We start from the raw sequence: 57671 nt of genomic DNA on the forward strand, positions 1-57671 counted from the left end.
TAGCTAGAACCACCGCAAGCTTCCATGCCTACTAGACATCTTCTTGGTAAATTAGCCATAAAAGTTATAACCTGCTCTCTCATTAATTTTTTTTTTAATATTGTCTTACCATTTTTATCTACACCGTGAATTTGAAAAATTCTTTTTGCAATATCTATACCAATTGTGGTAACTTCCATATGGACCTCCTTATTGTTGTTTAGGATTCATTTCCTATCCTAGAAGATTAGCTTCTGCTTCTCATTCTGTATATAGGGTAGGTCCATACCATTATAATACGCTCAAAATATTCATCCCTTATTCCTAAAAACAAATCAAAAAAAGTAGAGCTAAATGCACTTTGTAGACGGCGATACTCTATTTTAGAATTTTTTATTGTCCACTTCTCCTCAAGTGCTTTACTTACTTTTTGATGTATATTATTTAGAATTATACTAACGATGTTATCGGCATCATATTCATCGTCTTTCAATGAGATATAATATTGTACATCACGTACTGCTTGCCATGATAAGTTAAATACTTGTCCTACTGAAAAAAATAGTAATAAAATGTTGAAAGCTTTTAAAGCTTCTTTCTCTCCATATTGATCTATGGAAAATTTATGTTTTTTCAATAAATATTTAAAATTTTCTATACATTCATATTCAGCAATTTGATGCCATATATCACTGACTTCTTTTTTCCATGCTGAAGACCATTCGCCTTTAACTATATTTCGAACAGAATTTAAATATTCTTTTTTTTCTTCAATATCCATATTAGGCAAAAGATCCCATAAAACTTTGTTTGGATAATAGCTTATTAATTCTTTTTTTTGATTGAATTTGAAGGCATCAAGACTGCTTGTTAAAGGATTAATTAATACAAAACCTCTACGACCTAAATATCCTACAATATGATCATTTAAATCTTCGTCCGGTGCTAAACTCGGTACAGAATATCCCTTTAAATATGGCTTTACAAATTCAAGATCTTCAGAAGCAGAATGTTCTACTACACTTAATAAATATAAAGCATCTTTTAGAGTTAATTCTTCAATTGGCGGAGCTTTAATATTTTTATACAAAAATGTATCTATTAAAATACGTCTTTTTGCTTCTTCTTCAGTTTGTTTTTGCTGTTTTATAGCTTTCTTACAATTATCACATGAACAACTAGAGTTATTTTTATGATTACACATAGGACAAAATAGAGCAAAACTCGTTTCTCCATAAACACAGCTATAATAATTTCTACTCTTTAGCTTAATAACTAAATTTGTATCTTGGCAGTATTTACAGAATAATTTATGATGCGTAACAAACGGAAATAAACTAACTAAACTATTGGGAGATACATTAATCTCAAATTCTTCTAATAAATCTGGTATTTTTTCGTAATTATAATAACGTTTTATTTAATCTTTGATTTGTTCTTCTGTTAAATGTGATAAATCTTTATGAGCCATAACTTAATATAAATTAATTGATTATTAGGTATATAATTGTAACTTATAAAATCACGGCTATAATAGAGAAAGTAATATAAATATACAACTATTTTTATTATAAAAGTAAAAATAGAAATTAAAAGACTATCAATATGTAGTAATTAGTAGACGATAAGCTTTTTAAAAAGCTTTTAGACTTTATAAATTGATGGTAATATTAACAGTCCGCCCGTTTTACGTTCTGAGATAATCATATAAGAATTTTTGGAGCAGGATAATGGCGTAAAGGTAAGAAGGATTTATGAGCAAGAGAATAAAATACACTGATGGGGAAATAGGTGCAGTAAAAATAGTAAAAGATTTTTTACCGCATCCGAAAGAGTTATTATTAAAAGATGAGTCAGTAAAAGTAACTATTGCATTAAGTAAAGAAAGCGTAGAATTTTTTAAATCAGAAGCAGCAACTGCACATGTTCCTTTAGTTAAATTAGGAAACTTCTTTGCTAACCTTATTTGTAGCGACCTTCTTTTTTAGATTAAACTGAAATTCGCGTCGTTGTTTTGCGATCTCATATAGCACAATGCCAGATGATGTACCCAAATTAAGACTTTCAATAATTCCGTACATTGGAATGTTAATACAAAAGCTACTTCTTTCGACAGCAGTTTTGCTAATTCCTACTCTTTTGTTTCCAAACCAAACTGCAAGCTTTTTGTATTTAGTGTAATCGTGTTCATGAAGCACTACATTTTTGTATCCTTTCATATGGGGAGAAGTAATGACCGAAACAAAACTTTCCTTATCCAAATGATCCATACAGCTATTTGTGTCTTTGAAAATCTTTACGAAATTTGATGGCAGAGACAGATATAGCGTTGAGTTTTGGTTCTGTACGCATTTCTTCCCATGTATCAGGCAATAGTTTTTGATTGGTAACAATATAAGCTTTTTCAATCCCAAGTGCGTTAACATTTCGAATGATGGTGCCAATATTTTTTATATTATCAGAGTTCTCAATTACGGCGATCAAGTTCTTGCACCTAAACTCTTTAATTTTATTAGCTCTTGTGCGAAGAGTCGGTTTAGACTTTTGTTTTTCTTCCATAATATATTAAATAGATTTATAAATATAAAAATTATAAAAGATGCTAATGCATAATAACAAAAGAAATATTATTATGGCGGAGAGAGGGGGATTCGAACCCCCGACACGTTGCCGTGAACACGCTTTCCAGGCGTGCGCCTTAAACCGCTCGGCCATCTCTCCAAAATTTTTAGCATTGCCTGTATGGTTTCCTATATCATTCTCGCAAGGTATTTGCGTGGATACTTAATCGTCATTGCGAGTAGGCGTTGTCCGCGTGGATCAATTTTACCTCTGTCATCTTGTGGCTTGACCTATAGTACCGGACAGTTTTTGAAAATACCTCGATGTCATCCCTGCGAAAGCGGGGTTCCAGGCTAAAAAATCTTAATTTTAAAGATTTTTTATTATATCGTTTTTTTTAAGATAAAGTTTTCAAAAAAGCTTTAAAGTACTGGATTTCTGCTTCCGCAGGAATGACATCGGTATACACGCGGGCAATGCCTTGCGAGCTACTCCAGACGTTGCCCGCATAACTCAAGAATTGTCATTGCGAGCAGCCATAATAGGCTGCGTGGCAATCTCATGAAATAATAACAAACTCCTGAGATTGCTTCGTCGAATTACTTTGTAATTCTTCTCGCAATGACGATAAAAACGATTCATATACCGCAACGCTAAGACTTATTCTTAGAAAAAATATTATTAGCTTCTTCTAGCTCATTTTTAGTATTAACACCAACAATTAAATCATGATCAGTAGATAATAAATATGAAACTTTTTCACCGTGATTTTTACATATTTTTACTATTTCAGTTAAATAAACTTCCTTATTACTGTTAGTATTAGTAGCAAATAAAGGTAAGTATTTATTTAAAATTCCGCTACTAAAAGCCATAATACCTGAATTACAAAGTTTTATATTTTTCTCTTCTTCACTTGCGTTTTTATGTTCGATTATCTCTAAGAATTCGCCATTTTTATCAGTAGCTATTCTTCCATATTGAGCCGGATTTACTCTCTCAAAGCTTAAAGTAACTAATGCAGAATTAGTAAGGCTTAAGTAATCTATTAATTCATGCATAAGTTTTGGAGTAATAAGAGGATGATCACCGTATAAAACTAATATTGTTTTATTTTTATCAATTAAATCTATTGCTGCATAAGTAGCATGAGCTGTGCCTTTAGGTTCTTCTTGCAGTACAAAGCGACACATATTTTCATAGGGCGTTAAATGTTTTTTAAGTTCTTCTGAATAAACTATAATTACATCATTTGTGACGTTAAGCGAATTCTTTAATACCGTTTCAAGCATTGGAACTCCACCGACTTTATGCATTACTTTCAGTAAATCGGACTCCATTCTAATACCTTTACCGGCTGCTAAAATAATTATTTGATAATTTGCATTGTTATAAGTCATTGTTCTCCTTGTATTATTTCGTAAACATCATCAGATAATTCATAATTCCCGAAAACTCTTTGCACATCATCGCTTTCTTCTAAAATTTCCACAAGCTTTAGTAATTTTTCAGCTTTTTCCTTATCATCTATAATTATTGTATTTAACGGAATCCAGCCTATATAAAAGTCTTCAGGTATACCGTATTTGCCGGTTAAAAATTCTAGAACCTTAGAAAAATTTTCGATATTCGTATAGATTGTATGGAATATTTCATCAGATACGATATCATCCCCTCCGGCTTCTATGGCTGCCTCGAAAATATCTTCATTCGATGCTATGTTTGTTGGATACTGAATAACTCCGCAATGTTTGAATAAATAATTAACGCTACCTGTTTCACCTAAGCTGCCACCGTATTTGGTAAAACCGGAACGCACTTCGGCAGCAGTGCGGTTTTTATTATCGGTTAAAGCTTCAACTATTATAGCAATACCATTCGGTGCATAACCTTCATATCTAATTTCCGTATAATTTTCGGTATTAGCATCGTCAGCACTATTAATAGCTTTGTCTATTCTTTCTTTTGGGAGATTTTGACTGCGTGCGGCGGTTAAAGCGTTTCTAAGACGCGGGTTATTTTCAGGGATATTAGAAGAACCGGTTTTAACTGCAGTAACTATTTCACGAATTAATTTAGTGAAAACTTTTGCTCTTTTTTTATCTTGAGCCCCTTTACGATGCTGAATATTTTTAAACTTTGAGTGACCGGCCATATTCTATCTAGAAACAATTAACCTTGTTTTGCTTTAAATCTTTTATTCTTTTTATTTATCACAAAAATTTTGCCTCTTCTTTTAACGATTTGACAATCTTTATCACGTTTTTTTAGTGATTTTAATGAGCTAACGACTTTCATAAAATATACTTAATTACATTTAATTTGGACTAATAATAAACATTTTTATTTAATTAGTCAATTACCAATTTAAAGCATTTTTAAACAGAATACCATGTTTCGTGGTTTTTTATTGACATATATTAATAAAATAATGTATTATGTATTTATAAAAATTAAGAGATACCATATTTTATGGTTTTTTAAATACAAATTTAACCAATAATTATAAAAAGGTCAAATTATGAAAAAATATTCGCTCAAGTAACTATAAAATTAAATCAGAAATATTTAATCTTATATTAGAAGAAGCAAATAAAGGAGAATATGGTTTATATGCTATTCCGAGTAATTATAAAAGTAACCAAAACGTAAAATATGCAGCTGAAAAACATCAGGAATTTGTTAATGATGAGCTTGAAACATTAACAGTATGTTGGGCTACTATAGAGCCTACAGAAGAGTTATTTGAAGATGAATCTCTTGAAGAAGAATCAAATATTTCTCATAACGATTTCACTCCACCGCCAGGAATGCCGCAAGAATTGGATTTAAATAATCCTAATTCTGATCATTGGAATGTTTTATTTAATCAAGCAACTACCCTTGCTAATAAAGCAACTTCAACACCGGGAAATTATCAAGCATGGCAAAATCATGCCGGTTCAATATTAAATAATGCAGAATTAGGTGAACAACCTTCTACTAGTTCAAATACCGCTAGCTCTAATAGAGTAGAGTTTAATGTTAAAGAAAGTATTAATGAAATCAATAAGTTAATAAAAAATTACAAAATAGTAATCAGTGAAGAATATATAAATAGAGCCTTAGAAACCGAAGATGAAGAAATAATAGATCAAGCTTTAAATAAACTTTATTAAACAAGAACTTCTCATCATAGTAGGAAATCTTACGAAATCATTAGGTAGTCATTACGCTTCTCTGAATTTTGTAAGTAAGTCTTTATTTATAGAGTCAGATGAGTTTCAAAATTTAGCAGAATTTATAGAAGATTTACTACCTATATTAGATAAAGCTAAAATATGAATATTGTAAAGTAATAACAGAAGGAACAAGTAATCCATTACAAGTATTAGGCTCTATGTTTGGTGGAGAACCATTAAATCCATTAAAAACAGCAACAGAAACATATATAAAATGGTATGAAGAAAACTTTTCTAGAAGTGAAAATTTTGAAATTACCGGAAGTAATTTAAACAACCATGAAGTCGATTCTTTAGGCGATACTTTACAGGCTGATCTTGATTTAGATTAAGTCTTCAAATCTTAAATATCATAACTTTCTTTGCTTCATAAGGGAAGTTATGATACTTGCCTTTTTCTTAAAAATAATTAATAATTTCTATACGCAAACCTTATATTTTATTGACAAAATTTTACAAATTCTATGTATTTCCGTTTTCAAAAATTCAGAATCCATATTCCATGGTTTTTAAGATTTTAATTTAAATAAGGATATATTTTTGTGAAAGAGTCATTAGTTGAAAAATTAAAAAAAGATACAGTAAAACCACTAGAGACGACAGATTATTTGAGCATACTTATCGAAATTAGAAAGTTTATTGAAGCTAGTAATATTGATAATATAGCGTTAAGGCAAGGCTTGTTGTCCTTAGAGCAGGTTTCAAAAGAAGCAAAAAATAATAATGAAGCTATTATAAAAGGTAACGACATATTAGAGTTACTTGCTCAAAATTTACCGGTAACTAAAAGCGATCCATTAAAAGCAGAAATATTTCACGTAATACTAAATGATTGTAGTGATTATTATAGAAATAATGAAGATGTTAATAATACATATCAATGGCTTAAAGAAGTTGGCGTAAGATTTAGTGTAGTTAGAACTGCAAGTTTAAATGAAGAAACATTAACCTCAGAAAACTTTAACTTTGATAAAAAGTCAGCTGAGTTAGAGCCTGTAGTAATAGAACTTGAACAAATATTAGAAACATTAGGTATTACTAAAGATAATTTTGACGCTAATGATTTATAAGTAATCTTGTTTGTTTCTTATCTCATAACTTCCCTTGCTTCATAAGATAAGTTATGGTAGGCTAGTTTATCTTATTGTAACTCAAGTTTATTTTAGCGTTGCCGGTATGGTTTGGGAATTGTGCCAAAATTGTCATTGCGAGCGACTACAAGGAGCGTGGCAATCCAGCAAAACAATAAAAAAATTCTGTAAATCAGAATTTTTTACTGGATTGCTTCGTCAATTACTTCGTAATTTTCCTCGCAATGACGTTAAAACTATACTACTCCTATTATTATCCTTTCTCTTCTTTTCAAATCCGGCTATTGCCGATCCTGAAATAGCTGAATCCTTTAAATGTTCAAAACTTTTTCCTTACTTTGAAAAAAAATTTAATATCCCATCTAATACATTACATTCAATAGCTTTAAAAGAATCGGGGAAAAAACATACAACCCGTAAAATTAGAGTAGTATGGCCTTGGACGGTAAATGTTGAAGGAAAAGGCTATCATTTTAACACAAAAAGAGAAGCCGTAAGTTTTGTTAGAATAGAGCTTATAAAAGGGCGAGAGAGTATTGATGTCGGATGTATGCAGATTAACTTAAGACATCATTTGGAAGCTTTTACTTCCCTTGAACAGGCATTCGATCCAAATAATAATATCCGTTACGGTGCAGAATTTTTACGTTCAAAATATGATCAACTAGGGAGCTGGCACAAAGCTATAGCACATTACCACTCAGCCACTCATTCTTTAGGGTTTAAATATAAGCAAGATGTAGTTAAAATAGCAAGTAATATGGCTCTTTATAAAGCATCCTTACATAGTTATCTAAATAATAATGAAGGGGCTTTAGAAGATACAATTCCGATAAATAATAACAAAGTTCAAAAAAAATCACTTTTTAGTGGCAATAAAAGATACAGAAGTAGTATTATGATACCGGTTCCTGCTAAAATTAATTAATTTTATGAATATACTTGTTGAACTTAAAAAATTGGCTGCGTCATCCTACAAGTTCTGCGGTGCTCACGTATTAAGTATACGCTCCGCTCCTCGCCTCGTGGATTCCTTGCTCTTTTTCAAGTTGAACTTCGTATCACAACTATTAATTTGTTTTTTAATATTAGTAAGTGCGGTAAAAGTAAATGCCGATTTTAACAATATTCAAGATAATTTTGAATATCAGGAAGAGCAGCTAACAATAGAATTACCTTGGAGTGATTGTACCGAAATTCATAAATTATTAGAGGAAAAATTATCTTTTTCAGAACAACAAATAAAAAAAGAAAATAAAATTCATGAGAAATATAAGCAATTTTATTTAAAACATAATAATCCTACTAATTTTTCTATGCAATTTCTTGAGAAAAAATCTGAGACTAATGGAGTAGAAACTTTAATATCAGGTTTTTTAAAATTTTGTGAAGATAATTTCCAAACTAGTAAAAGTAAATCTAATTCCCTAAATTATTATATTAAAAAACAACAAGATCAATGGTTTAATGATATAAGAAACGAGAATTACAAAATATATTATAGAAAAAAATACGAAGATAATATCTTTAGAAATAATTAATTTATTTCAGTACTTGATTCATATATTATTTAATTTATATTAACTATAATAATATACAGGGTTATTTATGTTAAAGAAATTTATATTAGTATTGTTGTGTATAAGTAGTTATAAATCTCTAGGAGAATCCAATAAGACCGAGAACAATATTTCAGGGATATTAAAGAAAAAAAGTTTCTAGTAATGATAAACAACTAAAGCCTGTCTACTTAGAGCATTTGGATCTAACTTCGGATTTAAATCCTTTAGAAAAAAGCCTGTTGAGTTTAGAACTTTTATCGCCTAATAATAAAAATACGAAACCTATAATTGTAGGTATTCAGGAGAATTTTGAAGGGCTAGATAGAGTTAAAGGGGATGATATTCGCACTGCAAGACAGAGAGAACTTGTTCAAAATAGTTTACTAGGAGATTTTTTAGGAGGTTTTATTTCTCGACCGTCACCAACAATTTTAGGAGAGAAAATTCAAGATAGGAGAGAATTATATATTCAACAGATTAAAGCTAAAAAATCACCGAAATAATGCTGTAGAGGGGATAAGTAACAGCTTATTTATCAAGCATGCAGCTAATGATATAATAAGTCGATTAGGGATGATTGATAAGGATTTTTCGGATATTCTAGAAATATCGGCTAAATGCGGTTACCTTACAAAGCTGTTAAAAACTACCTACCGAAATGCCGATATTACTGCGACGGATATGTCACCTTTATTGCTTGATTCTTTTGAGCATGGTCGTAAATTATTAATTAGACATCTTTCCAAACCAGCTTATAGAGAGGAATTTAAAGGAGACACGGAACGCAGGACCGCAGCGTACACAAGCGTACGTGAGGATTCGAGTACCGGATCGACGTCTAAATTACCTCTAGAAGCGAAGTTTGGAAAGATGTCTATTGATGATGAAGATTTAGAATTCCCAAAAGACTCGTTTGATTTAATTATTTATTCATTAGGGTTACACTGGATAAATGATGTGCAGAGTTTTCTATCTAATATAAGAACATTTTTAAAGCCTGACGGTATTTTTATCGGTAATTTTGTCGGCGGAAATAGTTTAAAGAATTTACGTAAATCCTTAATAGATGCCGAAACAGCAAGTGGCTTTAAACACTCTCCTCATATTTCTCCCTTTATTCATTTTGACCATGTCCCAATGCTATTATCACAAGCAGAATTTGCCGAAGTAATTGTTGATTATGAAAATATAGAGCTAAAATTTGATAATCCTTTAGCTTTAATGAGGGAAGTAAAAAATATCGGTGAGTCAAATTCACTAAATGCTAGTCACAATTACGCTATTTCTAAAAAGATGTTCTCTTTACTACAAAATTATACAAACGGCTTTGAAGATAATATTACTTTAATTAGTTTTATTGCTTCGCCAAATAAGAATAGTATAAGATTAAAGTTGTTATAAAGGCGATAGTGGTGTATTTTTACAGTATTACGTCATTGCGAGCGACTAAAAGGAGCGTGGCAATCTCAGGAATCTTGCCTGAGATTGCTTCGTCAATTATTTCATAATTTCCTCGCAATGACGATCCAACAATTTATTAAGGTCAAACAAATATGCAAGAATTTGATTTAGTGGTAATAGGTAGCGGGCCGGCCGGTTATACAGGTAGTATTAGAGCTGCTCAGCTTGGTATGAAAGTAGCGTGTGTTGAGAAAAACGATACTCTCGGTGGCACTTGTTTAAATATAGGATGCATACCGTCGAAAGCTTTACTTAATTCCTCTGAAAAATATGAAGAAGCTTTAAAGCATTTTGAGAGTATAGGTATTACTGCAGATGTAAAATTAGATTTACAAAAAATGCTAGCTAATAAAGATAAAGTAGTTTCTGACCTTACAAAAGGGATAGAAAGCTTATTTGCCAAAAATAAGATTACTAGGATAAAGGGTGAAGCTAAAATTATCACGAGCAACATCGTTGAAGTAAATAAAGAGCAAATTAAAGCCAAAAATATCCTAATTACTACAGGTTCCAGCGTCATAGAAATACCAAATATCAAAATAGATGAAGAGTTTATTGTTTCATCTACCGGAGCTTTAAAGCTTTCTAAAGTACCTGAGAACTTAATAGTTGTCGGGGGAGGATATATAGGCTTAGAACTCGGCTCAGTTTGGCGTCGTTTAGGTGCTAAAGTAACGGTTATTGAGTATGCACCGAGCATTGTGCCTATGCTTGATAAGGAAATTGCTACGCAGTTTATGAAGCTACAGCAAAAACAAGGTATAGAGTTTAAGCTGAATACCAAAGTGTTATCGGCTGAAGTAAAGTCAGGAAAAGTAAATCTGACAATAGAGGAGGGCGGTAAGAGTTCGTTAGTAACTAGCGATGTGGTATTAATGGCAGTAGGTAGAAAAGCCTATACGCAAAATCTAGGGCTTGAGTCTGTCGGTATTATTACAGATAAACAAGGTAGAATTGAGATTAATGACCGGTTCCAAACATCTAGTCCAAACATTTACGCAGTCGGTGATGTGGTAAAAGGAGCGATGCTTGCTCATAAAGCCGAGGAAGAGGCTGTAGCTGCCGTGGAAATTATGGCAGGGCAGGCAGGACATGTTAACTATAATCTAATTCCAAGCGTAATATATACTTATCCTGAAGTAGCAAGCATCGGTGAAACGGAAGAACAGTTAAAAGAAAAAGGCATTAATTATAAAGTAGGTAAGTTTCCGTTTTTAGCAAATAGTAGAGCAAGAGCAATCGGTAGTACGGAAGGGATGGTTAAGATCCTTGCCGATAGTAAAACCGATAGGGTTTTAGGAGCTCATATTATAGGAGCCGATGCAAGTACACTCATTGCCGAGCTTACGGCTTATATGGAATTTGGAGCAGCTTCGGAAGATATAGCAAGAACCTGCCACGCCCACCCGACTTTAAGCGAGGCCATAAAAGAAGCAGCACTTAGTGTGGATAAAAGAACGATTAATATGTGATATACTCCTACGTCATTGCGAGGAAAAATTGAAAATTTTGACGAAGCAATCTCAGGAGTGCTACTTTATGAGATTGCCACGCTCCTTAAAGTTGCGGTGTTGTTGCATGGCTCGTATTATATCATTCCCGCGTGGCATTGTTGCGTGGACCTGTTTATCCGTCATTGCGAGGAAATTACGAAGTAATTGACGAAGCAAGGAAGAAAAAAAATTCTTATTTACAGAATTTTTTTAATTATTTCCTGGATTGCCCCGTCGCTTCGCTCCTCGCAAGGTGTTGTTGCGTGGATCAGTTTTACCTCTGTTATCCCGTGGCTTGACCACGGGATCCAGTTAAAAATACTAATATTATTAGTATTTTTTATTGTTTTTATGGACCTAGTTAGCAAGCCACTGGGTGACCCAGTAGGTTTTAACGGTCTACGCAACAATGCCTCCTCGCAATGACGACCTTCAGTATCCACGCAATAATACTTTCCCGCGTAGGCGGGAATCCAGTAAATCTATAAAAAACTTGTTTTTTTAGGTTTATTTTTTAAATATAGAATGTAATTTTTGTACTAATGTTAAGATTATTTTCTGGATCCCCGCTTTCGCGGGAATGACATGTACGGGTATGACAATGATATGACCAAACAAGAGCTGCGGCTTTATTTCAAAGATCTTTTAATAAAAAACCAAGATAAGATTAATTCCGACTTAGTCAAAAACTCCCTAATCAATAAAATTAGCCGGTTATTAAAGGAGTTAAAAGTAAAGACAGTGGGACTTTACTATCCTCTAAAATACGAGATTAACTTACTTGAAATAACAAACTTACATCCTGAAATAAAATTTTTCCTACCAAAAATTATAGCAGATGAAATCAAATATTGTTCATATAAATCCAATGATGAACTAGTGCTAGGTGAATTTAAAACCTATGAGCCTATAAATAATGATTTTTTTATTCCTGAGTTAGTTATTATCCCAGGGCTTGCGTTTAGTAATGAGGGTTACAGACTTGGATACGGCAAAGGACATTTTGATCGATATCTTAATAATAACCGAAATATATTGGCTGTCGGAGTTTGTTTAAAAGAGCAGTTAATAGATAATTTTCCTGTTGAACCTCATGATCGTAAACTTGATTTTGTGATTTCGGTATAATAACCTTAATTTTTTTTAATTGTATAAAATATTATATTTGTATATTATTATTACAAAAATCAACTTAGGATAAAATGGTTGATATAATAAAAAAAATTGTCGTATTGTTCGGTGTACCTTTTGCTTTTTTTGCACAAGCAGTTGGAGATTGGCTAGAAACAGGACAAGTATCCGGCGATACTCAGACTGGAGACATTTGCTTTCAATTAGCATTGATAGGAGTAGGGACACTTATCATCGATCAGGCATTTAGTAACTTGCCTAATGATGTATACAACGAATATGTCAAAGTAGTACAAGATAGTGAGATACAAGTTACATTAGTTGGCTAATTTTCTTCTATTCATATATAGGCTACAAATTATTTGATTTGTAGCTTTTTTCTTATAAGTTATTACACAAACTTATTATTTCATCTTTATATTTTTGTTTGCGTAAATATTTGCTTTTTAAATTTAGATTTTTAAAATCCTTGTGATTCAATGGCGGGTATTTACTAAGCTTTATTAAATCTTCATCTAAAATAAAATGCTTACGAGGAATATTTATAGTTTGTGCATTCTCTTCACGATAAGCTGCAAGTGCTTGAATTTTACGGTTAAAACTCTCATCATCACTTCTATATTTTATTTTTTTCCACGCATTTTTCAGCTCAACCTTATAATTTCTAACGTCTAATAAAGAACTAAGAGTAGTTTGGTATTTATTAGTTAAATTATTTCTAATAATTATATTATTTAGCTCTTTATATATCTTATACAAATACTCCACATCTAACATTGCATAATTTAACATATCACTAGTAATAGGGCGTTTTAGCCAGTTAGATTTTTGGTGGGTTTTATCGATAGTAATGCCTATTAGCTTATAGCAAAGGTCATCATAGCTTAGCTGTTTACCGAATCCGCAAATATTTGCTGCAATTTGTATATCAAAAACATTAGAAGGTATGGTTTTAAATAAATTATAGAAAATCTCTAAATCTTCACGAGGAGCATGAAATATTTTAGTAATATTATTATCTGCAAGTAACTTATTAAAAATATTCAGATCTAAATTGCTTAATGCATCAATTATTCCGCAATATTCTTCTGCTTTAACTTGAATTATACTAAGCTGAGCATAATAGGTATAGCGACGCTCAAACTCCGTATCTATGCTTAAGCATGTCTTATTTGCTAACCTGTTACAAAATTCTTCTAATGTTTTTTGGTTATCAATAATTTGCATAGAAGCTATTTATAAAGCTCCGATAATTTTTAAGAAAAGATTAGTATGAGATAACGACAAGACAACTTCAAGACCGATTAAAATAATAATAATCCACTCAAGTTTGGTAGAATGTTTATAATTAAGGTCATTTGAAAGAATGTCTAAAAGCTCGTGAATCATATTAAGACGATGATTCATTATATTTTGCCGTATTTCTATGTCTTGAAACTCTGCCGTCATAAGATATAAAGGCTCATAGCTCGGACGACGCCAAAAGAATTCCGGAGTATCGAATATATCGCTATGCAAACTGATTGAATAACGCTCGTTAAATAATATACCTATTTGCTGTAATATCTCCTTTTTTGAAAGCGATACGCTGCCGGTTCTAGCTAGTTCCTGCTGAATAGGAGTGGTCTGAACAATCAAGTTACTAACGGATTGCTCAAGAACGCTAAGTTTAATCGATTGTGCAAGAGCATGGGAAATAGAAAGTTTAACAAAGACTGATTTATCTGCTAAGATTATTTTATTTTTTTCTTCATCAATAAATGTTTTCTCGACTTCTGTATTATATTCAAAATAAATATAATCAGATACCGGCTCTTTAAGCTTATTAACTGTTACTAAATCAGTATCGTTTAAAACTATTTTTTCTTGAATTTCATCGCCGCCCCAAATAGTTACACAGCCAAACGGAAAGAAAAATATCTCTATAAAATCAGAATCTTTATTTATCTCTTTCCGAATATATAAAACATCGTCAAAATGTTGAGGCTCAAGACCAATCTTTTTTAAATTAGTAACTAGATCACTCATCTTATATTCGGAAGAAGTACAGTAAGATGAACATCTCATGATTATTAAGTTTAATTTATATAAATTTAGAGTATAGTAGTTAGGCACCTATAAAGTCAATAATATTATAATTATGTATGAAATATTAAGTAATAGAGAGATTATCAAAATAATAGGTTTAGATTCGGTAAAGTTCCTACAAAATCTTGTTACCAATGATATTTGTAAGAACAGCTACTGTTATACCTATTTGCTTAATAATCAAGGAAGATATTTATTTGATTTTTTCGTGTATGTTCACAACCTTGAGGAAATTTACCTTGATATTGATAAAAGTAATAAAGCTACTTTGATAGAACATTTAAACTTCTATAAATTTCGCTCAAAAATACAGATAATAGATTGTAGTGACGAATATAAAGTTATCTACTCACTTCAAAAATTAGATATAGACACACTAGTTACGTCTCGTGATCCGAGATATTCTATGCTTGGTTTTCGCTCAACCGTTTCATCTTTTTTGTCATTGCGAGAAGACGCCATAGGCGTCGAAGAAGCAATCTCAGGCAAAATTCTTGAGATTGCCACGCTCCCTTCGGTTGCTCACAATGACGGTTTGGAGAACCACGCAACAATACCTCTCTGCGGAAGCGGGAATCCAGCTTCCTTATATCTAGAAGATAAATATAATTTCGCAATAATAGACGGTGTGGAAGATTTAATCACAGATAAATCTATTCCAAATATGTATGGTGCTGAGGAGTTAAATGCAATTAGTTTTGACAAAGGCTGTTATGTCGGGCAGGAAGTTATTTCAAGAGCTAAATATCAAGGTGTTATAAGAAGGAAGATATATAAAATTACAGCAGATGAAGATTTATCCTCATTAGTTAAAGATGAAGAAATACTCGCAGATAACGATAAAATCGGTGTAATATGCTCAAGTTACCGTAATAAAGCAATCGCCTTAATCAGAGAAGAAAAATATCTTGCCGATAAAGAGGCTAATATTATCGTTAAAGGGATTAAAATAAATTTATCTCTCGCTCCTTGGTATTAGATAATAGTTAAACTTTTAATAATTTCTAGACAATATAATTTTGTAGTTTATTTTATATTGATACTTTTATTATAAATAAAAAAATTTTGTAGCTATTATGTCAAATCCTTTCCAACTTATACAAGAATTTAAATTTACTGAGGCTGTTGGGGTATTAGCATCAACTAATGTAAATGAGCGAGGCAATATAATTTTCCAGCTAAAAAAACCTGACGGTACCATATTTCCTTATGCAGCAATAAATGTTAATGCTTTAGAAGCTTTATGCTTTATGAATTCTGTACTCACTTTAACTTCTAATAATCAGCAGCAGATAAAAGATAGGGTAATTTTATTAAAAAATTGTATTAAAACTGCATATAATAAAATGGAAAATTATAGTAGTACTATTTGGGATGGAAGAGACAATAATGGTAATACTACAGCTCATTGGCTTGCTTGGGGCGGAGCTACCGAAGAACTTTACGGTTTATTAAATAAACACCCTGAGCTTATAGAAGATGAAAAAAAACTTTCACGTAATGTTTTTGGTGTCACAATGGAAGTTGAGCATTTAAATGTAGAACAGAAAAAAGAACTAGCTAAAGTTTTAATTCCTTTAGGCATACAAATTAATAACTTAAATACATATAATATTATATTACAAAATAACGAATATTTAGAGTGTCTAAAAAGTATTACGGAAAATGCTAGTAATTTATCTCTAGAAATATTCACAGAGTTTACAAACAATGCGATGACAAAAATAGGTAATTTTAATTAGTAATCTAAAAAATAATAAAGTAGATATTTCTACTACTAAGAATTATATAGAAAAAGGTTATGAAATAGTTGATAGTATATTTAAATATCAAGATAAAATAAACATTGAAGAATTATTACACAAAGATTTAACTTCTTCAACAACTTATGTTTCTTCATTTCTACATTGGTTATTAGAGTTTGGAAATACTAATTTCGCCTCTCTTCTACAAAATTATGATCAAAACTAAAAAGCTTGATTTTTATGTAAAAGACTGGAACGGCAAAGCTCATTACCGCAGTGTATTAGAGTGGATAGCTAATTATAGACTTGATATTTTAAAGGATGGAATTCTAAGCCCTTACTTAAATCCCTGTAAAAAAGAAGAAAATGAGAAGATACTAGTAAATTTAGTAAGTAATGATAGTAAGATAAATAGTGAAAAACTAATATTACCTTTCTTTAAGAAATTGTTGGAACATAAGCCGCCTTTATTTAATGATAATCTTAAGGACACAAAAATAGCTATTGCTAATAAAATTGCTCAAGAATCTTTAAATGCTAAAAAGCTCCCTACACATGTTTATACAGCTCAAACAATTGACTTTGCTTCATGTTTAATTTCATTGCAGCAATATGAAAAAGAAATAGTGGATAGTATAGGTGTTGCTAATCTTAATTTGTACGATTAAATTATCAAAGGATTTATGCAGCAAAGCAGGGGATATCCTAGCTAACTTAACCCTGTGTTGTATGAACGTTCAGGATGTCATTTCCGCGTAGGCGGGAAGGCGTTGTTGCGTGGATACCATCCCGTCATTGCGAGGAAATTGCATAGCAATTGACTAAGCAATCCAGTAAAAAATTCTGTAAGTCAGAATTTTTTTATTATTTTTTCTGGATTGCCGCGTCGCCTACGGCTCCTCGCAATGACGGGATGGTATCCACGCAACAATGCCACACGGGAATGACATCGAGTCTTATGACACCCATGTGTATTTAGCTAGGAATGACATACTTTTTTAACTCCACAAAAATATTGTTTGTTTCTTTTTTTATCTTTATTATTATTTGCATAGAAAATCCCTATAACTTAACTCTATGCCAAATATAGATCTCCTCATTTTTACTAGCTTTTTAGCAATTAATTTGCTAGTTGGACTTCTAAATATCAAAAATATAAAAAACATTCGCGAATATGCGATAGGAAAAAGGAATTTTTCAACAGGTACGATAGTTGCAACTCTTATTGCTACTTGGATCGGTACTAGTACTTTTTTAATCGATAATTCAAGAATATATACGGATGGGTTATTTTACTTATTACCTAGTATACTGGGTAGCGTAGTTAGTTGGTTATTAATTAGTTACTTTATAGCTCCTCGTTTTGAGAATTTTTTGGGTAGATTATCGGCAGCGGAAATAATAGGAGAGGCTTACGGTAACAAAGTTCGTATTCTTACGTCGATAGTTAGTATATTAATGTCTATAGGTAGAATTGCCATGCAATTCCACGTAGCAAGTTTAATATTACAGCTATTCTTTAATATTTCAAATTTTTACATAGATTTATGTATCGCCACCGTAATAATAAGCTATTCTGCTTTTGGCGGTGTAAAATCGGTTACTTTTACCGAAGCCGTACAGTTTTTTACCTATAGTGCAATTATTCCGGTAATAGGAATTGTCGTATGGAATGTTTTTAGCGATCCGCATATAGTTATAGACTCAAACGTACAGACTCGTCTAACTGATTTACAAGGATTGTTTCACTATACTAGTCCTAAATTTTGGATTTCTTTAAATATTTTTATATATTTTGCGATTCCGTCGCTTAGTCCTTCAATTTTTCAAAGAATATTGATGGCAAAAGACACAAAGCAAATATCAAAAACTTTTTTTATTTCGGCAATTATTTGTCTTTGTTTATCCGCCTTATTTATTTGGATTGTAATATTATTACTATCTCAAGATCCAAGTGTTAACACTAATGAATTGTTTTTACGGATTATTAAAAGTTATATAGGATTTAAGGGGTTAATTGTCGGTGTTATTATGGCAATGATAATCTCAAGTACTAACTCTTATATTAACGTTGCAGCGGTAACTTTTACTAATGACATCATTAAAAAAGCTTCATTAAATTATAATTATATAACCGCAATTACTATAGGATTAATAGGTTTTATTATATCACTCTATACGAAAGATTTAATAAATCTATTTCTATTGTTAACTAGTATCTATTTGCCGCTAATCACTTTGCCGTTAATTTTGTTAATATACGGTTTTAAATCAAGCGCCAAAAGTTTTTTTATCGGTATGATTGCTGCAATATTAACTATTATATTGTGGCAAGTATTTTCTTTAAGAGCAGTTTTAGGTATTTATCCGATATTGCCTGCAACTATCGTAAATTTAATCTTTTTCCTTGGAAGCCATTATATTTTAAAGCAACCAGGAGGGTTTAATTCTTTAAAAGAGCCGCTAGCCGTTAAAATAATCAAGCAAGAGAGAAAAAGAAAATTTTTGACTTTATTTCGTGATCTTAAGAATTTTAACATCTTTAAATATTGGGAAAGCACCCTACCAAATCAAGAAATTACTTATAGTTATGTCGGTATATTTATTTTAATATCGATGTTCTCATCTTTATATACCACATCGGGTAGTAAAATAATGAACCATTTGGAGATATATAATATTATTTACCATACCACCCTTATCACTGCTGCAATATTAATCACTTATCCTTTATGGTCTTTAAAATTTAAAAAGAATTATATTATATCTTTATCTTGGTTTGTTGCTACTTTCGTTATATTAATATTTTTCGGTAGTTTACTTGTTATATCAAATAGTTTTGATCAGTTGCAATTAATGTGTTCGATAATTAACTTACTTATAATTGCAACGATATTCAGGTGGCAAGCTACTTTACTTATGACCGTTACAGGCGTGTTTGCAAGTATAGAGTTTTATAAATATTTTATGGATGAGAAGTTATTAATTAGCATAGATAGTTTTCAATTCAAAATAGTATATTTCCTAACCTTATTTAGTAGCCTTTTAATAGTATTCTTAAAACCAAGGCAGGAGCAAGAAAGATTAGTTAACCTAAAAAATACTCATTTAGGTAATAGAGTTAATTATAGAGAGCAGGAATTAGAGAAGTTACTTGATTTGAAACATGAGTTCTTACGTAATATAAACCATGAAATCAATACGCCGCTAACTGGTATTATTAGCCTTGGTGAAACCTTATGGGCTAATTATGATAAATTTAATGAAGATCAGCGTCGTGGTGCCGTAGAGATTATAGCTAAAAGCTCTATTAGATTAAATAGCTTGATAAATAATATTCTAGATTTTTCAAAATTATCCAGTCTTAATTATGAATTAAATAAAGAAGATATAAACTTAAGCGAATTACTACATGAAAGGATTAAAATATGTAAGAAATTATATCTAAACGGCAAAACCTTAAATTTTGTATCTGATATTGAAGAGAATATAATATTTAACTGTGATCCTCATTATATTAAACACACATTCGATAATCTAATAATTAACGCTATTAGCTATTGTAGTGAGGGAATAATAAAAATTGATCTACACTCTCAAGAAGATAATATCTTGTTTAGTATAAAAGACGATGGAATAGGAGTACTGAAAGAGGAATTGCAGAGTATATTCGGCGTATTTGTCGTAAGCTTTAAAACACGTACACCAGCAGGAGGTAGAGGAGTAGGGCTTGCTCTCTGTAAGAAAGTAATAGAACTGCACGCCGGAAAAATTTGGGCAGAAAACGATAAACAGGGCAAGACCCAGTTTATTTTCACGATGCCTTTGTAATCGACTACATAGTACTGGGCATTTTTCATTCTGTGTCATTCCCGCGTGGCATTGTTGCGTGGACCGGCTTATCCGTCATTGCGAGGAGCCGTAGGCGACGCGGCAATCTAGAAAAAATAAAAAAATACTTAAAATTAGCATTTTTTACTGGATTGCTTCGTCAATTACTACGTAATTTTCCTCGCAATGACGCAAAATCAAGCCATAAATTAAAACCCTTATCTATGAAAAAAATTATTTTTAACAAACAACGAGATTTGATATCAATTATAGCACCGGCGTCAGGTTGTCCGGATGCTAGCGATAAATTAAAAGAAGCTATTAAAATACTAGCTTTGCATGGTTTTAAAACTTTAATAGATGATAAGATTTTTTTAGGTGATGAATTGCCCTTTTTCGCTGCTCCTAAAGAGGAAAGGCTGAGAATGTTCAAAGAAGCTATGGAAAATGAGCGGGTTAAAATAATTTGGGCTTTCCGTGGTGGATATGGATGCAGTGAATTTATAGAAGATTGTTTTAATATAAAGCAAAAAGGGGATAAAATCCTGATAGGCTATAGCGATATTACCGTTTTGCATTTATTACTAAATAACCATTATAATATCCCAACTATACACGGTTCAGTATTAACCTCGTTACTACCGCCTACTAATCAGGCTATTATGCCTATAATAGATATTCTTGAAGGGAAAAAGAGCGAAATACAACTTACACCTATAAATAAAATTAGTGAGGAAAATATAACCGATAAAATAACAGGCGGCAATTTAACAGTTTTTAGCAAATTAATAGGAACTTCTATTGACTTAAAAAAGGGTAATATATTACTGCTTGAAGACGTTAATGAAAAAGCCTATGCCGTGCATCGTAATCTAGTTCAATTAAAAAATGCCGGTATATTTGACGATATAGAGGCAATAATTTTCGGTGATTTTACTAAAGGTGATGTGTTTGTAGAACAAGCTATAAAAAGTTTTTGTTTAAATCATATTCCGCATATAGAAGCTTATAAAGCTGACGAAATAGGGCATGGAGAGGTAAATCATCCGGTTATTATGAATCATGAAGTAATTATAAACAGTAATGTTTTAAGCTTTACTAGCCCTTTTGAAATAGTAGAAAACAAATGACAAATTCTATCAGAATAGGTACAAGAAAAAGTCCGCTTGCTTTAACACAAACTAATTTAGTTATTCAGCAAATCAAACAATTTTTTCCTGATATTAATTGTGAAATAGTACCCATTATTACTAGTGGTGATTTAATCCAAAATAAACCATTATACGATATAGGAGGTAAAGCTTTATTTTTAAAGGAAATAGAGCAAGCTTTACTTGATAAAAAAATTGACTTAGCCGTTCATTCTTTAAAAGACGTACCTGGTAGAATACCCGAAGAGCTAGTAATTGCTGCTGTTTTAGAGCGTGAAGACCCCAGAGATGTTTTTGTATGTTTAAATTATAAATCCATAGAAGAGCTGCCACAAAATGCCGTAATAGGTAGCTCGGCAGTACGAAGAAAAGCATTTATCCAAAAAATAAGACCGGATTTAAAGGTAATGGTTTTTAGAGGAAATGTTGATTCAAGAATAAAAAAGCTAATGAATGGTGAAGTTGATGCAACAATTTTAGCATATGCAGGGCTGAAAAGGTTAGGGGTGTTTAATCCGGAGTATTGCCATTTGATAGAATATTCACAGATGTTACCGTGTATAGGGCAGGGAGTCATTGCAGTTGAAATACGACAAAATGATAATGCTATGCTTGAGATATGTAACCAAATTAATCATATTCCTACCTTTGAACTAATAAAACCCGAAAGAGCATTTTTAGAATATCTAGATGCTAATTGCCGTACACCGATTGCTGCTTATTCGCAGTATTTAGATGCCGATACTATAAAAAACAATTTTATGCTCGGTAACCTCGATTGTAGTAAAATAACTTTCCATACCGAAGTCACCAATATAAATACTTCAAAAGAAGCGGGTATAAAAGCTGCTAAAATGATGTTGAATCAACTGGACAAATAGATATTTAAAGAGTATACTCCTTAAATATCCGATATTTAGGGAATATATTCCTCAAATATCTAAATTTGAAAAGTACCATTATGACGATACAAAGATTTTTAGACTTAGAATTACCAAAAGGACAATCCTGTTTTTTGTGGGGAGCGCGTAAAACCGGTAAATCAACATATTTAAAACAACGTTTCTCGGATAGTTTATATATAGATTTATTACAAGCTGATATATATAAAGTTTATTTTCAGAATCCTGAGCGTTTAAGGGAAGAACTTAGGTCAAAAGATGAGATCTCAACTATTATTATTGATGAGGTACAAAAAGTTCCTTTATTGTTAGATGAGGTTCATTATTTAATAGAATCTAATAAATCTTTACAATTTATCCTTTGCGGCTCCAGTGCTAGGCGTTTAAAGTCAACCGGTAGCAATTTACTTGGCGGAAGAGCCTGGAGATATATGTTTTTGCCGCTATGCTATCCTGAGATAAAAGAGCTTGATTGGCATAAAATTTTCAATCATGGACTAATACCTGATCATTATATTGCATCAAAAAAGATTCATAAATATCTTGCGTCTTATTTATATGATTATATTTTGCCGGAAGTACAATTTGAAGCAAATTTAAGAAAACGGGAAGCATTTGCAAGGTTTTTAGAGATTATAGGCATTTCAAACGGTGAGATGATAAATTATAGCAATATAGCAAGAGATTGTGGCGTTGATGCAAAAACCGTTAGAACATATTTTGAAATATTAGAGGATATGTATTTAGGATATCATCTTTACCCGTATAGATCACGTAGTAAAAGGCAAATTATTACGGAAATGCCTAAATTTTACCTTTTCGATACGGCACTTAGCAATTATCTAAGAAAATATGAATATCGGGAAATGATAGGATTTGATGCCGGTAAATCTTTTGAGCATTATGTATTCTTAGAGTTAATAGCTTATAAATATTTAAACGACAAAAGAGATGAGTTATTTTATTGGCGTACCAAGGAAGGATACGAGGTTGATTTTATATTTCGAGATAATGCGTTTGAGGTTAAAATCGCTTCTTCTATACAAAAAAATCACTTAAAAGGTTTATTAGAATTTAGTAAAGATAGTGATTTTAAATTACATGTTATATCTTTTGAAAAAACAAAACGTATAATTAATTTAGAGAATAAAGAAATTACTATTTGGCCTATTCAAGAATTTTTAGATACACTTTGGAGTAATGAAATATGGCGGTAATAAAATTTAAAAAATATAAGTTATAAGATTTTTTTGAAATATGAATAATATTCCCGCAAAAATCTTATCAATTTTTGCTAAAAAAGCTATTTTAATTATTAATTAAAATTAATTTACAGATAGCCTCTAAGAATTTTTAACCAATATAATATTTCTTGTTACTTTTATAGTAAGCATAATTCATTTATATCTTTTGCTAGTCCTGACAATTCTTCATTAATTCGATCAAAACAACTTAACCAAGGAAAGTGTCCTGTATCACATAGTTCGATTATTTTTATGTTAGGACGAGACCATTCCGTATTTTCTAAAAATAGTTTGACAGGAAGCGATTTATCATCGTGGCTTCCAATAATTAATGTCGGTAATTTATTAGGTATCCAGCTATATTTATAAGAGTTATAAAAATAATGAAATATTAAGTGCTTTTTTACATGGTATTGTTTTAGCTCTCGGTTTAATAGTGCCGCTTGGAGTACAGAATATTTTTATATTTAATCAAGGAGCAAAACAGCCAAAATTTAGCAAGGCTTTACCTAGCATAATTGCAGCCTCAATATGTGATACTATTCTTATATGTATGGCAGTTCTTGGGATATCTTTGTTACTTCTTGAAATTTCTTGGTTAAAATTATCTATATTTATTGTTGGTTTGACTAGCCCATATTCTTGTTTTTATATTATATGAACAAAGTTCTAATAGCTGCTTTCCTGCTAGGATTTCATGCTCACAAAATATATATGGGATGTTTGCATAACAAAATGCCTTTAATTCTTTAATTGATTATCTGTTGGGTTTGCGTATAACTCCTTTAGATCATCGCTTATATCCGGTAAATTATATTTAGTAGCAGTTTCTTTTGTCCAAGGATTATTCGGAGTGCTACTCATTATAACTAAACCGGTTAATATATTTTCTAAATTATCTATAGTTAATGAAAACATACCACTAAAAGAATGGGTGACGAGTATACAAGGTGCTAATCTATTTATTACCTCTATTAAGCCCGCTTTCCAATCTTCATAACTTATTTCTTCAGTATTACGATTATCGCCGTCCCCAGGAAAATCACCTATATATAATGAACCTTGTAAATCCAATTTTGATACAAAATCAATCAAGTAATTAGCTCCCATGCCAGGACCGCCGGGAAGAAAAAGCCAATTAAGTTTACAAATACTATCTTCTTTTAATCTATTTAACCTATAATTTCTTATGAATGAATAATTAGCTTTTATCCCTTCCTCTTTCATATAAATTCCTTATGTTGTCTTAGGTTTTGTGGACATCTCTAAAAAAATTTAATTTTGGCTATTTTTTGCTGCAAATTATAAGATTTTTTTGAAATATAAGTAAAGAGAGTGTAGAATTTTTTAAATCAGAGGCAACTCGTAGTCATGTTTCTTATCAAAAAGTGATTAGAGTGTTATTAGATAAGTATACTAAAACATTACAAAGACAATATCAAAGAGTATAATCTCATAAACTGAGCTGGTGGCGGATAGGGTGGGATTCGAACCCACGGTACGGTTGCCCGTACGCCAGTTTTCAAGACTAGTGCCTTAAACCGCTCGGCCACCTATCCAAGAAGATTCATACCAAATAATCTTATATATTTCAAGGGAAATCTTGAAATATATAAATTTAAATCACAAATCCAAATTGTTCTTTCACTTCGTTAACCGTTTCAGAGGCTCTAATTCTTGCTTTTTCTGCTCCACTGCGTAGTATTTTTAATAAATATTCTTTATCATTCATTAATTCTAAATATTTATCACGTATCGGTTGTAGATTTGTAATAATAATTTCTGCCAAATCTTCTTTAAATTTTGCAAAGCCTTGGTTTTGATAATTATCGATTATTTTTTCTAAGCTTTCTTCAGATAAACTTCTATAAATATCTAATAAATTACTAATTTCCGGTCTTGCTTCTTTATCATAGCTAACAAAGCTTAAATGATCAGTTTTGGCTTTTTTTATTTTTTGATGAATAAGGTCATTATCATCTTTCAAATTAATACGAGCGAAATCAGATATATCAGATTTACTCATTTTCTTTAATCCATCCCGTAAACTCATGATTCTTGTACCTGAACCATTAATTAGCGGTTCAGGAACTTTTAGAATTTCTTTATCAAATTTTCTATTTATCACCCCTGCAATATCTCTTGTTAGTTCTAGATGCTGTTTTTGGTCTTCACCGACAGGTACTATATCGGCTTTATATATCAATATATCCGCTGCCATAAGTACCGGATAGGAAAATAACCCAAGGCAAGCTTTTTCTTGATCGCTTCCTGCTTTATCTTTAAATTGCGTCATTCGCTTTAACCATCCAAGCGGTGTAACACAGTTTAGTAGCCAAGCAAGTTCTGCATGCTCTTTCACCATACTTTGGGCAAAAATCGTTACTTTGTCGGGGTTAAGCCCTGCTGCTAAATAAACGGCAAGAACCCCCATAATTGAATTATTAAGTTCTGAGGGCTTAATATCAACCGTGATAGCATGCAAATCCGCTAAGAAGAAAAAACAATTATATTCTTCCTGCATTTTAACCCAGTTTCTAATTGAACCTAAATAGTTACCGAGGTGTAAAGAACCGGTTGCTTGCACACCGGAAAGAACAGTTTTTTTCATTTAATACCTTTATTTATTTTACTCGTTGTAAAATTATGTTATAAATACCATTTTAATTAATAATTATTTAATAATTATGCTTTGGCGTTTAAGAATTTTATCATTTTACGGATTATTATCGTTATTTACATTTATTTTTTTTCTTATATGTTACATACCCGTAACATTTTTCAATGTCAACTATCAAATAAGATACAGAATTGCCATTATCTTTTCTTATGCTTTTGTGTGGCTTGCAAAAATTTGTTGCGGTTTAAAATATGAAGTAGATGGGCTTGAGAAATTACCAAAAACAATCTCAATAGTCGTGTCTAATCACCAATCCTTTTGGGATCAAATGTTTATGCAACTGATTATTCCTAAACATTCTTGGGTATTAAAGCGTGAATTATTTAATATACCCTTGCTTGGTTGGGGGCTTCGGATGGTTAAACCTATTGCGGTTGACCGTGGTACTAATAGCTCGGTTGCTCAGATTTTAAGAGAAGGTCAGGAAAAAATAAAAAAAGGGTTGTGGTTAATAATATTTCCGGAATCAACTAAAGTTCCGCCTGATAGAACGGTGAAATTTAAGCCAAGTGCCGTAAAGCTTGCTTCAATTACTAAAGTTCCAATTGTAATGATGGCTCATAATGCCGGTTTATTTTGGCCTAGAGGGTTTTGGTTTAAGCAGCCTGGAACTATAAAGGTAAAGATTATAGGTGTAATAGAAAAAGAAGAAATAGAGCAAACTGACGTACGTATACTTAATGACAAGGTTGAGCAAATTATTAACAGTGAAAAGCAAAAATTATTAAATTAATATTAGGTTTTAAAAATAATTAGTATTATCAACCTAGTTCTTATGGAGGTATTTATGGTAAGTACAGCATCGTTAAAATTAATTGCAGTTATCGATAGTAAGCAAATGATGCTTTACGACGCGTTGGGGATTAAAATTACTACTAATAAACCTTTAAAATTATCTTTGGATTTAGAGGAGCATCACCACCATAGAGAAAAAAGACAAAGCCTTTACCAAAATAAATCTACACCGGCTTCGTTATTTGAGCCGCATACTTCGCTAAAAGATATAGAACATAAAGAAGCAGCAAGGAGCGTTATTAAACATCTAGAGAAAGTAACTACTGCTGATCAAGCTAAATATAAGGAATTGATTATTGTAGCAGAACCGCAAATGCTTGGATGTGTTAGACAAGAGCTTAAAAACGGTCTAAAAAAGATGATTACTAAAGAAATCGCTAAGGATTTAGTACAACATAGTGCAGATGCAGTCGAGCGAGCAGTATTTTCTTAGGTCATCTTTATATGTCATTCTCGCCTATGAGTATATGGGTGTCAATTCAAGGAACACTGTCATTCCCGCGTAGGCGGGAATCCAGTAAAACCTATAAAAAAACTTGTTTTTTTAGGTTTATTTTTTCAATAACATGTAATTTTTATACTAGTATTAAGGTTGTTTTTTCTGGATTCCCGCCTACGCGGGAAGGTATTGTTGCGTGGATATCTAATCGTCATTGCAAGGAGCGAAGCGACGCGGCAATCCAGAAAAAATAATAAAAAAATTCTGTAAATCAGAATTTTTTACTGGATTGCTTCGTCGAATTACTACGTAATTCTTCTCGCAATGACGGAAAAGCAGGTCCACGCAACAATGCCACGCGGGAATGACAAATAGAGTTTATGCTACGGTGCGAGGTGAAGTGTCTTCTACAAATTCTTCCTTATGAGCTATGTTATGCAAGAAGTCTAATGATAGTGACTTAGCATATAAGAATAGTTGCACTAATAAGAAAAAGTGGTAAAATATCATATCGAACAAATTAAATATTATGAATAATTATGCCGCAAATTTATTTTAACGGTCCGGAAGGACGAATTGAAGGAAGATATGCAAAAGCTACCTCGCCTAATGCTCCTATTGCATTAGTTCTTCATCCTCATCCTTTATATGAGGGTAATATGAATAATAAAGTAGTTTATAATGCCTATAAAATTTTAGCAGATAACGGTTATACCGTCTTACGTATTAATTTTAGAGGAGTAGGGGGATCGCAAGGTAAATTTGATAATGGAGTCGGTGAAGTTGTTGATGCTGGGGCAGCTCTCGACTGGTTACAGCAGAATAACCCAAGTGCTCAGTCCAATCTGATATTAGGCTTTTCTTTCGGAGCGTGGATAGCTATGCAGCTTGTAATGAGACGTCCGGAAATAAATCATTTTATTGCTATTTCGCCGCCGGTTAATACAATTCATAAATATGACTTCTCATTCCTTTCACCTTGTCCCATCCCAGGATTTATATTACAGGGAGATAATGATAGTATAGTATCGGCAGATGATGTAAAAGACCTAGCAAATAGATTATCTAAGCAACAATCCCATATTAAAGTTGATTATAAAATTATCAATGGGGCTGACCATTTCTTTCGTTATAAAACTGAAGAATTTTCTAAAGCAATAAATGATTATTTAATAACGATCCAATCTAATTATCATTACCATAATAACAATGTAAATGAAGAAGTTAGTAAGAGCCAAAAGAAATTATTTTTATATTAGGTTTTGTCTTATCCGTCATTGCGAGTAGGCGTTGCCCGCGTGGATCAATTTCACCTTTGTATCCCGTGGCTTGACCACGGTATCCAGTTAAAAATACTAAAATATTAGTATTTTTTATTGTTTTTATAGACCCCGTGGTCAAGCGAACTAGGTGACACAGTGGGTTTTACCGATCCACGCAACAAAACCTTGCGAGTAGCCGTAGGCTACGCGGCAATCTCATGAAATAATAACAAACTCCTGAGATTGCTTCGTCAATTACTACGTAATTTCCTCGCAATGACGATTTGCTATCCACGTGGGAATGACATAAAAGAATCCATACAACAACACCTATAATTCTAAATAAGCTTCTATTGCCAAAATTAATATTTCATCTTTTTTAGCATCTAACTCTTGAGTTAATTCTTCATAAATTTGCCTATCTGATAGAGAAGTAAATTTTTTAAATAGCTGCACTAATTTTAAAGAAGGGATAATACGAAAAGCATCTTTTAATATTTTGGTCTTTTTATTAACATTAAGCTTATCATTTAAATTAAAGTAAAATTCTAGTAATTCATCGTTATAAAAATTTAAATCTATAGCTGTTTCCAAATAATCTATAGCATTAGCTGTATTATTACTTTCTACTTCTTGCTTTGCTGCTAATAAATAATACTCAGCAATTTCCGGCATAGACTCATGTTTATGAAATTTTGCGAGCTTATTTGTTATAAAAATAAATTTCGTCCATAGAGAAAGTCTAGCATAACAACGCATTAAAGTAATTAAATTGTCACTATCAAGTTCATTGAAATTATAAGCCTTTGTTGCGTAATTTTCTGCTTTCTCATACAAGGATTTATCATAATAAAGTTTTGCTAGGTTTTTGCTACCGTAAAAAACAAATTCTTTAGATGTAATAAGTTTTTGAAAATAGGAAATTTTTCTATCTACATCCTCTTCAGTTACGGCTAAGATTAAATTATAGAATTCTTGTGAATCTTTTAGATCTTCAGAAGATAAATTTTTGCGGGCAATAGAAGCAGATTTAGCTTTATTACTCATAATATATTCGGCAAAAGCTAAAATTAAAGTATATCTATCATGATTAATTTTTCGTTTATTAAAAATATTATGTATTTTAGACGGTAAATCGATAATCAATATTAGAAATCTAATGACAATAAAACAAGAAACTAATAATAATAACCCTAAAATAAGGCTAAAGAACAAAGTAGTCTCAATATTATAATCGTATAAACTAATAAAAACTTTTGAATCAAAGCTCTCTATTAAAGTAAACCCGAAATAAAGTAGTAAAAAAGTAGCACATATTAATAATAACCTAAACATCTTTATTTACAAACTCCTGCATAAATTTTTCTGAATAAAGAAAATCGATTAGATAGTTTAATTTCTCTAAAATTAGAGCTTTATCTTGTTCTTTTATTATCATAACAGAAGGTTTTTTCTCAATTTTGATAAATTTCTCCAGCCATTTATGGTTGGTAGGAAAAATTACTTCCGTACTACTTGATTTCGAGAAAAGATAATTATTATTATATGCTTCTAAGTTATTTAAAATATTCTTTATATCTAGAGGTAACCAATTGAAATATACTGTTTTTAGTTCTTTGCTATAATCCTTATCTTGCATGAAATTATATATTAATAGATTTACATTTAATAAGTAATTAGTATAATCAATTGATCCCCATCCGCCTACATCGTCACTCGTCGCTCTCCTATTAGTTATAGGCTTCGCTCCTTGTTCCTTGTATCCGAATGAGGCTGAATTGACTATAGTTTCTAATTTTGGTTCTACTAAATTAGTCGGTGCTTCAGGGAACTTTAAAGAACTTACGTAATTTAAAAGCGACTTAGTAGATAATAGAGGGGCTGCTTCCTTTTCTTCTGCAGTATTTTCTTTATTTTCTACTGCTTGATCAGGAATTTGACTTAAATCTTTATTTTCACTTTTAAACAGTTTTAAAATATCGGCTCTATTATGATAAAAAGTAAAAGAGGATAAGACAAATATTACTATTGCTATAAAAAAGATGTTTTTGCTTTTAAATAAACTATCAAATTTTTGCATTTTCGGATAATAACTTGATTATATCGTTAGGGTTTTGATCATCACAATAAACCACATTTTTTATAAAAGGTCTAACTATATTTGCGACTTTCAAACTTATAGCTATAACTAAACTATCTTGTAAGTATTCTAGTAAATTATTTTGAAGTAATAATCTTAAAAAAGTTTTAGCACTATTCTGAGAATAAAGTAATATAAAGTCAATATTGTTTTTAAATTCTTTTATAATTGATAACGGTAGTTCATCCAAATATTCTACATTATAAATGATATGTCTAGTTATTTTATCAGGTAAATCTTTAGTAATTTCATTTGAAGATAAATATATAGTCTGCTCATATAAATCAGGAGGAAAATGCTTAATCAAATCTTCCACGTTTTTAGCAGTATAAATTACTTTCTTGCCTAATAATCGTTTTGACTTACTACCTACTACCCAAATATCTTGTTTTAAGTTATAACCGGCTAAGATATTTGCTGCGTATTTACTAGTAATTATTATATTTGAGTAATTATCTAAAATATCAATATTAAAATCTAGAGTTTCATATTTAATTAAAGGACAATGAATATAACGTAAATCTAAATTATATTTACTTATTTCTTTTATAGTTTCATTATTTTCTTCAATATTTCTAGTTAATAAAACCGATTTCATACAATATTTGTACTCCAATATAAAAAGCAACTGCCAAAATAATGATAGCAGCTATTTTATTAATTATAGTTAAAATCGTACTACTTTTATTTAGCTTTCTGATATTATAACCTGCAACTGCTAAAGAAAAAAACCATATCCAAGATATAACTATACAAGTTAAGGTAAACATAATTTTTGCAATACCATTATACTTTAAAGCACTAGTACCTATTACTATAATCGTATCCATAATTGCATGCGGATTTAATATTGACACTGATATAGCAAATAAAATTTGTTTTTTAGCTGAAAAAGCCCCGGAATTCATTGTAAGGTCCATAGGCGGCTGATTCCAAGTATTATATCCCATATAAATTAAGAAAATAAATCCAACAATAAATATAGATAATTTTAACCAAGAAATTTCAAGAAGTAACAAAGATATCCCAAGAACTGCCATACATATAAGAATAGTATCACATATTGAGGCTGCAATTATGCTAGGTAAAGCCTTGCTAAATTTTGGCTGTTTTGCTCCTTGATTAAATATAAAAATATTCTGTACTCCGAGCGGCACTATTAAACCGAGAGCTAAAACAATACCATGTAAAAAAGCACTTAATATTTCATTATTCATTTAGTCCATCACACTTATTATCAACATTACACATAATATAAGACCATACCCCCAATTATTATGGCTCCTATTTTATTAATTATGTTTAATATTATAGCATTTTTATTCAATTTTTTAATATTATAACCGATTATTGCCAATGATAAAACCATATACCTGTGAATATGAGTATATCAATAATTCCAATGTTATTTGAGCTATGTTTAATAAAATATAAATTAAAAAAATAAGTTCAACTATTCCTATAGTAAATATGATAGTCACAATAAAGAATTGACTAAAGAGCATATCAATACTTACAATAAAACTATAACAGATCCAAGCAACAATTACACTGGGTAGAGCTTTTTTAAAACTACGATATTTTGCACTTTGATTTAATATAAAAATACTAGGTATAATAGAATATATAGCCAAATACGGTATTATATTTAATATATCATTCATTATTGTAATTTAGTTTTTATTTTTAATAATATTAACAAAGAGGGGATAGTTATAATAGTAGTAAATAAAAAGAAATTTTGCCAACCGAAATTTACTACCATATAGCCTGAAATTATAGGAAAAATTGAGCGTGAAATTCCCATCATCGATGAAAGAAAAGAATATTGAGTAGCTCGAAATTTACCTTGGCATAGCGAAGAAATAAAAGCTATATAAGCAGTCATCGTCATACCACCGGTAATACTTTCTATTCCTATCGTGATAAATAATAATAAAGAATTTTTACCGTTTATTTCAAGAAAAATAAATAAAATATGTCCTAAAGCATGAATAATCCCAAATAAAAATATACTATTTAATATATTTTTATGCTTCATAATAACACCGCCAACGAGTCCGCCGATTATAGCTCCTACAACGCCCCAAAACTTCCCAACACTTGCTATCTCAAAAGCATCATACTCAAGATGAAGCAAAAACGGATTAATCATAACATTGATTAAGTTATCCGGTAATCTATATAATACTAGGAAAATTAATATAAGAATAATGAAGTATACGAGGCTGATGTCATTCCCGCTTTCTATGTCATTCCCGCGGAAGCGGGAATCCAGAAAGATCTTTAAGAAATTAGAATAATAACGTTTTATAAAAAATTCATTCTTATTTTGGTTGTTTTCTGGATTCCCGCTTCCGCGGGAATGACATATTTTTTCTTCAACGAGACCAAAAGAATTAGTATATCTAGCAGCTACAATCAATAAAATTAAATAAATAAATACTAAGCCGGCAAAGATTTTATATATTTCATTAAATGTAAAATAAATAGATAAATAAATAGCTCCAGAACCGGCTAAAAGCATACCGACCCGATAACCGAATATATATATTCCTGAAGTAAACCCAAGCGATTCTTTAGGTACTATTTCCGTTCTTAAAGCACTTAATATAGTATCTTGGGCTGCACTAAAAAAAGAAATAATTAAAGCCGTAAAGGTAAATAATACTAGATTAGTACGAGGATCTAGAAGGCTGAAAATATATATAAGAAATATTAACGCAGTACTAGTTAAGCAAATCCAAGATAATCTATGACCGAATATTTTGTTTAAATATTTAATTTGCACTGCATCAAAAATCGGTGCTAACAAGAAATTAATAGAGTAGGGAAGCGTTATGAATGATAATATACCGATTGTTTGCAGTGCTATATCTTCTTTAGCAAGCCAATAATTTAAAGTATTACCGGTAATCATTAGATTAAAACCGCTAATAAGCCCAAACAACCAAATAATAAGTAAATGAGAATTATTTAACATGAATTTTATATATGCCTGTAGCTCTAAGTTCTCATAGGCTTAATATACAAAAATGTGAGTATTCTGTTTATTTGTGGCATGTAATGTAATTATGTTATTTTAATTTCTCAATTTCTTTCTTATCTAATTTTGTTATTTTCATAATAGCTTCTAAAGAAAGTCATTCTTTTTTCATTTCTTTAGCCATAGTAATTTTCTCTTTTTTCCTACCTTCTTCAATACCTTCTTGTTTCCAGCTATGAGCTAAACTATTCATAAGTTTTCCTCCTACTTCAGGGTTTAAATGCGATTTAAGCATTTTTTCTATTTCTATTTTATCATTTTCCTTAATCTTATTCAAGGTGTAGGACAAAATTAGCTCTATATAATCTATACCAATATTAACTTTAATAAATTCAGGTAAAAGATCAGCTACTTCTTGCCATCTCTTTAATAAATCTCGTTCGTGGATATGTTTTAAAAAAAACTGCAAGATTCCGGACCAAGCTTTTTCTTTTAATTTTTCATCAAATCACCGTCATTGCGAGGAGTTGCACTAGCAACGACGTAGCAATCTCATAAGATAATATAAAAAAGCTCTTGAGATTGCCACGCCAGCATAAATGCTGGCTCGCAATGACGGGTCTTTATTGAACTGCTATTTGTAATAATTATTGCTCTTTTTGTTATTAATTGTTAAAATCCGTACATTAATTTTTTATAAATATAAATGTCTCGTACGAATTTAATATTATCCTTTTTTATTTTTCTAATGATAATAGTTATTGCTACTTTTTTCATAAGTAATTACAGAATGCATAAAAATACAAGTTGTATTATGGATATTGGGACTTATAGTTATAAAAAGTTCTATAGTACCATACGTGAAGATCAATTAAATTTTGATCTAGCACTTGAGCAATTAGAAGATAGCGAATCTTTAAACTCAAGAGATAAAGCAAGGTTAGAAAAAATTTGCTCTTTTCAAGTAGAAGACGGAATGGTACGTTTAGAGGTAGCAAAGGGTTATGATTGCTTACTACGTCTTTATCTAGACAAAAATGCTACTTTAGTTCAGCAATATAAAGCGATTAAAAACGGTAGTTACGGTTTAGATACTTTATATACTAAAAAAGCTGCGATTAATTTAGCTAAACTCATTATTTTAGGTCACGAAGGAAAAGTAAAAGAAATACAAAATGATGATGATTTCCTAAAATATTATAGCGGTTATACAGCGGATGAGATTCCTTTTTTAAATAGTTTAATCTCTCTTAATATACCGGAACTTACTGCTAGATGTTTATATAGGCTTAGCTTAATTCACTTACTAGGCAGGTCATCTTTTAATGAAAAAACTATACAAACTGATTATAAGCTTGCCATAGAAGAAATACAAAATGTAATTAAGTTAACCGGTATAAGGCAAAATAACATACTCGATATAGCATTAACTATTAATGATAAGTTTGCTATTCATGCTGGTGCAGTAATAGCCTCTAGTTTACTAAATAGCGATTTAGATAGTTTCTATAGATTTCATATTGTTATGGATTCTAATGACCCCGTTAGTCAAGAATCAATGGAAAAATTAGCTTCCATGAAATATATCAGAGATTATTCTATAGATTTTACTACTTTTCCTGAAAATATATTAAATCAAGCTTTAGCCGATAAAAAAATAAAATTTTCGGATAATTGGCCTAGTTTAGTAATGTATAGATTATATTTTGATCAAATCTTTCCTCATCTAAACTCTATATTATATCTTGATGCGGATATTGTAGTGTTGCATGATCTGAATTCTCTTAAAAAAATAGATATGAGTAATTATATTGCGGCGGGTAGCATAGATACAGGTATTACATATTGTAATCATAAAGTAACAGAAGAATGTAAAAGAAATATGGCTCATTCTTATAAAAATAGCGGGATAGTATTTTTAAACTTAAAAAATATGCGAGAAAAGCAAGATAAAAATATGCTTTTAGAAACTTTAAAAAATTCAAAATGTGATTTTTCTTTTCCTGACCAAGATTTATTAAATGTTGCATTTCAGCATTATATTTATCCCTTATCGATGAGATGGAACTTTTTTACATATTTTGAGAATCAAAGCCCTTATTTTTCTTACTTCATTTTACACTATGCAGGACCTAAGCCATGGACTACCGATAAGCAGGAACTATGGAAAACAAATCAGGACAAATTAGATAAAATCACAAAATATTACTGGCGATATAGAGAAATAACACCTTGGAGTAGTATAAATTAATTATTTTAATTGACTTTAGCACTTAAGAGATTTAAAAGTTAACTTTAAATATGTAAGGTTACAATAAAAATGTTACCGCCTAAAATTTTCTTTGAAAAAGTTAAAGAAATAATTTGGCCTATAGAAAGGAAAGAATTAAAGCTATTTATACCTATGGCTTTAATGATGTTATGTATCCTTTTTAATTTTGGGGCTTTAAGATCTATCAAAGATAGTTTAGTAGTACCCTCTATGGGGGCCGAAATTATTAGTTTCTTAAAATTATGGTTAGTATTACCCTCGTGCGTAATTTTTACCGTACTTTATATTAAGCTTAGTAATAAATTAAATTTTGAATATATTTTCTACATTATAGTCGGCAGTTTTTTACTATTTTTCTTATTATTTGCCTATATTATTTATCCCAATCAAGATATTTATCATCCTAACGATGAAATGATAAATAATTTAATTGCTTCATACCCTAATTTTAAATGGTTCATTAAAATAGGTAGTAAATGGAGTTATGCACTGATGTATATTTTCTCGGAATTATGGAGTGCAGTAGTCATAAACTTAATGTTTTGGCAGTTTGCCAATCACATTTTTGATACTTCTAAAGCTAAAAGATTCTATCCAGTTCTTGGAATGGTCGGTAATATAGGTCTTATAATAGCAGGCAGCGTACTTGTCTTTTTCTCAAGCGGGCAGGATGTCATTGATTCAGAATTATTACCGGATTCTTTTAATTCATCTGCCGGAAATGCTATAATGCTTCAGCCTATCATGTCAATTATTGTTGCTGCAGGAATAATTGCTATGCTTCTATTTAGAATAATAAATAGATTTATTTTAACGGATTCCATAAATGTTTTAGATACAAAAAAAGTTACGGCTAAAACGAAAACAAAACTTTCGTTAATTGAAAGTATCAAATTAGTAATTCACTCAAAATATATAGGTCGTATTGCTTTACTAATAATTTGTTATGGATTATTAATAAATATAGTCGAAGGACCTTGGAAAGCAAAAATAAAAGAATTACATCCAAACACTATAGACTATGTTAACTTTATGGGCAGGTTTAATATTTGGATGGGGATCTCATGCGTTACTTTCATGGTAATAGGCAGCAATATCCTTAGAAGACTCGGTTGGCTCATTTCTGCATTATTAACTCCTATTATGTTGTCTATTACCGGCTTGATGTTTTTTATCTTTATAATTTTTATTGAAGAAATAGGAGCATGTTTCGGTGATTTTAATCTTCTATATGCAGCGATTATTGTTGGAGCTATTCAGAACATACTTAGTAAATCGTCCAAATATTCATTATTCGATTCAACAAAAGAAATGGCGTATATTCCTTTATCTTTAGAGCTTAGAACTAAGGGAAAAGCTGCCGTAGAGGTAATAGGTACTAAATTCGGTAAATCGCTTGGAGCATTTATACAGTCTTTGATATTTATTATTATTCCAACTGCTACCTTTGATTCTATTATAATATATTTATTAGTAATTTTTATAGTTATGATGAGTTTATGGATTTGGAACGTTATAAAATTGAATAAGGAATATATAGAGCTGTGTAAGTAAACGTCATTGCGAGGAAAAACTGTAAGTTTTGATGAAGCAATCTCAGGATGTTTGACGAGATTGCCGCGTCGCTTCGCTCCTCGCAATGACGACCTAGAAAATCACACAACAATACCGATTTAAAGATGAAAAAAATTCTTAAAATAATATTATTTATAACTATCTTTATTATACTCGCATATAGTGGGCTATGGTTTACTATTATGTTCTCTTTATCACACTCTATAAATCAAAAATATGCCGGTACCAACCTTAATATAGAAGAGACTGATAATAATCCTAATCAGCAATATCTTATTAAATTTTCTAAAGTTCAGCCATATGGTTTTCCTTTTAAATTAGGTATTTCGGTAATTAATTGGCAAGAAGAGAGTATTAATAGAGCAATTGAATTTACCACACCGATAAATATCGGTTATGATTTACTTAAGCAGAAATTATTTATAAATTTTTCCGGAGAAGCATTCGGAAAATTTAAGCCGGTTCAAAGAGGCTTTGGAGTAAGATTTTATAATGAGAACTGTATATTATCAACAAAAATACCGTTAAATTTTAAATTATTTGAAATAGTACGATCAAAAAAAGATTTATTTGAAGTTATAAATTTAATAGAAAATATTAAATTTACTTCCGGTAAAACAGAAATTTTTGACTTAGTAGATAATCAAAAATTATATGAAGAAGATCATACTATACTTACTATGTTATTTGACAAAAGTAAGTATTATATAAGTAAACAGGATTTCCTTGATAATATACCGCAAAAATTAGAAATTTATTATGAAACCGAAATAGTAAAAAGTAACCTTGAAGATAGAATAATACCTGCCGGCTTATTATTATATAGACCCGCTTGGAATAATAATTTCAAATTTTCCGGTAATTTCTTGATTAGTACTAGTAGTTTGCATTTTAAAGATATTGCTAAAGATTTAACAATTGAAGTTACTAATGCAAAAATAAATAGTAATAACTTTGAAAATAATATTAATTTATTATATAAAGGTAAGTTAAACGATTTCGGCAATAATAATATTGATCTTTTGATAGATTCGCAATTTAAGCTAAAACCGGGTTTTATAATAGGTTCATTAGAATTTATAAAGAAATATTACGATAGGCAAACCTATCTGTTTAAACTTTCCGATAATAATCTATATAAAGATTTTAATAATGAACTAAGCTATATTTTAAATAATAATAAACAATATAATTTTAGTATTTTTGAAGATAGGCAATATAATTTTAATTTAAATATTAATTTAGTTACTGAATTAAATAAATTAACTAGAGCACAGATAAATGCTTTAAGTCTATATTCAAACGCATCGGGATTTAATATAACAAATGAAACTATAGTAAATGCTCTTAAAGATTCTTACAGTAAAGGTACGATAGTAATTAATGATTACTCTAAAATAATAGATGTTTTAAGTCTATATGTATATGGGGTAGGTGATTTTAAAAACTTATCCAACGAGAGCAAAGAAGTATATGGAGATGCTCTAAAATCATTTTTAAAAACTATATCCGACCACCCGAATTCATCTAATTTAATTGACGCTAGCATTGAGTATGAGTTTGATTTATCCGATTTAAACAAAGCTAAAATAGGTAATATAGATGATATAAATAAACTTATACCTTTATATTATTTATCTTTATATCAAGCAGCAGTAAAAAAAGCGAAACCCGGTGAAAATGTAAAAGAAAAAATTATGGAGTTAATTCCGAGTATTAATCAAAAAATATTAGAGGAATGTATAGTTGATGAACTTCGTTAATCGTCATGAGCTAAGCGACTTTAGGCGTTGTTGCATGGCTCTTATGTCATTCCTAGCTAAAAGCGGGAATCCAGTAAAACATATAAAAAACTTGTTTTTTATATGTTTATTTTATCAATATTGAAGTTATTTTTCTAGATTCCTGCTTTCGCAGGAATGACATAAGGACAGAAAAATTTATAAAAATACCATGAATATTATAGTAAAAATACAGCAAGATTTAAAAGATGAAGTAACTAAGTTAAACGATTTAATCATTAGCTGTTTAAAAAGTGATGAAGAATTAATAGAAACAGTAGGTAAATATTTACTAGAGGCGGGTGGTAAAAGAACTCGTCCGCTTTTAACTATAATAACCGCTAAAATGTTTGATTACAAAGGCGATAATCATATAAAGCTCGCAAGTGCCGTTGAATTCATTCATACCGCCACATTGCTTCATGATGATGTGGTAGATGACAGCACTTTAAGAAGATTCAAACCTACGGCTAACGTTATTTGGGGAAGTAAAACAAGTATTTTAGTGGGTGATTTCCTCTTTAGTCAGTCTTTTAAGTTAATGGTAGCTTCCGGCTCTATTAAAGCTATGAATATTCTAGCTAAAGCTTCAGCAATTATTTCCGAAGGGGAGGTAGTACAGCTAGTTAAGCTAAATGAGCGACGTATTATAACTATAGAAGAGTATCACCAAATAGTTAAGTCTAAAACTGCTGAGTTATTTGGTGCTTCTTGTGAAGTTGGAGCTATTATAGCAGAGCAGGCGGACCATATTTCTAAAAATATGCAGAACTTTGGGAAATTACTCGGTACAATATTTCAGGTTATAGATGATCTACTTGATTATTTGGGTAATGATAAACAGGTAGGCAAAAACATCGGCGATGATTTCTTAGAAGGAAAAGTTACGTTACCGCTGATTTTTTTATATAGTAAGCTAGAGCAAGATAAGCAGCTTTGGCTTGAAAATATAATTAAATGCGATAAGCGTACTAATGATGAGTTTATGCAAATACGTGACTTAATGGTAAAGCATGAAATCTACAATGAAACAATTAATTATTTGAGTAACTTAGAAAATGAAACAAATAAATTATTAAATAAAATTCCGGTTCAGAATATTTATAAAGATTATTTGTTTTCGATTATTAGATTTATTTTAGACCGTTCTTATTAAAATGACAACATTTGCATTCGTAGCTCAGCTGGATAGAGCATTGCCCTCCGAAGGCAAAGGTCGTTGGTTCAAATCCAATCGAATGCACCATAGCCTAGCTTGCCTCGAAATGGGATGTGGAATAAAAAATACGGGATATAAGGACCATATTTTGGTCCGGAGCAAAAGATATTTACTTCCAAACCTTACTATTTATTTTCCATAATATAGATTATAGAACAATTATGTAAGATTGACAAATGGCTGGGACGGGAGGATTCGAACCTCCGAATGACGATACCAAAAACCGTTGCCTTACCACTTGGCGACGTCCCAATGTAGAAATTAGAAATGTATAGACTTTATACCAATAAATAGCGGAAACGTCAATTACAATTTATTTCATTGTTAAGCCAATCCCTCGCTTGCGGAGATAATAAATCATAAATTTTAGCTCTAATTTTGTTATAATATTCCTTAATATAATTTATTTCATCAATATTAAGTAGTTTCGTATCAATCAATTTACTAGCATAAGGTACTAGGCTTAAGGTTTCAAATTCAAGCCATCCGCTATTTTCTTTTACATACATTAAATTTTCTATTCTAATTCCGTATTTTCCAGAAATATAAAAACCGGGTTCATTGGATAAGATCATACCTGCTTTAAGTATTGTTTTATTACGAAGATTTATGCTTTGCGGTCCTTCATGGACACTTAAAAAGCTCCCTACTCCATGCCCTGTACCGTGTGGATAATCTAGCATTTCTTGCCATAAATATTGCCGAGCGAGTATATCGAGATTCGCTCCTGTTACGATATTTTTCGGGAATTTAGCTTTAGCTAAAGCAATATGTCCTTTAAGTACTTGCGTATAACGCTTTTTCTGTTCATCAGTCGGCGTACCTATCATGATTGTCCTTGTTATATCGGTAGTAGCACCACTATATTGACCGCCGGAATCTATCAGTAATATCCCCTGCCCTATAATTTTTTTAGCATTTTCCGGAGCAGCTCTATAATGAATAATGGCACTATTTTCCTGAAATCCGCAAATAGCAGGAAAACTACCCGAAACATAGCCCTCTTGTTTAGCTCGTTGCTCCGTAAGCTTTAAACCGAGGGAATATTCGGTTAATTCGTTATCCCCGTTTTCACGGGGATGACACTGAGAAAAATCAGCAAAAAACTCACATAAAGCTACTGCATCTTTAATATGAAAATCGATTGCATGCTTAATTTCTACATCGTTCTTACAAGCTTTAAGCGTTAAGCATGGATCGGTAATTTTTTGTACTTTTTTATCAGCTATTAAGTCCATTATATGAACAGAGGCTATAGTATCATCAATAAAAATATTGTCATGACCCTTTAAAATATTTTCAAATTCTTCTTCGGGTAAAATTGTTATTTCAGGACGTGCATTAATAATTTCGGCATCAATTCTTGTGAGATCGATAAATAGATATAATTTTGTAGACGCAACGATTACTTTTGCAAACATTAAAGGTGTATAAGCAACGTCACTAGCCCGCAAATTTAGTAACCAACATATGGAGGAGCTGTCGAGAATAACTAAGGCGTATTGCTCATTATAATTACTAGATCCCGCGGTCAAGCCGCGGGATGACAATAGGGTTTTACGACATTTATTTATTTTATCATTATGACTAACACCCGCAAATTTAATATCATGTAAATAAACTTTAGAGTTTGGCTCTAACAGCTGATTTTGCCAAATTTTCTCAACTAAATTTCTATTAATTTTTTGAAAATTGAACTTTAAATTTGATATAGCGGGATAAGTAAATAATTCAGGATCATAACCTATTTTTGCATCTTTACCAAATTTAGATATATCTTTTAAGTCAAAAATCTTAAAAAGCTCTAAATCTAGTTCTTTGCTTGCTTGCTCTAAATAACGTCCGTCGGTAAAAAATAATGCTGTATCTTTACATATAATAGCTATACCGTTTGAACCGGTAAAACCTGTTATATATTCAAGCCTTTTGGCATACTCAGGTACATATTCGCTCATATATTTATCGTTAGACGGAATTATATAACTGTCTATATCATATTCTGTGAATAAGCTTCTAAGTAGATTAACTCGTTCTTTTATCATGTTTATAGCCCTTATGTCGTTCCTGCTTAGGCATTGTTGTATGGCTCGATGTCATTCTTAGCTAAAAGCAGGAATCCAGTAATTAAAATGTGCATATACAACAAGTTTTTAAAATTAAAAGCTCGATTAATCTCGCTTTTTTTTCTGGATTCCCGCTTTCGCGGGAATGACATCGTATGCTTTTTCCGAACCATGCAACAATACCTGCTCTCAATGACGGCTCAGCATTCACGCAAGGCAACGCTCATAGACGGGAATGACATTTATACCATCCATAATATAACGGAATACCAAGGATAGTAAAGGTACTAACTATAATTAGAGTTTTAACAGGTGTTTCATAGATAACCCATGCACAAAAGATAATCGATATTAGGGCTATAAGTAAATAATAATAAGAAAAATTTTCTTTTGAACTAAGAATTACCTTTAAGAAAGCTAAGCTACAAATTAAATAAACAAACAAAAATGCTATTACCGAAAAATCTATTATTTGCGTAATCTGCTCGGCAAAATTATCATTTGACGTAAAGACTAATAATGGCACAATGCCAAGGCAGCTTACAATAATTCCGTAAGTTGGGGCGTTATTGCTATTTTTCTTAGCAAAAAATTTCGGCAATAACCCGTCTTCTGCAAGTCCTAGAGCAATCTGTCCGCTAGTTAGCACCCAAGCGTTGAGCGTACCTATACATATAATCGAGGCTATAACTGCAATTACGCTTGACCATTTACCACCGAACAATAATGCAGCGGCATCGGCATAAGGAGCTTTAGAATTAATAAGTTCAGAAGCAGGAATTAATCCCATTATACCTACGCTATTTATAATATATAAAACCGCTACGCAAAAAGTCCCAACTATTATGGCTCTTGGGATGGTTTTTGCCGGATCTTTTACCGCCCCTGCCGTAGTAGTTGCACATTCTACGCCGATAAAGCCCCAAAAAGTAAGAAGTGCAACTCTTCCCATAATGCTCGGAATGCTTAAACTCTCTACTTCTTCAGCTATAGTTATATTATCTATATTAAAATGAGATAATGCACATAAGCCTACTACAAGCAACGGAACAAATTTTAAGAGAGTCAAATAAAATTCTGCTTTTCCTGCTACTTCAGGACCTTTTAAATTTAAAACCGTAATAGCACCTAATAATATTATCTGTAATATTAAATCCAAAATCGCTTGTGATTGAAAAAAAGGCGTTAGATAACCTATTGCCGAAATGACAACTATACTTGTACTGACAAAGGATATAACCCAGTAAGTGAAGCCGGTGAAGAAAGCTATTTTATCCCCGAAACTCTCTCGTACATAAACATGAGGACCGCCTGTTTTAGGAAATTTTGCACATAAGGATGAGAATACAAGGGCTATACTCATAGCACCGAATAATGAAAGTACCCAGCCCCAAATGCTATATATACCGAACGGTGCTAAACTTAGCGGTAATATAAAAACGCTAGTACCGATTTGACTGCCGGTTACTAAGGCAAAAACCGCCCAGAAACCTAATTTTTGCGACATAATAATTTGATTTAAAGAAATAGCTTTAAAATAGCTGAAATAATGATTTTTAGCAATAGTTAAAACTACTATAGGCTAGGCATTGCTAACTAAAGGCAGATATCGTCATTGCGAAGCCACGAAGTGGCTGCGGCAATCTAGAAAAATAATAAAAGAATGCTAATTTAACGCGAATAGCAAATTATTACATAATCCGCTATTCGGTTAAAACTTTTATGGGTGTGCTGTAATTGCTAGAATAGTGATGTTATCTTTGTTTGGTCCGTAATGCCAAAAAATTCTATAAGCAGCAGGAGTATTATTTTCAGCATAAACTTCAAATATTTCTTCTCCGTTATTTCCTTTAACAGATTTATATTTATGGGTATTTAAACTAGGATGGCGAGGATTTGTTTGTAAATATGCCAGTGTTTTTTTCACTGCTTTTAAACGTTTTTCTAGGTTCTGTGAACATTTCTAATTGATTTTTTATTTTGAGATATTTTTTAGCGAAAATTAATAAGATTTTTGAAGGAATAGTTATTCATATTTCAAAAAAATCTTATAATTTGCAGCAAAAAATAGCCAAAATCAAATCTTTTTAGAAATGTTCACAGAGCCTAATCCTTTATTATTTTTAAGTTCTTCTAAATCTTTACTAACTTGAATAGTAAAAAAAATTTTAAAAGTCATCATCTAAATACTTGCTGAAATCTTCTATAAATTTAACTTGTCCTTTAGCGGAATCTTTAATACCGTTATTTAATTGTGTTAAAGCCTTTTTGTTATTAAATAGCCAACTTTCTTTTAAAAGGTAGTACAGCGTCATTCACAAAGCTTGATACAGGCGAATTTTTCGAGTTAAGTCTGTGCTCACGTACTATTGTACGCTCCGTAGACTTACTCTTAAATTCATCCTGTCTGAAGCTTTGTGAATTTTGCTGTATTTCCGTATATGGTTCTAAAATAACCGGTTTTAATATATATGTTTGAGTCATACAAATTATATTTTATATTATAATCAAGTGGGATTATCACACACTAAAGGATTTGCCGCAACCGCAATTAGCTTTTTCGTTGGGATTGGTGAAAGTGAATTGGGATTTGAATTTAGTCTCTACATAGTCCATTTCAGAACCTAGAATATACATTAATGCTTTTGGGTCGATTAGTATCCGTACGCCCTTTTCTTCTACTACTTCATCGAATTGATTTTTACTGTCAGCATATTCAACGTAATAAGTTTGACCGGCACAACCGCCGGCTTTAACCCCTACCCTAATGCCAAAAGTAGGCTTGGCTCGTTTTTCTATTAGCAATTTTACTTGCTTTGCAGCAGAATCGGTTAATGAAATAACATTTTTCATGTTTTAAGAGTCTTTTTTGCTTTCTTTTTTCTGTTTGTAATCGGCAATAGCTGCTTTTATTGCATCTTCGGCAAGTAGTGAGCAATGTAATTTTACCGGCGGGAGCGATAATTCTTTCGCTATCTCAGTATTTTTAATTTCTCCGGCATCATTTATCGATCTTCCTTTAACCCATTCCGTTACTAAAGAACTTGAAGCAATAGCTGAACCGCAGCCGAATGTTTTAAATTTAGCATCTGTAATAATCCCGTTATCGTCAACCTCGATTTGTAACTTCATCACGTCACCGCAAGCAGGAGCTCCAACGAGTGCCGTTCCGACGTTTTTTTTCTCTTTATCAAGTGACCCGACATTACGAGGATTTTCATAATGATCTATCACTTTTTTGCTATAAGCCATTGTTATTCTCTAAAATTTGGTTTTGTATGTTATATTTGCGTGAATACCCGAACCGTCATTGCGAGGAAAAACTGTAAGTTTTGACGAAGCAATCTCAGGATATTTGACGAGATTGCCACGCAGCCTACGGCTGCTCGCAATGACGATATTCTCAATGTACAGCCCATTTAATCTTCTTCAAATCAATCCCCTCTTGCATCATTTCCCAAAGAGGACTTAATTCCCTTAATTTATCGATTTTTGAACATATTAAATCTACTGCGTAATCAACTTCCTGTTCGGTAGTAAATCTACCTATGCCGAACCTAATCGAAGTATGGGCAAGCTCTTCACCTATTCCCATGGAACGTAAAACATATGACGGCTCTAAAGAGGCAGAAGTACAAGCAGAACCGGAAGAAACCGCTAAATCTTTAATGGCAAGGATAATTGATTCTCCCTCTACTCCGGCAAAGCTTAGATTTAGATTGCCTTTATATCTTTGATCTTTATCACCGTTTAAATAAACTTCCGAAATTCGACTATGTATATTATTTAAAAATCTGTCGAATAAGTAATTTACATGCTTAGTATCTTTTTCCATCTCACTATACGCTATTTCAGCAGCCATGCCAAGCCCTACGATTAAAGGAGTCGGTAGCGTACCCGAACGCATACCCCTCTCCTGCCCACCACCGTTTATCAGCGGTGTAACACGTACACGAGGTTTTTTTCTTACATATAATGCCCCTATTCCTTTCGGACCGTAAATTTTATGCCCTGAGATACTAGCAAGATCAATATTAAACTCATTAACGTCTATTGGAATTTTACCGAATCCTTGAGCAATATCGGAATGAAAGAAAACATCTCTTTCACGGCAAATTTTTCCTATTTCCTTTAAAGGCTGAACAACACCTATTTCATTATTAACCGCCATAACTGAAACTAACATAGTCTGATCAGTAATGGCATTTTTTAGAGTTTCTAAATCGATTATTCCATTTGATTTAATCGGTAAGTATGTGATTTTTATACCTTCTTGCTCTAAATGCCTGCAAGCGTCAAGTACGCATTTATGTTCACTGACTATAGTAATAATGTGATTCTTTTTATTGCCGTAAAATTTTGCTATTCCCTTTATTGCAAGGTTATTGGATTCGGTTGCACCGGAGGTAAAAATAATTTCTTTAGTATCTGCTCCTATTAACCTTGCTACTCTACTCCTTGCCTCTTCAACGGCGTTTTCTGCTTCCCAGCCGAAAGAATGGCTACGTGAATGAGGATTCCCGAACTTGGTAGTAAAATATGGCAACATTGCCTCCATTACTCTTGGATCTAGTGGCGTTGTTGCCTGATAATCCATATATATAGGCAAGGTTAAATTGTTTAATTGTTGGTTCATATGGTTTATTAAATTAATTTTTTGTATACAAAGCCTAAAAATAGACGAAGTTTAATTTGGAAAAGAGCAAGGCGTTTCATATTTTTTGACCGCAGCGTACATACTAGTACGTGAGGATCAAAAAATATGAAACAACAACACCAATTTTTCAAATTAAACGAGTATATTATACACTTCCTCAAAAGCTTTTATAAAAGCCTCTATATCACTTACCGTATTAGTATGGCTCAAAGATACTCTAATAGAGGATTTTGCCTCTTCTTCCCCTACACCCATATTGTTTAATACGTGTGATTTAGATATTTTTCCTGATGAGCAAGCAGAGCCGGAACTTATGCAAATATTACGTAAATCAAACCCGATTAATTTCACTTGTGCATCTGTATTTTGTATAGTAAATAAAGTAGTATTAGGCAATCTTGCTATATTATTACTAACAATATTTACATTAGGATATTTTTTTAATTTTTTCTCTAAATTTTCTTGTAAGCTTTTGATTTTTATATATTTTTCTGAGATATCTTTTGTTATTAACTCAGCTGCCAAACCAAGCCCTGCAATAGCTAAAACATTTTCTGTACCTGATCTTATTCCTTTTTCTTGTCCTCCTCCTATAATCATTGGAGTAACTTGAAAGTTAGAGTTAGAGATTAGAGCAGCACCACCCTGCCCCCCTCCTATTTTATGCCCTGAAATTGTCGCAAAATCTAATCCCAACTCTTTGATATTTATAGATACTCTGCCAAAACTTTGTACTAAATCACTATGAAATTTTGCATCATATTTTTTAGCTATTTCACTTATTTTGGTTATATCTTGCAGCACCCCGCTCTCGTTATTAGCCATCATTACGGAAATTAGTTTTTTAGCAGCGTTACTTTGAGCTAATAACTCTTCTAGATGTTCTAAATCAACCAAACCTTGATTGTTAACTCTTATAATTTTAATATTTGGAGCATGTTTTATATGGTTATAGATCGATAAATGTTCAATAGCTGAAATAAAAATATCGCCGTCATAAAAATTTTTCATTATTAAATTATTACTTTCAGTTCCCGATGACGTAAAAGTAATGTCATATTCTCTAGACGACAAGGTTATACCAAGAGCTGCAGCTAATTGAAAACGTGCTTCTTCTATAACATTCCTAGCAAATACACCTGATCTATGTATTGACGAAGGGTTAAGCTCTTTATCCATCAAACTTATTATATATTCTTTTACCTTGGGATCGATAAAGGTGGTTGCATTATGATCTAGATATATCATATATTTAAGTTTAGAGCATCTTTAATGGATATATTTTCAAAATAATCTCTAATATGCTTACCAAGACCTTTCCATAATTTATGCGAATTACATTTTATTGTATCAGGTACACAAGTTTTAACCGATTTCTTATAGCAGGTAGTCATTATAAAATTTTCGTTAACAGCATCCATAATATCGGAAATTTTTATTTCTTCTAGGTTACCTATTAAAACATATCCACCTTTCGAGCCTCTAATAGCCTTAACTAGATCAGCTTTTTTAAGTTTAGAAAATATCTGCTCTAAATAGTTAAGCGATATATTTTGTTTTACGGAAATTTCATTCAAAGTGACCGGTTCAGCACTTGATTTTGCAGCCATTTCAAGTATTGCCATTACGGCATATCTTCCTTTCGTCGTCAGCATCATATAACCAACCTATTAAAACTTAAAATTGTTTTATATCTACAATACCCAAGTAATTTAGTCAAGTATATAATTATATTATTTAATAAAAAATTAGCTTGTTAATATAAACTAAAATTTAATTGCGTAGAATCTGTTAGAAGTGAAAAAGAAAGAGAGAATATTATAAATAAGTGATTAATACAGCATTAACTAGGGATATTGTTGCATGGTTCGGTTTTCTATTATCATCCCCGCGACTTGATCGCGGGATCCAGGTTTTACCGGTCTACGCAACAATGCCTCCTCGCAGGAATGACATCATTATTTACCCATGTTCCCTGTTTGTTATTCTATTTCTAGCTTTAGGTTTTGAAGAAGCAGCAATATTTTTTAAATTAGCTTGATAATTTTTAATTTTTTCTATTCTATTTTCTCTTAGTTTTTCATGCTTGGTTTTAGCACTTTTTCCAAAACCTACTTTGGTTTCCATATCTTTTATAAAATCAGTAACAAATATTCGTGGATGTCCTTGAATATCGATTTGACAATTTTTATCTAAAGCACCGGGCATAGTTTCTTGTATTTTTTTTACAGCACGGTACATATCTAAAGCTTCAGGTTGATAATGACCGCTATTATTACTAAGGTAATCAATTTTTCCTCTATTATTTATACCTATAACTCCTGCTGCTTCCGCAGGCTTTCCGCTTAAAAATGAGCCATGAACAAGATTTTTAGTATTTGGCAAATATTGATTTTTATGAGTACCCATATAAATTACTCCATCCTTTCCCATTACAAATGCTTGAACATTATTCATGCTTTTACTTTCTTTACCAATAGTAGAAGCTACTTTACCGTTAGAATCAAGTAATCTCTGAGAGGAGGTATCATAGAATAGTCGATGATTTTTTTGTTCCTCAGGTCCCATACGCAATATTTCAAATTCATGCCCATCCCATATTTGTTTACCTTGAGCTATTTCTTGAAGATGATGTTCCGCAAGTTTTGGATTTGGATGAACTACTTTAACTCTTACAGAATCTACTATAGCATCGTTTAATTTTCCTAACTCATGTTCCGGTATTAAAGCAGTCCTAAATTTATTTATTAATCTATTCCAATTATCTCTAGCTCTAGTTTTTGGATCCCTAAAAGGTGTATTAATATTTCTTCCGGCGTCTCCGACTAAATAAACTTTATTATCTTTTTGGACTAAGTTGTCTTTGTATAAAGGCTCTCCTTCTTGATTTATAAGTTGACCTTTTCTTTCAATAGCAGCTAATTGACCATCCTTATAAAGGATAATTTTTTCATTATTTAATCCAAGCTTTGAATTAATTTGTATTTTACCTTGATGATTTAAATTACCAATACCGATACCATCAATATCCGCAATTTGAATATCTCTATTTTTATCAACAAATTTTCTAATTTCTTCGGGATTATTAATAAATTGACCGTTATCCTTTAATATTCCTTGTATATCGCCGGTAGTATAAGTAAATTCTTCTTTGATTGTTTTTGTATCCATAAGACCTACTGCAGCGAAAATTTGTTGAACGAAATTTAGATTTCTCTTTACTTCAACATTTTTTACTCCAGTATCTTCTCTTTCATGAATTACCAATTGATCCGGCTTTAAGTAGCCGCCTTTATCATAAATATTAATTACTCTTCCTCTTATAAGATCTACTTCTGTTGCTTCTTTATCTTGCGAAAATTCCTTAACTTGCGGCTCTTCTGCAAACCTTACTTTCTTTTTTTCTTTACCCATTTAAATTACCTAAATTTATAAACAAATAATTTTAGGTTTCATTTTAACAATAAAAACTTTTATTTTTTTAATAATAGGCTATTTTTTTAGTAAATTGAGGATTTAAAATCACATATTATATAATAACCGATTTTTCTTATATATAACTCGACAGGCTCTTGTTAATTTGCCAAATAGCGACAAATACTAAACAAGTTGTAAACATTTGTAGTAGCTGTAATAATATGCTTAATTCCGGTATTAATATAATAATAACCGGTTGTAATATTATCGGGACTCCGCTTGAAAACATTACTAACCTTATAGAAGTTTGTATTGAAGTTTTAGTAGTAAGTAAATTAGCTAAACTATATACTAACAAAACTATAATACTTCTCTCTAATAAGAATGTTACAAACCAAAATAATATAATAGCCGGCATACCGAAATAAATAAATAAATTTGGTGCATATAATAAATTATCGGCAAAATATTTTTTTATTATTTCAGGGGTTAAAATTACTTCATTTTGCTTGAATATCTCAGAATAGTTAACGGTACTTGGGAAATTTTTCTTAGTATTGGCTACAATTAAATTTATCTTCAGCTTATTCTCTTCAAGTACAAACGGTATTTTGCTTTTTTCTTTGTTAGAAACTTGATTTTTTGTATCAATGACAACTATTTTATTGTTATTCTTGCTATATAAATATATAGGCTCTACTTCTTCAACTGAAATTTTTGAATTATTATATTTAATTTCCGGTAATTGATTGATAATATATTCAATATTGTCTGTAACTTTTGATGATTGTATTCCGTTAAAATAATCTTTTAAAGTTATTATGTAATTTAATATAAAAATACAATAAATTATTGATGGGATAAAAGATAAGGTAAATAAATATCTTATTCCGTACCCTTGATAGTTTTTATATACGTCTTTATAAAACTCTATAGAGCTAATTGATAAACGTAATTGACGGAGTAATGCATTTAATCCTCCTAATATAAATGATAATAAATACATATATAAGTAATTTATTTAAGTTTCTCACCCTCTTCCTTCTTTAATCCGGTTAAGGTTAGCTATTAAGTCAGTTCCACAGGCTTTGATTAAATTTTTGTCTATATTAATTATGATTTAAGTATTTTTTCTATTTCTACTATATCATTTTGACCAAATTTGGTCAAAGTGTAGAATAAAATTAACTCTATTTTGTATGCCATTATAAAACACTAAAGGATATATGAAAGGAAATTTTTTGTTTTTTATTACTTTTATATGATATTCAGCAATATTTAACATATACCTAAATAACCGAAAAGCCATATAATAGTGTGTAACACGAGGTTGTATCAAAGAGTTGTTTCCGCTAGGCAGGAAACTATCCATGTCACTAGATGAATCTAAAGGTATGAATAAAAGAGCTAGCCTGACAATGTGATGAAATACCGTTAAGTATAGGGAAAATCTCGTGAGAGTAATTCCCATGATAAAGATATCTGATCCTTATGCACGATTCTTAGGAGAGTTACAATTGCCGCTTATGACTCTGCATTTATTGGGTATCAGAAGAGATTAACATTAAACAATATTACTATTTTCACCCTTTTCATCCTGCACGTAAAAATCATTTTTTTTATTCAATATATCATCATGGTTTGTATATAAAGATTCGATAAATAAAATAGAGTCCTTTAAAGCTAGTTGCACGGCTAAATTATCCATATCATGTCTTTCTATAGCTTTAGGACTTACAAGTTCTTTAACCTTATTAAATGTTTTTTGTACATAAGCTCGAAATTTCCAGGAATAAGAATTTGATATATGTATTTCTTGCATTTTTTGGGGATTTATTATTTCGTTTTTATGTTCTTGGGTTTTACTAATAGCTATTTTCTTTAAGTTATCGTCTAAATCTTCCATTCCAATTGTATTGCGAATAATATCGTTTATACTAATTACTCTATTTTCCTCTTTTCTCTTACGCCTTGCTGCTAATATACTGCAAACACCTTCTAATAAACTTTTTATTGTTAAATCCAAACTTTTTGTAAATAATTTAATTATAGCTTCCTCCTCTATATTATTATTTTTAAACATCTTAGCCTCAGCAATTTGAAAATCTAGTATAATATTTCTTGTGGTACAATAAAAAGTGTAATAATAATTGTAAAACAAGATGTTTTCCTGTTTTAGTTTTTCAATTTCTCTAAAGATTTCTGCTTTTTGTATTGTTCCACTATCTTTTAGTGTTTTATTATGACTGTCTACCTTAATTTCATGGGCATCTAATCTTTTATTTGCCCCGGCATCTAGTAATTTAAAATTACTGGTTTCCAATCTTATTTTCGCATCTTGAATTATTTCGGTTGCAAACTTTAGTTTGTTAGGGCATTTAAATATCCGTTTTTCTTCTTCAGACTTAAGCTTTTCATTCTTAATAAAGCAATTAAATTGTTCTTTGGATTCTAATTCGTTAAATAGTTGCCCTCTTAGTTCTTTGCTAATTTCTGCTGGATAAATAGTGGCTATTTTCTTTAAATTATCCTCACTAAATTTATATATTAGATGATCACCGAAAATACTTCTTTTTTCTAACAACATTACGAACTTATCTTTATTATCACCTGCATAAGATAAAAGATATCTTTCAGTGGAAAGTTTGGTATTTTCATTTGTAATACTACTTACGTAATTAATGTCACTTGCCGCTATTTATTTTAAGCCCTACTCCTTTGTTTGAGAATAAAGGTGTATGCGTTTTATATTGCTCTGCTAACGGATCATCTGTTTCCGCAAGTAATTTAGTTGCAAACTCTTCTAAACTTACTATTTTGCTTGCTGAATTATCGGTTTTAAATATTTTATAGTTTCTATCTTCAAATATTATCTTACCTTCTATTTCTGGCTCTTTACTAACCGATACCGTAAAAGTAAAATTATATTTCTTTATACAATTTAAAATAAACTTACTCTCGTACTCATTTATCACACCGCTTTTTAATATGCTTTGACATATTTCTTTTAAAAATATTCGTGTTTCACTTATATTCGGTAATTCATTAAAACATTTATTAAACCATTCTATTACTTCAGGATTTTTACTTTTCTCATATTCTTGAGTTATATGGGCGGTTATTTTGTGTAGAGTGGTTTGGGCGTCTAGGTATAGTTCTTTGTAATGGTCTTTTGTTTTAGTTAAATCAATTATTGTTAATAATTCATTAATTGGCTTATAACTAGCTTTACCAAATGATCTTACATTTATTATATTAATTAAACTTATAGCAGCTGCATAATTAATACCACCTTTAGGCTCTATAATTCTCTCTTTTAGCAAAGCAAGGGCTTTTTGAGTTAAATTTGATTTTATTTTTACTATCGCTGCTATGCTTTTGGTAGCATCATACTCAACATTATAAGTGTTATAAGTTGTAATTATCTCTCTCAAAAAAGTAAAGACTTGCTGGGCTAAACTTGGCATCCCTCCTACTACTAATGCTATATTTCTAGTCAATTCAGACCTAGTATTAGAGCCGGTGTCAGGATTTGTAATTACTAATTTCAAGAAAACAAATGCTTCTTGAGCTACACTCGGCATTTTCCTTACTATTTCTATTATGCTTTCAGTAACTATAGGATTAATATATTGATTAGTTTTAGGGTTTATAAGTACTATTTTTAAAAAAGTAAATGCTTCTTGCGTAGGCATCACTTTTGCTATTTCAGCTATGCTTCTAGTCGCTTCAAATTTGATGCTGCTATTAGTTTTATGATTCGTAAATAACTCCTCCAAGAAAGTAAATGATTTTTGGAGTAAACTTGGCATCACTATTACTATTTTTGATATGTTTTGAGTAGCTATAGACTTGGTATATGGGTCAATTTTAGAGTTCGTAATTACTTCTTTTAAGAAAGCAAATGATTCTTGAGCTAGATTTGGGTTCATTTTTACCACTGCCGCTATACCTTCAACAGCTTTAGGCTTAATATCATAGTCAGTGTCAGGATTTATATTTATAATTATCACTTTCAAGAAAGTAAAAGCTTCTTGGACTAAACTTGGTATTGAGCCTATTATTTCAACCATACTTTCAATAGCTCTAGCCTTAACCTCATATTTATTGCTGGAATTCGTAATTACTACTTTTAAAAAAATAAATGCTTCTTGGACTAAATCTGACTTTACATTTGCTATTTTTGCTATGCCTTCAGTAGCTTCAGATTTGACCTTATAGTTAATTTTAGGATTCGTAATTATTCCTTTCAGAAAAGTAAATGCTTCTGCGGCTAAATTTGGGCTTGTCTCTACTATCTTTGTTATACCTTTAGTAGCTTTAGCTTTAGACTTAATCTCATCTTCATTGTTAGGATTCGTAATTATCTCTTTCAAAAAAGTAATTGTTTCTTGTGCTAAACTTGGTATAGCTTTTACTATCGCTACTATACTTTCAGTAGCTACAGATTTAAGATTATTTCCAGCGTTAGAATTCAGAATTTCCTCTCTCAAGAAAATAAATGCTTCTTGTGCTAAACTTGGTGTCAATTTTATTATCTCCTGCAAGTTCTGAGCCATTACATGCTTGACCGCACTATTAGGATTTACAAGTAGCTCTTTTAAAATAGTAATTGCTTCTTGAGTAGGCATTGCTTTTGCTGCCCAAAACAACCCGGAAGCAGCTGCAAGCTTAAGCTCGTACCTAGGATTTACAAGTAGCTTTTTTGAGATAATAATTGCTTCTTGAGTAGGCATTACTATTAATATCTCGACCAAACCTCCAGCAATTAAGGTTTTATTTAAGAATTTATTGTTTAGCTTTTGTACTTGATTTAATACTTCCTCACCCAAATCAGGTACAGTAATTATTATTTTGGCTAATATTATTTTTATATATTTATTTAATAACGGTACTATTTTTTTTAAGCTTTCTTGTAATACTGTTTGATCTATTGTCTCATCTAATATTTGTGCTAATTTTTGTAGTACTATTTTCTGTAACTGTGGATCTTTAATTTTTAATAGGTCGATTAATTTTGTATAAACTTTAGTTTTACTACCCCATTCATGTTTATTTGCTAAAGCGGCTATTATTTCCGCAGATGTTTTTAATTCTTGGAAATCAGTTTTGCTTTTTCGTAATTTTTCATTTACTGTTTTAACAATCTCTTCCGATAAATAGCCGCTGTCTATTATATGTTGTTCCCAAATTGTAATATCTTTTAGTACAACCTCATCTATTAACTCTTGGATTTGTTTTAAATTCGGTATTCTGTTATCAAATTTCCCATTAATTTTGCTTTGAGCTAACAAGTGCATTAATAATATAATCTTTCTTTCAATTCCGAGTTCTAATATTCCGTCAACGTTACAGATGGCTGCTTCCCAAAATATTTCTATTAATTCTTGATTATCATCATTATTTACTATCCCTGCTAAAAACTTCAGAGTCATTAGATATTTTGGGTCGTTTCTATGCTTACCTATAAAATTCGCTTCTTTGTATTTTGTGTTGTTATCTGCTAACTGATTTTTTAAATAACATGCAGCTAGATATTCTTGAAATGTTAAATGAATAAATTGAAAATTTTGCCCTTCTCTTCTTAATAGCCCTTGTTCTATAACTTCGTCTATATCTAATGTATCTTTCTTGCTTCTACTACTTTGTTCTCTACTAACTTCCCTGTCGCAACAAATGACTCGTAGGCTATCTGTTCTAAAAAACTCATTTTGTTTTTTTAAGTGATTATTAGCTTCGGTTTTATTTTTATATTTATTTTGTGTTTTTTCTAAATGCCTATTGTTAAGCCAACTTACTACTTCATGATATAGTTGACTTATATTAAAATCTTCATTACTATTTTTTTGAAATTTATCCCTTATATCTTTATCGCTCCAAACCAAACATATTAATGCAGTATTGATAGGAACTTCACATATTTCCTTTATTTTACTTAATGGTAGAAAATATATTTTTATTAGAAAACCTAATTAGATTAAAACAATTATAGGTGTGAGTTTAAGAATTAAATTTGTTTAAGCAATTTAAAATTGATTAACCAAAATAATTTATTTTTTTATTTATTGCAACTAATAATTATCAAGTTGCAATAATTATTATGGGATTAGAGCTAAGTAAAATTTTACGAAGAAAATAATTTTAATTAGAGGTAGTATTAAAGTTCAATATTATATATAAGTTTGTTGATAAAAAATGATTTATTTACTAATATCTATATTTCCATAAATAATATTAGTTTTATATGCTACTGCTACTTCCTGAAATAACTTTGACTTTAATAGCACTTTTAGGGCAGTTTTTTGCCGTAATGATCCCAAATAAAAATAGAATTATTTCTAATATCATTATTTTATTATGTATATTATCAATTTTTCTTACCTTTAAGTACTCAAGCTATGAAGGAGTATGGTACTCATTTGCTACCGGAATAAATATCGGTATTAGTAAAAGCATAGTACTGCTATTCACTATTATATCCATGATTATATACCGTGATTACTCTATTCTTGTTGCTGAGGAATTAAAGTTTGAATTTATCACTTTAATATTATTATCGGTCGTAGGTATTTTTGTTGCAATTTCATCACGGAATTTTCTATTATTATTCTGCGGTATGGAGCTTACTGCTTTAACTTCATATGCACTTGCAGGATTCAAATTAAATGATATTAAATCATCGGAGGGTGCTTTAAAATATTTTATCTTGGGTAGTTTAGTTAGTTGTTTATCATTATTCGGGATTTCTTTTATATACGGATTCGGCGGAAGCCTACAATTTGAGGATATCTTATATAAACTAAATAATAATTCTGGGATGAATCTTGGTTTAATAATCGGTATTGTATTATTTTTAAGCAGTATTTTCTTTAAACTCTCAGGCGTTCCACTCCATTTTTGGGTTCCTGACGTATATGAAGGATC

General features: G+C 31.0%; 59 protein-coding genes, 4 tRNA genes and 8 pseudogenes (2 of these 71 cut by a window edge). 35 read left to right on the forward strand and 36 right to left on the reverse strand.

The genetic code is table 11. The features are described 5' to 3' along the window. Positions 1-179, reverse strand: the start of a protein-coding gene (locus BN1174_RS00635; RefSeq protein WP_040255744.1) for an IS110 family RNA-guided transposase. It extends 874 nt beyond the left edge of the window; 179 of the gene's 1053 nt are visible here — the first part of the coding sequence; the start codon lies at positions 177-179; its stop codon lies off the left edge, out of view. A 47-nt stretch (positions 180-226) separates the two neighbouring features. Beyond that, positions 227-1183, reverse strand: coding sequence for a hypothetical protein (locus BN1174_RS11220; protein ID WP_231555702.1), 957 nt, complete (start codon positions 1181-1183; stop codon positions 227-229). A gap of 550 nt (positions 1184-1733) precedes the next feature. Between BN1174_RS11220 and BN1174_RS00655 the strand changes: the two genes are divergently transcribed. Next, positions 1734-1967: a hypothetical protein gene (locus BN1174_RS00655; protein WP_040255746.1), complete on the forward strand. Its 234-nt coding sequence runs from the start codon at positions 1734-1736 to the stop codon at positions 1965-1967. Here BN1174_RS00655 and BN1174_RS12865 read toward each other — a convergent pair. From BN1174_RS12865 to ykgO, 7 genes are all read right to left on the reverse strand, one after another. Then, positions 1920-2249 (reverse strand): TrmH family RNA methyltransferase, encoded by a 330-nt coding sequence (locus tag BN1174_RS12865; protein WP_197062017.1) that lies wholly within the window; start codon positions 2247-2249, stop codon positions 1920-1922. The two genes, BN1174_RS00655 and BN1174_RS12865, sit on opposite strands and share 48 nt — an antisense overlap. Before the next feature lie 4 nt (positions 2250-2253). Beyond that, the gene (locus BN1174_RS10505) at positions 2254-2538 is read right to left on the reverse strand and encodes an RNA methyltransferase (protein WP_197062018.1); all 285 of its coding nucleotides are present in this window, start codon (positions 2536-2538) and stop codon (positions 2254-2256) included. 74 nt (positions 2539-2612) lie between these two features. After that, positions 2613-2700: transfer RNA gene (locus BN1174_RS00665), tRNA-Ser, on the reverse strand. A 354-nt stretch (positions 2701-3054) separates the two neighbouring features. Beyond that, entirely contained in the window at positions 3055-3183 is a 129-nt protein-coding gene (locus tag BN1174_RS12150) for a hypothetical protein (protein ID WP_269378682.1), read from the reverse strand. 11 nt (positions 3184-3194) lie between these two features. Further along, positions 3195-3941 carry a sugar phosphate nucleotidyltransferase gene (locus BN1174_RS00670; RefSeq protein ID WP_040255748.1) on the reverse strand — a complete coding sequence of 249 codons (747 nt, stop codon included), beginning with the start codon at positions 3939-3941 and terminating at the stop codon, positions 3195-3197. After that, positions 3938-4696, reverse strand: coding sequence for a YebC/PmpR family DNA-binding transcriptional regulator (locus BN1174_RS00675; RefSeq protein WP_040255750.1), 759 nt, complete (start codon positions 4694-4696; stop codon positions 3938-3940). The genes BN1174_RS00670 and BN1174_RS00675 overlap by 4 nt, the downstream gene beginning before the upstream one ends. A 17-nt stretch (positions 4697-4713) precedes the next feature. Continuing rightward, positions 4714-4839: a type B 50S ribosomal protein L36 gene (ykgO, locus tag BN1174_RS00680; RefSeq protein ID WP_004998227.1), complete on the reverse strand. Its 126-nt coding sequence runs from the start codon at positions 4837-4839 to the stop codon at positions 4714-4716. A 512-nt stretch (positions 4840-5351) separates the two neighbouring features. Between ykgO and BN1174_RS11225 the strand changes: the two genes are divergently transcribed. The 12 genes from BN1174_RS11225 to BN1174_RS00730 all read left to right on the forward strand — a co-directional run bounded on the left by BN1174_RS11225 (position 5352) and on the right by BN1174_RS00730 (position 12829). Further along, positions 5352-5699 carry a hypothetical protein gene (locus BN1174_RS11225; protein WP_231555703.1) on the forward strand — a complete coding sequence of 116 codons (348 nt, stop codon included), beginning with the start codon at positions 5352-5354 and terminating at the stop codon, positions 5697-5699. A gap of 221 nt (positions 5700-5920) precedes the next feature. Further along, positions 5921-6094 (forward strand): hypothetical protein, encoded by a 174-nt coding sequence (locus tag BN1174_RS00690; RefSeq protein WP_231555704.1) that lies wholly within the window; start codon positions 5921-5923, stop codon positions 6092-6094. Positions 6095-6304: 210 nt separating this feature from the next. After that, positions 6305-6832, forward strand: coding sequence for a hypothetical protein (locus BN1174_RS11230; protein WP_231555705.1), 528 nt, complete (start codon positions 6305-6307; stop codon positions 6830-6832). A gap of 106 nt (positions 6833-6938) precedes the next feature. Then, entirely contained in the window at positions 6939-7781 is an 843-nt protein-coding gene (locus BN1174_RS00700; protein ID WP_040257787.1) for a lytic transglycosylase domain-containing protein, read from the forward strand. A gap of 121 nt (positions 7782-7902) precedes the next feature. Then, entirely contained in the window at positions 7903-8394 is a 492-nt protein-coding gene (locus BN1174_RS00705; protein WP_040257789.1) for a DUF2532 domain-containing protein, read from the forward strand. 260 nt (positions 8395-8654) lie between these two features. Beyond that, positions 8655-8918: a hypothetical protein gene (locus BN1174_RS00710; protein WP_040257791.1), complete on the forward strand. Its 264-nt coding sequence runs from the start codon at positions 8655-8657 to the stop codon at positions 8916-8918. Between the two features lie 31 nt (positions 8919-8949). Continuing rightward, the gene (locus tag BN1174_RS00715) at positions 8950-9816 is read left to right on the forward strand and encodes a palindromic element RPE1 domain-containing protein (protein ID WP_269379101.1); all 867 of its coding nucleotides are present in this window, start codon (positions 8950-8952) and stop codon (positions 9814-9816) included. A 152-nt stretch (positions 9817-9968) separates the two neighbouring features. Continuing rightward, positions 9969-11348, forward strand: coding sequence for a dihydrolipoyl dehydrogenase (gene lpdA / locus BN1174_RS00720; RefSeq protein ID WP_040255784.1), 1380 nt, complete (start codon positions 9969-9971; stop codon positions 11346-11348). A gap of 15 nt (positions 11349-11363) precedes the next feature. Next, entirely contained in the window at positions 11364-11534 is a 171-nt protein-coding gene (locus tag BN1174_RS09480) for a hypothetical protein (RefSeq protein ID WP_156138414.1), read from the forward strand. After that, complete coding sequence (locus BN1174_RS10510; protein ID WP_197062019.1) at positions 11535-11795, forward strand: hypothetical protein; 261 nt, start codon at positions 11535-11537, stop codon at positions 11793-11795. 180 nt (positions 11796-11975) lie between these two features. Continuing rightward, on the forward strand, positions 11976-12497 hold the full coding sequence (locus tag BN1174_RS00725) for a 5-formyltetrahydrofolate cyclo-ligase (RefSeq protein ID WP_040257793.1): 522 nt from the start codon (positions 11976-11978) through the stop codon (positions 12495-12497). Positions 12498-12571: 74 nt separating this feature from the next. Further along, positions 12572-12829, forward strand: a complete 258-nt coding sequence (locus tag BN1174_RS00730; protein ID WP_231555706.1) for a hypothetical protein — start codon at positions 12572-12574, stop codon at positions 12827-12829. 52 nt (positions 12830-12881) lie between these two features. On the opposite strand, the gene BN1174_RS00735 is transcribed toward BN1174_RS00730, so the two are convergent. Together BN1174_RS00735 and BN1174_RS00740 are read right to left on the reverse strand one after the other, a co-directional pair. Beyond that, entirely contained in the window at positions 12882-13727 is an 846-nt protein-coding gene (locus tag BN1174_RS00735) for a ribonuclease D (protein ID WP_040255786.1), read from the reverse strand. Between the two features lie 9 nt (positions 13728-13736). Continuing rightward, positions 13737-14528, reverse strand: a complete 792-nt coding sequence (locus tag BN1174_RS00740; protein WP_040255788.1) for an RMD1 family protein — start codon at positions 14526-14528, stop codon at positions 13737-13739. Between the two features lie 112 nt (positions 14529-14640). Here BN1174_RS00740 and BN1174_RS12875 point away from each other — a divergent pair. The 11 genes and pseudogenes from BN1174_RS12875 to BN1174_RS00775 form a co-directional block, all read left to right on the forward strand. After that, positions 14641-15015 (forward strand): annotated as a pseudogene (locus BN1174_RS12875) (YgfZ/GcvT domain-containing protein); the annotation flags it as partial. Between the two features lie 141 nt (positions 15016-15156). Further along, positions 15157-15567 (forward strand): annotated as a pseudogene (ygfZ, locus tag BN1174_RS12880) (CAF17-like 4Fe-4S cluster assembly/insertion protein YgfZ); the annotation flags it as partial. 97 nt (positions 15568-15664) lie between these two features. Further along, on the forward strand, positions 15665-16330 hold the full coding sequence (locus BN1174_RS11235; RefSeq protein ID WP_231555707.1) for a hypothetical protein: 666 nt from the start codon (positions 15665-15667) through the stop codon (positions 16328-16330). Between the two features lie 215 nt (positions 16331-16545). Further along, positions 16546-17001 (forward strand): hypothetical protein, encoded by a 456-nt coding sequence (locus BN1174_RS08165; RefSeq protein WP_082022242.1) that lies wholly within the window; start codon positions 16546-16548, stop codon positions 16999-17001. A gap of 149 nt (positions 17002-17150) precedes the next feature. Beyond that, a complete protein-coding gene (locus BN1174_RS10515) occupies positions 17151-17312 on the forward strand; it encodes a hypothetical protein (protein WP_197062020.1) in 162 nt (53 codons plus the stop codon). Positions 17313-17410: 98 nt separating this feature from the next. Beyond that, entirely contained in the window at positions 17411-20164 is a 2754-nt protein-coding gene (locus tag BN1174_RS00755; RefSeq protein ID WP_040255791.1) for a sodium:solute symporter family transporter, read from the forward strand. A gap of 224 nt (positions 20165-20388) precedes the next feature. After that, positions 20389-21294 (forward strand): LD-carboxypeptidase, encoded by a 906-nt coding sequence (locus tag BN1174_RS00760; RefSeq protein WP_040255793.1) that lies wholly within the window; start codon positions 20389-20391, stop codon positions 21292-21294. Further along, positions 21291-22196, forward strand: coding sequence for a hydroxymethylbilane synthase (gene hemC, locus BN1174_RS00765; RefSeq protein WP_040255795.1), 906 nt, complete (start codon positions 21291-21293; stop codon positions 22194-22196). Before BN1174_RS00760 ends, hemC begins: the two co-directional genes overlap by 4 nt. An 80-nt stretch (positions 22197-22276) precedes the next feature. Then, positions 22277-22618 (forward strand): annotated as a pseudogene (locus BN1174_RS11240) (AAA family ATPase); the annotation flags it as partial. Positions 22619-22852: 234 nt separating this feature from the next. After that, positions 22853-23434 (forward strand): annotated as a pseudogene (locus tag BN1174_RS11245) (ATP-binding protein); the annotation flags it as partial. 388 nt (positions 23435-23822) lie between these two features. Further along, positions 23823-24086: pseudogene (locus BN1174_RS00775) on the forward strand (amino acid transporter); the annotation flags it as partial. A 116-nt stretch (positions 24087-24202) separates the two neighbouring features. On the opposite strand, the gene BN1174_RS00780 reads toward BN1174_RS00775, so the two are convergent. From BN1174_RS00780 to trpS, 3 genes are all read right to left on the reverse strand, one after another. Continuing rightward, on the reverse strand, positions 24203-24688 hold the full coding sequence (locus BN1174_RS00780; protein ID WP_040255797.1) for an alpha/beta fold hydrolase: 486 nt from the start codon (positions 24686-24688) through the stop codon (positions 24203-24205). Positions 24689-24930: 242 nt separating this feature from the next. Next, positions 24931-25020 (reverse strand) — tRNA-Ser (locus tag BN1174_RS00785). A gap of 59 nt (positions 25021-25079) precedes the next feature. Next, entirely contained in the window at positions 25080-26072 is a 993-nt protein-coding gene (gene trpS / locus BN1174_RS00790) for a tryptophan--tRNA ligase (protein ID WP_040255799.1), read from the reverse strand. A 76-nt stretch (positions 26073-26148) separates the two neighbouring features. Here trpS and BN1174_RS00795 point away from each other — a divergent pair, with 76 nt between their 5' ends. From BN1174_RS00795 to BN1174_RS00805, 4 genes and pseudogenes are all read left to right on the forward strand, one after another. Beyond that, positions 26149-26874 (forward strand): lysophospholipid acyltransferase family protein, encoded by a 726-nt coding sequence (locus BN1174_RS00795; RefSeq protein WP_040255801.1) that lies wholly within the window; start codon positions 26149-26151, stop codon positions 26872-26874. A gap of 54 nt (positions 26875-26928) precedes the next feature. Further along, the gene (locus BN1174_RS00800; RefSeq protein ID WP_040255803.1) at positions 26929-27369 is read left to right on the forward strand and encodes a host attachment protein; all 441 of its coding nucleotides are present in this window, start codon (positions 26929-26931) and stop codon (positions 27367-27369) included. A 220-nt stretch (positions 27370-27589) separates the two neighbouring features. Further along, a pseudogene (locus tag BN1174_RS12885) lies at positions 27590-27710 on the forward strand (zinc ABC transporter substrate-binding protein); the annotation flags it as partial. Between the two features lie 204 nt (positions 27711-27914). Beyond that, on the forward strand, positions 27915-28634 hold the full coding sequence (locus BN1174_RS00805) for an alpha/beta hydrolase (RefSeq protein WP_040255805.1): 720 nt from the start codon (positions 27915-27917) through the stop codon (positions 28632-28634). Positions 28635-28800: 166 nt separating this feature from the next. Here BN1174_RS00805 and BN1174_RS08175 read toward each other — a convergent pair whose 3' ends face one another. The 7 genes and pseudogenes from BN1174_RS08175 to BN1174_RS12890 form a co-directional block, all read right to left on the reverse strand. Continuing rightward, positions 28801-28914 (reverse strand): RND transporter, encoded by a 114-nt coding sequence (locus tag BN1174_RS08175; RefSeq protein ID WP_082022243.1) that lies wholly within the window; start codon positions 28912-28914, stop codon positions 28801-28803. Positions 28915-28967: 53 nt separating this feature from the next. Continuing rightward, positions 28968-29972 (reverse strand): tetratricopeptide repeat protein, encoded by a 1005-nt coding sequence (locus BN1174_RS00810; RefSeq protein WP_040255807.1) that lies wholly within the window; start codon positions 29970-29972, stop codon positions 28968-28970. Continuing rightward, positions 29965-30717, reverse strand: coding sequence for a palindromic element RPE2 domain-containing protein (locus BN1174_RS00815; RefSeq protein WP_040255809.1), 753 nt, complete (start codon positions 30715-30717; stop codon positions 29965-29967). Before BN1174_RS00815 ends, BN1174_RS00810 begins: the two co-directional genes overlap by 8 nt. Continuing rightward, positions 30704-31375 (reverse strand): uroporphyrinogen-III synthase, encoded by a 672-nt coding sequence (locus BN1174_RS00820; protein ID WP_040255811.1) that lies wholly within the window; start codon positions 31373-31375, stop codon positions 30704-30706. Before BN1174_RS00820 ends, BN1174_RS00815 begins: the two co-directional genes overlap by 14 nt. Then, the gene (locus BN1174_RS00825) at positions 31353-31994 is read right to left on the reverse strand and encodes a LysE/ArgO family amino acid transporter (RefSeq protein ID WP_040255813.1); all 642 of its coding nucleotides are present in this window, start codon (positions 31992-31994) and stop codon (positions 31353-31355) included. Before BN1174_RS00825 ends, BN1174_RS00820 begins: the two co-directional genes overlap by 23 nt. A 446-nt stretch (positions 31995-32440) precedes the next feature. Next, positions 32441-33760: an AmpG family muropeptide MFS transporter gene (locus BN1174_RS00835; protein WP_040255817.1), complete on the reverse strand. Its 1320-nt coding sequence runs from the start codon at positions 33758-33760 to the stop codon at positions 32441-32443. Positions 33761-33854: 94 nt separating this feature from the next. After that, positions 33855-34100 (reverse strand): annotated as a pseudogene (locus BN1174_RS12890) (transposase). A gap of 369 nt (positions 34101-34469) precedes the next feature. Between BN1174_RS12890 and BN1174_RS00845 the strand changes: the two are divergent. The 5 genes from BN1174_RS00845 (at position 34470) to BN1174_RS00865 (ending at position 40637) form a co-directional block, all read left to right on the forward strand. Beyond that, on the forward strand, positions 34470-36014 hold the full coding sequence (locus BN1174_RS00845) for a glycosyltransferase family 8 protein (protein WP_040255819.1): 1545 nt from the start codon (positions 34470-34472) through the stop codon (positions 36012-36014). A 69-nt stretch (positions 36015-36083) separates the two neighbouring features. Continuing rightward, the gene (gene tlc3 / locus BN1174_RS00850; RefSeq protein WP_040255821.1) at positions 36084-37589 is read left to right on the forward strand and encodes a nucleotide exchange transporter Tlc3; all 1506 of its coding nucleotides are present in this window, start codon (positions 36084-36086) and stop codon (positions 37587-37589) included. Between the two features lie 125 nt (positions 37590-37714). After that, the gene (locus tag BN1174_RS00855; RefSeq protein WP_040255823.1) at positions 37715-39373 is read left to right on the forward strand and encodes a hypothetical protein; all 1659 of its coding nucleotides are present in this window, start codon (positions 37715-37717) and stop codon (positions 39371-39373) included. Positions 39374-39563: 190 nt separating this feature from the next. After that, complete coding sequence (locus tag BN1174_RS00860) at positions 39564-40547, forward strand: polyprenyl synthetase family protein (protein ID WP_040255825.1); 984 nt, start codon at positions 39564-39566, stop codon at positions 40545-40547. Positions 40548-40560: 13 nt separating this feature from the next. Then, positions 40561-40637 (forward strand) — tRNA-Arg (locus tag BN1174_RS00865). Positions 40638-40787: 150 nt separating this feature from the next. On the opposite strand, the gene BN1174_RS00870 is transcribed toward BN1174_RS00865, so the two are convergent. From BN1174_RS00870 to iscU, 7 genes are all read right to left on the reverse strand, one after another. After that, positions 40788-40862: transfer RNA gene (locus BN1174_RS00870), tRNA-Gln, on the reverse strand. A 50-nt stretch (positions 40863-40912) separates the two neighbouring features. Continuing rightward, positions 40913-42652: an aminopeptidase P family protein gene (locus tag BN1174_RS00875; protein WP_040255827.1), complete on the reverse strand. Its 1740-nt coding sequence runs from the start codon at positions 42650-42652 to the stop codon at positions 40913-40915. Positions 42653-42896: 244 nt separating this feature from the next. Beyond that, positions 42897-44180 carry an APC family permease gene (locus tag BN1174_RS00880; RefSeq protein WP_040255829.1) on the reverse strand — a complete coding sequence of 428 codons (1284 nt, stop codon included), beginning with the start codon at positions 44178-44180 and terminating at the stop codon, positions 42897-42899. Between the two features lie 213 nt (positions 44181-44393). Further along, entirely contained in the window at positions 44394-44600 is a 207-nt protein-coding gene (locus tag BN1174_RS00885; RefSeq protein WP_231555708.1) for a hypothetical protein, read from the reverse strand. A gap of 241 nt (positions 44601-44841) precedes the next feature. Further along, complete coding sequence (locus BN1174_RS09505) at positions 44842-44988, reverse strand: hypothetical protein (RefSeq protein ID WP_156138419.1); 147 nt, start codon at positions 44986-44988, stop codon at positions 44842-44844. Positions 44989-45193: 205 nt separating this feature from the next. Next, complete coding sequence (locus tag BN1174_RS00890) at positions 45194-45526, reverse strand: iron-sulfur cluster assembly accessory protein (protein WP_040255831.1); 333 nt, start codon at positions 45524-45526, stop codon at positions 45194-45196. Positions 45527-45529: 3 nt separating this feature from the next. After that, a complete protein-coding gene (iscU, locus tag BN1174_RS00895) occupies positions 45530-45925 on the reverse strand; it encodes a Fe-S cluster assembly scaffold IscU (protein WP_040255833.1) in 396 nt (131 codons plus the stop codon). A 58-nt stretch (positions 45926-45983) separates the two neighbouring features. Between iscU and BN1174_RS10520 the strand changes: the two genes are divergently transcribed. Beyond that, positions 45984-46145, forward strand: coding sequence for a hypothetical protein (locus BN1174_RS10520; RefSeq protein WP_197062021.1), 162 nt, complete (start codon positions 45984-45986; stop codon positions 46143-46145). On the opposite strand, the gene BN1174_RS00900 is transcribed toward BN1174_RS10520, so the two are convergent. From BN1174_RS00900 to BN1174_RS11270, 8 genes and pseudogenes are all read right to left on the reverse strand, one after another. Continuing rightward, positions 46077-47309: an IscS subfamily cysteine desulfurase gene (locus BN1174_RS00900; protein ID WP_040255834.1), complete on the reverse strand. Its 1233-nt coding sequence runs from the start codon at positions 47307-47309 to the stop codon at positions 46077-46079. The genes BN1174_RS10520 and BN1174_RS00900 overlap by 69 nt on opposite strands. A 153-nt stretch (positions 47310-47462) precedes the next feature. After that, on the reverse strand, positions 47463-48578 hold the full coding sequence (locus tag BN1174_RS00905) for a cysteine desulfurase family protein (RefSeq protein WP_040255836.1): 1116 nt from the start codon (positions 48576-48578) through the stop codon (positions 47463-47465). Then, complete coding sequence (locus BN1174_RS00910; RefSeq protein ID WP_040255838.1) at positions 48575-48988, reverse strand: Fe-S cluster assembly transcription factor; 414 nt, start codon at positions 48986-48988, stop codon at positions 48575-48577. The genes BN1174_RS00905 and BN1174_RS00910 overlap by 4 nt, the downstream gene beginning before the upstream one ends. 304 nt (positions 48989-49292) lie before the next feature. Next, positions 49293-49538 (reverse strand): hypothetical protein, encoded by a 246-nt coding sequence (locus BN1174_RS12515; RefSeq protein ID WP_040255840.1) that lies wholly within the window; start codon positions 49536-49538, stop codon positions 49293-49295. Positions 49539-50880: 1342 nt separating this feature from the next. Next, on the reverse strand, positions 50881-51753 hold the full coding sequence (locus BN1174_RS00925) for a DUF1189 family protein (RefSeq protein WP_040255842.1): 873 nt from the start codon (positions 51751-51753) through the stop codon (positions 50881-50883). A 195-nt stretch (positions 51754-51948) separates the two neighbouring features. After that, a pseudogene (locus BN1174_RS12895) lies at positions 51949-52062 on the reverse strand (Rpn family recombination-promoting nuclease/putative transposase); the annotation flags it as partial. 249 nt (positions 52063-52311) lie between these two features. Further along, a complete protein-coding gene (locus BN1174_RS11265; protein ID WP_231555710.1) occupies positions 52312-53334 on the reverse strand; it encodes a hypothetical protein in 1023 nt (340 codons plus the stop codon). Between the two features lie 97 nt (positions 53335-53431). After that, the gene (locus BN1174_RS11270) at positions 53432-56632 is read right to left on the reverse strand and encodes an NACHT domain-containing protein (RefSeq protein WP_231555711.1); all 3201 of its coding nucleotides are present in this window, start codon (positions 56630-56632) and stop codon (positions 53432-53434) included. Between the two features lie 359 nt (positions 56633-56991). On the opposite strand from BN1174_RS11270, the gene nuoN reads away from it, so the two are divergent. Then, positions 56992-57671, forward strand: the 5' end (the start) of a protein-coding gene (nuoN, locus tag BN1174_RS00945; protein ID WP_040255844.1) for an NADH-quinone oxidoreductase subunit NuoN. The gene runs 697 nt beyond the window's last position; 680 of the gene's 1377 nt are visible here — the first part of the coding sequence; the start codon lies at positions 56992-56994; its stop codon lies off the right edge, out of view.

Origin of the sequence: Rickettsia hoogstraalii (genome assembly GCF_000825685.1) — a bacterium.
GTDB classification, from domain to species: domain Bacteria; phylum Pseudomonadota; class Alphaproteobacteria; order Rickettsiales; family Rickettsiaceae; genus Rickettsia; species Rickettsia hoogstraalii.

Coding starts and splice junctions, on each gene's coding strand:
- hemC (WP_040255795.1), top strand. CDS start 21,291: ATGACAAATTCTATCAGAATAGGTACAAGAAAAAGTCCGCTTGCTTTA.
- BN1174_RS00805 (WP_040255805.1), top strand. CDS start 27,915: ATGCCGCAAATTTATTTTAACGGTCCGGAAGGACGAATTGAAGGAAGA.
- BN1174_RS08165 (WP_082022242.1), top strand. CDS start 16,546: ATGATCAAAACTAAAAAGCTTGATTTTTATGTAAAAGACTGGAACGGC.
- BN1174_RS00855 (WP_040255823.1), top strand. CDS start 37,715: ATGAAAAAAATTCTTAAAATAATATTATTTATAACTATCTTTATTATA.
- BN1174_RS00730 (WP_231555706.1), top strand. CDS start 12,572: ATGGTTGATATAATAAAAAAAATTGTCGTATTGTTCGGTGTACCTTTT.
- BN1174_RS11265 (WP_231555710.1), bottom strand. CDS start 53,334: ATGTTGTTAGAAAAAAGAAGTATTTTCGGTGATCATCTAATATATAAA.
- BN1174_RS00740 (WP_040255788.1), bottom strand. CDS start 14,528: ATGAGTGATCTAGTTACTAATTTAAAAAAGATTGGTCTTGAGCCTCAA.
- BN1174_RS00800 (WP_040255803.1), top strand. CDS start 26,929: ATGGTAAGTACAGCATCGTTAAAATTAATTGCAGTTATCGATAGTAAG.
- BN1174_RS12515 (WP_040255840.1), bottom strand. CDS start 49,538: ATGCCCGGTGCTTTAGATAAAAATTGTCAAATCGATATTCAAGGACAT.
- BN1174_RS00835 (WP_040255817.1), bottom strand. CDS start 33,760: ATGTTAAATAATTCTCATTTACTTATTATTTGGTTGTTTGGGCTTATT.
- BN1174_RS00760 (WP_040255793.1), top strand. CDS start 20,389: ATGAAAAAAATTATTTTTAACAAACAACGAGATTTGATATCAATTATA.
- BN1174_RS11235 (WP_231555707.1), top strand. CDS start 15,665: ATGTCAAATCCTTTCCAACTTATACAAGAATTTAAATTTACTGAGGCT.
- trpS (WP_040255799.1), bottom strand. CDS start 26,072: ATGAAAAAAACTGTTCTTTCCGGTGTGCAAGCAACCGGTTCTTTACAC.
- BN1174_RS00825 (WP_040255813.1), bottom strand. CDS start 31,994: ATGAATAATGAAATATTAAGTGCTTTTTTACATGGTATTGTTTTAGCT.
- BN1174_RS00690 (WP_231555704.1), top strand. CDS start 5,921: ATGTTTGGTGGAGAACCATTAAATCCATTAAAAACAGCAACAGAAACA.
- BN1174_RS00675 (WP_040255750.1), bottom strand. CDS start 4,696: ATGGCCGGTCACTCAAAGTTTAAAAATATTCAGCATCGTAAAGGGGCT.
- BN1174_RS00795 (WP_040255801.1), top strand. CDS start 26,149: ATGCTTTGGCGTTTAAGAATTTTATCATTTTACGGATTATTATCGTTA.
- BN1174_RS12865 (WP_197062017.1), bottom strand. CDS start 2,249: ATGGATCATTTGGATAAGGAAAGTTTTGTTTCGGTCATTACTTCTCCC.
- lpdA (WP_040255784.1), top strand. CDS start 9,969: ATGCAAGAATTTGATTTAGTGGTAATAGGTAGCGGGCCGGCCGGTTAT.
- tlc3 (WP_040255821.1), top strand. CDS start 36,084: ATGTTACCGCCTAAAATTTTCTTTGAAAAAGTTAAAGAAATAATTTGG.
- BN1174_RS12150 (WP_269378682.1), bottom strand. CDS start 3,183: ATGAATCGTTTTTATCGTCATTGCGAGAAGAATTACAAAGTAATTCGA.
- BN1174_RS00735 (WP_040255786.1), bottom strand. CDS start 13,727: ATGCAAATTATTGATAACCAAAAAACATTAGAAGAATTTTGTAACAGG.
- BN1174_RS00815 (WP_040255809.1), bottom strand. CDS start 30,717: ATGCAAAAATTTGATAGTTTATTTAAAAGCAAAAACATCTTTTTTATA.
- BN1174_RS10505 (WP_197062018.1), bottom strand. CDS start 2,538: ATGGAAGAAAAACAAAAGTCTAAACCGACTCTTCGCACAAGAGCTAAT.
- BN1174_RS00810 (WP_040255807.1), bottom strand. CDS start 29,972: ATGTTTAGGTTATTATTAATATGTGCTACTTTTTTACTACTTTATTTC.
- BN1174_RS00670 (WP_040255748.1), bottom strand. CDS start 3,941: ATGACTTATAACAATGCAAATTATCAAATAATTATTTTAGCAGCCGGT.
- BN1174_RS00845 (WP_040255819.1), top strand. CDS start 34,470: ATGTCTCGTACGAATTTAATATTATCCTTTTTTATTTTTCTAATGATA.
- ykgO (WP_004998227.1), bottom strand. CDS start 4,839: ATGAAAGTCGTTAGCTCATTAAAATCACTAAAAAAACGTGATAAAGAT.
- BN1174_RS00820 (WP_040255811.1), bottom strand. CDS start 31,375: ATGAAATCGGTTTTATTAACTAGAAATATTGAAGAAAATAATGAAACT.
- BN1174_RS11220 (WP_231555702.1), bottom strand. CDS start 1,183: ATGTGTAATCATAAAAATAACTCTAGTTGTTCATGTGATAATTGTAAG.
- BN1174_RS09505 (WP_156138419.1), bottom strand. CDS start 44,988: ATGACGCTGTACTACCTTTTAAAAGAAAGTTGGCTATTTAATAACAAA.
- BN1174_RS00905 (WP_040255836.1), bottom strand. CDS start 48,578: ATGATATATCTAGATCATAATGCAACCACCTTTATCGATCCCAAGGTA.
- BN1174_RS00925 (WP_040255842.1), bottom strand. CDS start 51,753: ATGTATTTATTATCATTTATATTAGGAGGATTAAATGCATTACTCCGT.
- BN1174_RS00875 (WP_040255827.1), bottom strand. CDS start 42,652: ATGATAAAAGAACGAGTTAATCTACTTAGAAGCTTATTCACAGAATAT.
- BN1174_RS00890 (WP_040255831.1), bottom strand. CDS start 45,526: ATGAAAAATGTTATTTCATTAACCGATTCTGCTGCAAAGCAAGTAAAA.
- BN1174_RS00780 (WP_040255797.1), bottom strand. CDS start 24,688: ATGAAAGAGGAAGGGATAAAAGCTAATTATTCATTCATAAGAAATTAT.
- BN1174_RS00880 (WP_040255829.1), bottom strand. CDS start 44,180: ATGTCGCAAAAATTAGGTTTCTGGGCGGTTTTTGCCTTAGTAACCGGC.
- BN1174_RS00655 (WP_040255746.1), top strand. CDS start 1,734: ATGAGCAAGAGAATAAAATACACTGATGGGGAAATAGGTGCAGTAAAA.
- BN1174_RS00910 (WP_040255838.1), bottom strand. CDS start 48,988: ATGATGCTGACGACGAAAGGAAGATATGCCGTAATGGCAATACTTGAA.
- iscU (WP_040255833.1), bottom strand. CDS start 45,925: ATGGCTTATAGCAAAAAAGTGATAGATCATTATGAAAATCCTCGTAAT.
- BN1174_RS11225 (WP_231555703.1), top strand. CDS start 5,352: ATGCCGCAAGAATTGGATTTAAATAATCCTAATTCTGATCATTGGAAT.
- BN1174_RS00860 (WP_040255825.1), top strand. CDS start 39,564: ATGAATATTATAGTAAAAATACAGCAAGATTTAAAAGATGAAGTAACT.
- BN1174_RS00755 (WP_040255791.1), top strand. CDS start 17,411: ATGCCAAATATAGATCTCCTCATTTTTACTAGCTTTTTAGCAATTAAT.
- BN1174_RS00700 (WP_040257787.1), top strand. CDS start 6,939: ATGGTTTGGGAATTGTGCCAAAATTGTCATTGCGAGCGACTACAAGGA.
- BN1174_RS00725 (WP_040257793.1), top strand. CDS start 11,976: ATGACCAAACAAGAGCTGCGGCTTTATTTCAAAGATCTTTTAATAAAA.
- BN1174_RS00900 (WP_040255834.1), bottom strand. CDS start 47,309: ATGAACCAACAATTAAACAATTTAACCTTGCCTATATATATGGATTAT.